Consider the following 57,671-nt stretch of genomic DNA (forward strand, 5'->3'; position numbering starts at 1 on the left):
CCCAGCCCGCTGCACAGCGCCCCCCCTTATCCCACTAACATCAACTCCCGCTCCTCGCTCAGCGGCTTGTTCAGCAGCGACAGCAGAATATTTTTCACGGCCTGAGCGGACGGTGAAAGCGGCAGGCGGGCGGAGATGTTCAGCGACAGAGGCAGACTTAACGAAGGGCTGTTAATGCGTGACATCCAGGCATCGGCAGAACCCACCAGCGCACGGGCAGCGGATTCAGGTAATACGGTCACCCCCATGCCGCTGGAGATCGCTGCGGTCAGGGTTGAAATTGATTCAATCTCACCGATGATACGCGCACTCAGACGACGCAGTGAAAACGCCTCATCCACCCGCTTACGCACAGCGCTATAGTCGCGGGGTAAAAACAGGCTCATCTGCGCCACATCGGCCAGATCGACGCTGGCACCGGGGTAATCGGTGGCACCGACCAGGAAAAGATCTTCTTTCATCAGCGGCATACTGTTGATTCCGGCAGTGGGTGCGCGATCGTACAGCACCGCCATATCCAGCTGACCGTTCATCACTTTCTCATTCAGAACGCTGCCGCTGTTCTCGTGCAGGTAGACCAGCACGTCAGGGAACTGATCGCGGACGGTTTGCAGCAGCGGCATGGTCAGCGATGACGCTGCCGTGCCCGGTGCCAGACCAATGGATACCTGACCGCTCAGCACCTGACCGGCATTAATCACCGCGGTCTGGGCCTGTTCGCACTGGCGCAGAATGGTACGCGCATGACCATAGAGAATCTTTCCGGCTTCAGTTGGCGTGACGCCGCGCTTGGTGCGGATCAGCAACTGCTGATCCAGTTCATTCTCCAGCGTTGCCACCTGCTGACTGAGTGCAGGCTGTGCGATATGCAGCACTTCGGCTGCCTGCGTCAGACTGCCGATATCGACGATTTTCACAAAGTACTTCAGTCGTCTTAAATTCATCTTGCCTCCGTCACTTACCCCGAATGGCGAAATGGGTCTGACCCAGCCGCCCTGATGACAGAGATTTTGCAAGATGCAGGCCAGGTTTAAACCACACACCTCACCCGCCAGCCTGATTATTCCTAACGGCCCGGAAAATAAGCGTTTCTGATTACCTCTTATGGGTTAATAAGGATCGGGAATAACGCATCACACTGCGTGCTGCCCCAGGGCGCACTGTGGCAGTGCAAACGCTGCGAGTCAGACGTGCAGAAAAGTGATGACCGGCTGTACAGTTGTAGTGCAGTGGAAACGCGTTGCACCGGGTGAAGGCCTGTATGGCCTGCTCAGACGCGGGATAAAAGTGGCTGAAAGTGTAACCGCTATCAGCGGGATTTCTTATCGCTGGAGAATCCTGAAGCCTTAAAGCAACCGTTGCCCTCTCCCGCGACGGAAGAAGGCAACGTCTGCTGATTACCGTTTTTTGCGGTTGCGGTGCATGTCGATAGAGACCGCGGCCACAATGATCATCCCTTTGATGATGTCCTGAATGTAGGCATCGACACCGACGAAGGTGAATCCGCTTTTGATCAGGCCAAGGATGACTGCGCCGATCAATGTGCCAGTGATACGGCCCACGCCACCCATCAGGCTGCTGCCGCCGATAACGGCTGCGGCAATCGCATCCAGCTCGTAAGACATCCCCATGCTCGACTGACCGCTGCTGACGCGCGCCGCCAGAACCACACCCGCCAGGCCAGAAAGCGCACCGGCAATGGTGTAAACGATGATCAGATACTTATTAACGTTGATACCGGACACTTTTGCCGAGGTCATGTTGCCGCCGATGGCGTAAACATATTTACCGTAGCGGGTGTGCTTCAGGGCGATGTGGAACAGCAGCGCCACCACCAGGAAAATGACGACCGGCATGGCACCCTGTCCGATAGACGTAAAGCCATCGGAAAGGAAGCTGATAGGATTGCCCTGCGTGTAATACTGCGCCAGACCACGAGCCGACACCATCATGCCCAGCGTGGCGATAAAGGGCGGGATACCGGTGCGGGTAATCAGCACCCCATTGACCACGCCCGCCAGCAGACCCACACCGATACCGGCCGCGATAGGGATCACCGCAGGCATATTCACCAGCGACGGATACATCGGCGACAGGCTGTCAGAGGTCTGCGCCAGGCTGGCAGCCACGACCGCCGCCAGGGCGATAACGGAACCGGAGGAGAGGTCGATACCGGTTGTGATAATGACCTGAGTCACGCCAACAGCGATAATCCCGATAATCGCCACCTGCAAGACAATCAGGATCAGACGGTTGGTGTTGAGCAGGAAAGACTGGTCACGCACGTACCAGCCAAACATTTCAAAAATCAATGCAATCCCCACCATCACCACAAAAATGCCGGTATCTTTTGGCAGTTTATGACGCAGGCTGGCAAAAAAAGAGGGTTGCTGCGGGGCTGCCGGGGTGGCAGTAGCTTTCATATTGCTCATAATGGTCTCGCGCCTCACTCGGATGCCAACGACAGAATGGTTTCCTGATCGGCTTCTTCTTTATCGAGGATGCCGGTTATACGCCCGCCGTGCATCACCATCACCCGGTCGCTCATGCCAAGGATTTCCGGCAATTCAGAGGAGACCATGATGATAGCCACGCCACGGTTGGCAAGTTCACTGATTAAACGGTAAATCTCCGCTTTCGCGCCGACGTCAATGCCGCGTGTCGGCTCATCCAGAATCAGAATCTTCGGTTGCGCCAGCAGCCAGCGGGCAATCAGCACCTTCTGCTGGTTACCGCCGCTGAGGTTATTGATGATCTGATCCATAGTCGGCGTTTTGATATTGAGGCGACGGATTTGATCCATGCAGTCCTCCGCCATCTTCACATGGCTGACAAAACCGCTTTTGCCGCTGTACTCCGGCATGTTGACGATGCTCATGTTCTCCATCACCGACAGCACCAGAAACAGCCCGGATTTTTTACGATCTTCTGTAAGGAATGCCATGCCCTTTTCAATCGCCGTTGAGGGGGAGTCGATCGTCACCGGCACGCCATCAATTAAGATCTCACCGCTGTCGAAGTGCTCCATGCCGAACAGGCTCTCCATCACCTCGCTGCGACCGGCCCCCACCAGCCCGGCGACACCCAGGATTTCGCCCCGGCGCACGCTGAAGCTGACGTCGGTGAAACGATCTTTGCAGGTGAGATTGCGAACCGTCAGCACCTCCTCTCCGATGGCGCTGTTGAATTTCGGGAACAGCTGGGTCAGTTCGCGCCCTACCATCTGGGTGATCAGCGACTGGCGGGTATATTTCGCTGTCTGATCGCTGGCGATCCAGCTGCCGTCGCGGAAGATACTGACTTCATCGGTAATGTTGAAAATTTCATCCATCTTGTGGCTGATGTAGATGATCGCTTTGCCCTGTTCCCGCAGGTCACGGATGATGGTAAACAGATGCGCCACTTCAGTTTCCGTCAGCGCGGAGGTGGGTTCATCCATGATAACGATGTCTGAATCCCAGGAGACCGCTTTGGCAATCTCGACCATCTGCTGCGACGCAATGCTCAGCTCGCCCACCATCCGATCGGCTTTCAGGCGGATATTCAGGCGGTTCAGCAACTCCTGCGTCACCTGATTCAGTCGGGCGTGATCGACGAAACCAAACTTCATCGGCTCGCGGCCCAGCCAGATATTCTCGGCGACGGTCATATATGGCACCAGATTGAGTTCCTGGTGGATCATTGAAATGCCCGAACGCAACGCGTCCATCGTGTCCTGAAACTGCACCGGCTCCCCTTTAATTTTGATGGTGCCCTTATCGGGACGATACATCCCGATAAGGCACTTCATTAAAGTGGATTTGCCCGCGCCATTTTCGCCCATCAAGGCATGTACCGTTCCCGGACGCACCCGCAACGAAACGTTGTCGAGGGCTTTGACGCCGGGGAAGAACTTGCTGATGCCTTCGGCTTCAAGCGCAAACGCGTTCATACATCACCTCCGTACAGCTGAGTCGGGAACGATTATTTCAGGTTACGCTTGGTAAACTGTTCCATGTTTTCTTTGGTAATCAGCTGGTAAGGAATATTGATGATTTTCTGAACCTGCTCACCTTTCACCAGTTTAATGGCCGTCTGCACTGAGCCTTCACCCTGGCCCTGCGCATCCTGGAATACCGTGGCGACCATTTTCCCCTGCTTCAGCATCTGCAGCGCATCAGGTGTGCCATCCACGCCAGCGATCAGGATTTTGTCCGGGTTTTTACCCAGTGCCTGCAGCGCACCAATCGCCATTTCATCGTTGTTGGAGGCGATGGCATTGATTTCATCACCGGCCGTCATCCAGTTACTGACCACATCCACCGCGTCGTTTCGGGTAAATTTAGCGGTCTGTTTCTGAACGATCTTGATGCCAGGGTATTTCGCGGCAACCTCTTCCACGCCCTTGGTACGGTCGCGGGTCGCTTCGTTCGCCAGGTCACCCATCAGGATGGCCACGTTGCCTTTGCCGTTCATCGCTTTAGCCAGCGCTTCCATCTGTAAGCGCCCGGCCAGTTCTGAATCGGAACCGACGTAGGCCATTTTGCCGGTCAGTTCAGCCTGTGGGCGGCGGTTCACGAAAATTAACGGAATACCGGCTTTGCTTGCCTGATCCATAATCGGTTTCACCGCGTTGGTGTCGACCGGGTTGACGATCAGGGCATCCACACCCTGACCGATAAAGTTCTGAACCTGCTGCAGCTGCTGTGAAACGTCACCCTTTGCATCCTCAACCTGCCCTTTGACGCCATCTTTCTGCATCTCTTTCTGCATAGAGGTACGCAAAATGGTCAGGAAGTTGTCATCAAACAGCGCCATCGAAACGCCAACTGAGATATCTTTTGCCATAACTGCGGCGGGTAACATGCAGGCTAACAGTGAGGCGACAATCGTTTTTTTAACGTTCATAGGGACCCTTCTTATTTGTTAACTTGCTCAGTGGCTGTGTTCACGAATGAAAAATATCTTTTACATTCACCCAGCCTGCCTGGCATCTTTTTCGGGAAATTCAGGGTAAGACATCGGGTTCTGGCTATTTTGTGATCTACCACTCCTTTTCACAATCAGTTGATCTCTTGGCAGTTATTTCCAAAATACCGTTTCATCTTCGGACGATGATGACGTCCGTGATGATAAGCAGTTTATTTGTTCCATATAATTGCGTTTTGAAATTTTTATCATAAAAGCACTGAAACGGTTGTTTTAACATCGGCAAACAACAAAACTTTGACATGCCTCTAACATCTGCGGAGAAATGCCCGCAAAGTGAGATCCTGTTGGCAGTTTGAAAATCCATCAGAATTGGGTAAAAATCGCCAATCCGCTGCTTTTACGAGCATCTGAACGCATTTCGTTAAACAGGGCTTTGACAAGCGGGATCGGCGCCGTTAATATTCGCCCCGTTCAAGCGATTCCTCTGTAGTTCAGTCGGTAGAACGGCGGACTGTTAATCCGTATGTCACTGGTTCGAGTCCAGTCAGAGGAGCCAGAATTAGAAAAGCCCGCTCAGGGAAACCTGAGCGGGCTTTTTGCTTTTATGTTTTCAGGCACGCCAGAGGGGTGTTCCGTTCTGTATGGGCTGCACGCGTAAAATCTGCATTGATGTGCGAGCGGTCATGGATTTGCTGCGGGCTACAGGGATGAGGCAGGATGGCGATAAACCAGCAAACCCGCTCTGGCTCAGCCGAACGGTTTTTTTAATGAAACGACGTCATCAGCGTCAGGGTTGCCCTTCCATATTCCAGCGAGCTGAACCCATCACATCGAAAACATGCTGGTCGGTGAACGCCGGGAACCTGGCGCGTTTTGCCGCGTCGGTTAACGCCCGGCAGTAATCTTTATCGCCCCCCTTCACGATGAACTTATCCAGGGTGCCATCTATTTTGAAATCCAGATGCGCATTACAGCGTTTTCCATTCCAGGCGTGCGGCTCTGCCAGCGCGGCATCCAGTGCTTTCTTGATGCCCGATGCCTGCTGACCATAGATATCGTTGTCCCCGACTTTGCCCGATCGTTTATAGCTGCAGGATTCCAGCGCCGTGGTTTTATGACATTCGCTGGGGGCGAGAGGCGCACAGCCTGCCAGGGCCGTCGTGAGAAGTATCAGGATGAGCTTTTGCATTTAAGTCCTTTTAAGATGATGGCCGGTCAAATGTCCTGTAATGATGCTGTGCCCGGAGACAGTCAGACAGCCGGCTGGTTATTTTCGGAAGATGTGCCTGACGGATTATTTTCTGCGCCAGAAGAGAAAGGCCGCTATTGCGGTGAGCACACCGATCAACGGCATCGTTCCCGCACCCGCCAAAAAGTTATGTCGATCAATGGCATTCTCATTTCTGATGTCCCTAAAGCGGACGAGAGCCTGCTTTTCATCAGCGGCATCCACTTCCTCACCCTCTTTCTTATATCCCTGCGCCAGCAGATCAGCGGCGCGGTGCAAATCTGAACGTGCCAGGGCAACGGTCTGTTTACCCTGCGTGTAGAAACAGTAATCTGGCATCGGCTGTGCTCACGATTAAGGGATGCAAGTCTACTCTATCGGATGCGGGTCAGGAGCGGTAGCCTTGATTATGCGGCAGTTTTTACAGGTGAGGTGCATTTTCAGGGCAGGTGGAAATATCCCTCCCGAATTCTCACCCTGTTATCGCATGGGATTCGCTGAATGAATCGATTAGATTTAAATTAATTTTGCAGCAAACCTGTCGTTATCTTTTTATAACCCCTGCCCGGATTTCACTTTCCATTAGTCATAAACTTGATCAATATCAATAAACAGTGATTAATTTTACAAAACATTACTCAGGATATAAATGCCATTTAATTCAACAGCCTGCACAGGAAGATTAAAAGATTAGCACGCCGATAATTATCATTGAAAACACTAAACATCTAATTAATGAGGCCGTGATACCGCCCTGAATAATATTAAAGATTCAATGTGCGCTGACGATAAGAAGATCATCTTTTGAATTATTTCATTGCTTCTTTTCTGCCTCAGAAACCTCATTAAAGGTGAACCTCATGGGTCTTGCTCAACGCATAGCTAATATTAAAATCGGAAAAAAACTGGGCGTCGGTTTTGTCGTCGTCATTGCGGCTTCCCTCGCCATTACCTTTATCGCTTTTGACTGTTTCCGCAGTATCAAAGACAACTCCGCCCGGCGTAGCATTACCGTGGAGATGGTGAATACGTTAAGCAAGGCACGCCTGAACCGCACGCTTTACCAGTACACCAAAGATCCTAAATTCGCCTCGCAGAACGTTCAGGCTCTGCAGGCGTTAGATGCCCTGTATAAGCGGCTCGGCAATTTTAAATGGGACGAAACAGGGCAGCAGAAAATCGTGCTGATGGGACAGTTACTTAGCGAGTATCAGCGTCAGCGTCAGGAATTTGTCACGTCGGCGCAGGCGACAACCGTTGCCTTTGAAACCCTGAAACCGGACACCCTGATTACGCTGGCACATCAGCTCGAATCCCTTGATCTGGCATTAACCCCCGATGCAGCACTGCCGGTCATGCGTCTCGCCGCAGCGCTATTTGATGCCGCAAATATTGAAAAAGCGTTTCTCGATAAACCGTCACAGGCCAGCAGAGATGCGGTCGCTGAAGAATATACGGCGATCACGACCCTGACTGAGCAACTGGACAGTTTTGCCCAGCCTGCGATTAATGACGCATCACAAAATGTGCTCAGTACGCTTGCACAGCAGCGCCAGGCGCTAACGGCCTATGTTGATGCAACTGAGAAAGAAAAAAGTGAATCTGCAGGCCTGACGACCGCCGCAGAACGGCTCAATGCGGCAGTTTCTGATACCTTCGCCTTCCAGTCCCGGATGTCGTCTGAATTTATCAAGCAGGCGGAGTGGCGCATTGCGTTTGCTGCACTGATTTGTGTCGTCCTGAGCCTGCTGATTGCCTGGCGGATCACCCGTCATATCACGCTGCCATTGAAAGAGACCCTTAACGCCGCGCAGCGTATTGCAGGCGGTGATTTGACAACCTCGCTGAAAACCACGCGTGGCGATGAGTTAGGTCAATTGATGCAGGCAGTGGATGCGATGAACGTCAGCCTGCAGAACATCATCACCAATGTACGTGATGGCGTCAGCAGCGTAGCGCGCGCGTCGGCGGAGATCGCTGCGGGCAATACCGACCTTTCATCACGGACCGAACAGCAGTCAGCCGCAGTGGTTCAGACGGCCGCCAGCATGGAAGAGTTGTCGTCAACGGTGAAACAGAACGCGGAGAATGCCCATCATGCGAGCCAGCTGGCAACCGACGCCTCGGTGAATGCCGGACGCGGTGGTGAAATTATCCGTGACGTTATCGCCACCATGAATAATATCAGCCAAAGTTCAGGCAAAATCGGCGAAATCATCCACGTCATCAATAGCATCTCCTTCCAGACCAATATCCTGGCGCTTAACGCCGCCGTTGAAGCGGCACGCGCCGGTGAGCAGGGGCGCGGGTTTGCGGTGGTGGCAGGTGAAGTCAGAAATCTGGCCCAGCGCAGTTCGCTGGCCGCTAAAGAGATTGAAACGCTGATACGCGAGTCGCTTGACCGGGTGCATGATGGCTCTGAATTTGTGGAACGCGCGGGGAGCACCATGGATGATATCGTCCGCTCTGTCAGTCAGGTTAAAGACATCATGGGTGAGATTGCGGCCGCATCGGACGAGCAAAATCGCGGCATTTCCCAGATAGCTACCGCTATGGCCGAAATGGATACCACCACGCAACAGAACGCTGCGCTGGTTGAAGAGTCGTCTGCCGCTGCCAGTTCGCTGGAAGCGCAGGCCGACGAACTGGAAAAAACGGTGGCGGTCTTCCGCTTGTCCGCCGGGCAAAGCAGCGCCAGCCGGGCTGCACCTGCCCTGGCACCGCGTCTGGTTCCCGCGATGCCTGTTAACGCATCAGCCGAATCCAGCTGGGAGAGTTTTTAACGGTTGCGGAGTCTGTGTTAACGTTGATTCAGTCAGCCTTGCTTCGGCGAGGCTGGCTGTGGGGAGATTTGAGCAAGAGAAGTGTCGTCCCTGACAGTTTCTCCGGCCGGTATACGCTTTCGCGCAACCTGTGAGGTTATCCGCTTCGTCGTTTTCCGGCCGGAGCCGGACTACGTCCACTGGCGTCAGTTCAGTTACTGTTAATTCAGCTCTTCGTTCAGGCCTGCAAGCGTCTGCAGGTACGGCACCTGCTGTTGCGCAACCGACGGTGACTTAAAACTGCTTAACCAGGTTCTGGCTTCAGAGATTTGCGTCAGCCGGCTAGCGTTACTTTCATGTTTTGCCATGAAACCCAGCTGAGTAAAAAGAGATGCGATACTGATCTCTTTCTCACCAAGGGCAAGGCTCAGTGCCGCTTCGCCAATAATAACGTGGCCTTTCTCGTCGTTTTGAAATAACACAGAAAATCCTCCATTAGGTACGAAATGATGACAACCTCACCAGAGACTGTAGTCGCAAAAGCCGGACCTGCCAGAATTATTCACTAAAAATCCCGTAAGTTGCTGATAGAAAGTACTTAATGTTTTTTTCCGGATTGTTCTGTTTGTCTCTGCCGTGCTTCCTGCCAGACTGGCTGGTCTTATCAGCACGGGATGCCACCATGAAACTTTCTGTTCTGCTCACGCTGTTAGCTGCGACAGTATGCTCGGTCTTTGATACCCATGGTGGATTCGGAACGCATCAGGCCAGCCAGTCGTTCTCCACACACAGCGGCAACACCCTTACGGAAGAATAAGCGCCGATAACACAGCCCGAAGTCGTCGTCAGTAACCGGGCAATCGGTTATTATCCGGTGCCCTTACTCTGCCGGTTGCCCGATGTCTGCCATTATCGATACGTTTATCGCCCCGCCCTGCTTTGATGAGATCTCGCTTCTGTTTCAGGACGATCATCTGCTGGTCATCAACAAACCCAGCGGGCTGCTGAGCCTGTCCGGCAAAAATCCGCTGAACCTCGATTCAGTGCATCATCGGCTGGTAAAACTTTTTCCAGGCTGCACGCTGGTTCATCGGCTCGATCTTGGCACCTCCGGCCTGATGGTTGTCGCACGAAACAGGACGATGAATGCCGCCCTGTGCCAGCAATTCAGCCAGCGCAGCGTGAGCAAAACCTATGAGGCGCTGCTGTGCGGGCACCTTGCTGACGACGAAGGTGTTATTGACGCCGCGATAGCCAAAGATCCCGCGCAATTCCCCCGCATGGTGATTTGCGCGGCTCAGGGTAAACCCGCGCGGTCACGCTACCGGGTTACTGAACGCTGTTACTATCAGGGAAAAGAGGGAAAGGCATTTCCGGTCACGCGGGTTGAACTGACGCCGGAAACCGGACGTACCCATCAGCTACGCATTCATTGTCAGCATCTGGGACACCCGATTCTGGGCTGTGATCTCTACGGCGGGCTGCTGCCACCGGGCGCGGCGCAGGCAGAAAGACTGATGCTGCACGCCAGCGGATTAACCTTTGTTCATCCTGTCAGCGGCGAGACACTGCGCCTCTCTGCCCCCCGCCCCTTCTGACGGCATCAGCACGCGATTACCACATCAAATCGTCGGGCACTTTGAAATCAGCATAAGGATCATCTTCGTCCTGAACGTCTTCGCTTAATGCGCTGTTTAAGACGATGGCACTGGCATCACGCTGGGCAATTTTGTCCGCTACGCTGGCCGGGATGATGGCGTACTGGGTCTCACCACGCGCATCAGCCGCCAGACGGGCAATTGCAAGGCGGCCATTAATCAGCTGAGTCTGCGTCGGCTTATCCACCATGATTTTCTTGATCAGGTTATTGTCAGTGAAGTTGAAGCTGATGTCGCCTCTCGCCACGTCGATTTTGTTCATGTCGATCAGCTGTTTGATCTGGGCTTTGTACTCTTTAGACAGCACAGCCAGCTTCTGCTGCTCGTTCAGCTGCTTGTCCCGCTCAAGCTGCGCTTTTTTGTTATCTTCCACCGCTGCTCTGGCTTCACGCGCCTGAACCCTGGATTTTTTGGCTGTCCGCTGAACCTTATCCATCTTCTTGCTGGATACCAATCCCGCTTTCAGCATCTGCTCTTGCAAGGTGAGTTTTGTCATTGTCGTCTCTGAATCTGTGAAATTTTATCCGGGATTATACCTGTAATCGTTCAGGCTGTGCCAGGTTGCCGCATTGGCCGACGCCGCGATTGCGGGATACGCCTCAACACTGTGCTAACATTCCCCGGTCAACATCATTTTATTGAGCACCATGTCAGAGCTAACAAAACGTAAAAATGACCCTGAAGGGCTGAAAAAACGCATTATCGCGGGCGCACTGAAAACGTTCGCGGAATTTGGGATGCAGGGGGCCAGGCTGGAGCAGATTGCTGAGCATGCGCAGACCACTAAACGCATGGTGGTGTATCACTTTGGCAGCAAAGAGCAGCTTTATATCACGGTGCTTGAGCAGGTTTATCAGCAGATACGTCAGCACGAAACCGGCCTGAACCTGGCGGAGATGACGCCGGAACTCGCCATGACGCGTCTGGTGGAAGCCAGTTTTGATTATCATGTCGAGCATCCCGATTTTATCCGGCTGGTCTGCAGTGAGAACCTGCTGCGCGGTCGCTACATTACCCAGTCACCACAGATTAAAGCGCTCAACCGCAGCGCACTGGATCTGCTGGATGATATCCTGGCACGTGGTCAGCAACAGGGCGTGTTCACTGCCGATGTGCAGACCATCGATGTCCATCGCCTGATCAGCAGCATCTGCGTTCATCACGTCTCAAACCGCTACACCTTCAACGCGCTTTTCAGCCCTGATAACAGTGAAGCAGAGAGTATTCGCCGCAATCGTCAGCTGGCTGTCACCGCAACGTTACGCTATATCCGCAAATAAATGCCCGCGAGCCGGGCTTCGCTTAACCATAGTCTACGCTTAGTAAACATCTGTCATGAAATCGCCATAAAAGGAATGCTGTTGTGAGCAGAGACGCACGCCTCTATCCGCTTCGCCAGACCCATATTGAACCCGATAATGATGCGCTGTGGAACTGGGCGCAGAACGCGCAAATCGGCAGCCGTCAGCAGGTTCAGCGTCCCGCCAGCGAAGCGGAATTGCAGAAACTTATCCGCGAGTCACGCGGTCAGATTCGGGTGATCGGCAGCAAGCTATCGCCCGGCCGTATGCTGCACGTCAGTGATGACGATGTGCTGCTGGACCTCAGTGCCCTGCGCGGTCAGCTCGCCAGTGACGCGGAGAGCGTGACTTTTGGTGGTGCGACCCCGCTTGAGCAGGTTTATCGCACCCTGACCGGCATGAACCGCATGCTGGCGTCGTCGCCGGGTGTGATTGCGATTCAGACGCTGGCAGGCGCGATGGCGACAGGCACGCACGGCCAGGGTTTGCAGCAGAGTTCGATCGCCGATGAAGCGCTGGCGATACGCATGGTGCTGGCCGACGGCAGCGTACGTGAGTTTTTCCGTGGCGAAGCGGATTTTCCGGCCGCACAGGTTTCGCTGGGCGCGCTGGGTATTGTGACGGCGGTGACCCTGCGTACCCAGCCGTTTAAGATTTTCACCTGTCACAAAAATGCAGTCTCTGCCGACACGCTGGAAGAAGATCTGCTGCGCTGGAACAACGACTATCCGCTGAGCAAAGCCTGGTGGTTTGTCGACGATAACCTGATGCATGTCTGGAATGCCCATGAGGCGAGTGACGAGGAGCGCCAGCGCTACGAAGCACAGGGGCGTCAGGTGGTGGAGCATGAGGGTGAAGCGGACGACAGTCTTAATGACACCATCGATCAGACGCTGGCGCATATGCACCGGGATACCCAGATTCAGGGTAAAGGTGGAAAGCAGTTCAGAACCGTGACCCGCTTTCGCGACTTCACCGATGTTACCGGTGACATCTACCAGCTCTTCTGCCGTGGCATTGCGGTGCCGCAGATCAATGTGGAAATTGGCGTGCCGCTGGCAAAAACCCCGGCCATCATCCGCCGGATCAAGCAGTGGTATGCCGAAAATCGCCCGCACATGCACTACCCGATTATTCTGCGCTGCACCGGCGCATCGTCAGCCTGGCTCAGCCCGGCAGCAGATCAGCCAACCTGCTTTTTCGGCTTCGTCGTCTATTACGCCGACGATGGGTCGCTGTCACAGGAGGGGCTGCACTTCCTGACCGAAGTAGAAAAACTGCTGGCCGAGGAAGGCGGACGCCCGCACTGGGGCAAATATTACGACGAAGAACGCTACACCTGGCGTGAGCTCTACCCGCAGTGGGACGCTTTCCGCGCCCTGCGCCACCAGCTCGACCCTCAGGGCCGACTGGGTAACGACTACATCACGCCACTTTTTGACTGATTGAGGAACGCTATGTTTGCCTGGGTAACGCTGTTAACACAACCCGATTATCTGGTGGGCGTCAAAGCGCTGCACCGTTCGCTGCAACAGAGCCACAGCCAGTGGCCGCTGGTCGTGATGACCACACCAGCCATTTCAGACGCTGACTGCCAGACTTTGCAGGATGAAGGCTGTGTAATTAAACCGGTCGAACCGCTCTATCCTCGCGACGATCTGGACCAGCATTACGCCTCGGCACAGTTCGGCGAGGTCTGGACCAAACTGCGTGCCTGGCAACTCACTGATTATGAACGCGTGGTGTTTCTGGATGCTGATATGCTGGTGCTGCAGAACATGGATGAGCTGTTCAGGCTGGATCTGGGCGATAATCCGCTGGCTGCCTGTCACGCCTGCCGCTGTAATCCCAACCAGATTGCCTCTTATCCGGCAGCGTGGCAGCCAGAGCAGTGTCACTATACCTGGCAGGCACGCGGTGAAGAGGCCCCGAAAAATGTGGATCTCTATCTGAACGGGGGCTTTCTGGTGCTGAAGCCCGACAACGCGATGTTCGACGCACTGGAAAAGCGTATTGCCGCGATTGATGATCTCAGCGCCTATCCTTTCTCTGAACAGGATCTGCTGAATGAAGTGTTTGCCGATCGCTGGAAACCGCTCTCGTATATCTACAATGCGTTAAAAACGCTGCCGTTCCAGCATAGCGGTCTGTGGCAGGGTGATGAGGTGAAGAATCTGCACTATATTCTGGCGAAGCCGTGGAAACGCGATCTCAGCCAGCCTGAGAACCAGCGCGATCGCTTCTATGCACTGGACAAGCTGTGGTGGGAAAAAAGCGGTCTGATCTGATTTATACGGGCGGGCGGCGACCCTTTCCCGCCCTTCCCGCTGTTCACTCTCCCCCCGCAGCCTGACCTCTCACCTTCTGATTCTGCATTACACCACCATCCAGCGGCGCTGCTCCGCTGAGTGTACAATGGCTTCCAGCACCTTCTGCACCTGTAATCCCTCGGCGAAATCGGGCCACATGCGATCGCCTGCTGCGATGCCGTTGATGAGGTCGCGGATCTCTACCGTTTTCTGATCGTTAAACCCGATGCCGTGTCCGGCTGACACGCAGAAATTCGCATAATCAGGATGGGCTGGCCCGGTCAGGATAGTTTTAAATCCCTGCCGCCCGGCTGGCTCGTCATGCAGATAGAGTTCCAGCTCAGACATGCGCTCCTGGGTGTAGCGCAGCGTGCCTTTGGTGCCGGTGACAACATAGGTCAGTCCCATTTTTGCGCCACAGGCGATGCGCGACGTTTCAATCACGCCGTGTGCGCCGTTGCTGAAGCGCAGCAGCGCACTGGCCTGATCTTCGTTTTCAACCGGTAACTGCCGTGCAGGCGCTTTCGGGTCGGGCCGGGAGGTGATCACCGTCATCATGTCACCGCTGACCTCAGTGATATCACCGACAAGATAGTGCGCCATGTTCACGATGTGCGCCGCCAGATCGCCCAGCGCACCGGGACCGGCCAGGGCTTTCTGGCAGTGCCAGTCGAGGGGCGTTTCCGGTCTGGCGAGATAGTCCTCATTATGGGTGCCGTAGAAGTGCACCACGTCACCAATTTCGCCACCGGCAATGATCTCTTTCGCCAGCTGGCTGGTCGGGTTTTTCATGTAGTTAAAGCCGACCAAGGTTTTCACCCCTGCTGCTTCGGCGGCCGCCACCATCTCCTGCGCATCTGCCACGCTCAGCGACAGCGGCTTTTCGGAATAAACATGCTTGCCGTGGCGTATCGCCTCCAGCGCCATCTCTTTATGCAGGAAGTTGGGGGCACAGATATCCACCACATCAATTGCCGGATCACTGACCAGTGCGCGCCAGTCGCCGGTAGAACGCGCAAAGCCAAAGGTCGCCGCCTGACGCGCCGCCAGCTCAGGATTCACCTCGGCCAGCATCTCCAGCACGATTTCGCCTTTCAGCGCAAATACCGTGGGGGCCTGGGCATAGGCAATCGCGTGGCAGCGCCCGATATAACCGCTGCCAATCATGCCAATTCTGACTTTGTTCATTTCAACTCCACAGATTCAGTTCAGGGTTGAAATGGAATTTACGTTTCATATCTGCTGCTGACAAAGTCAGGATAAAGACTTTGTGACGCCCGTAAAAAACTATCCGGTTAAATCATGCGCACAGCCTTCTGGCAAGGGCTGCACTGCCCCGGAACACCTCATAAACACCTCAGTTTCAGTTTCTTTTTTTGCGGTGTCAGGCAGCCGTGCAGGTCTGACTTTCAACGTCTGAACCACCATTGTGGCGACTATTTCAGCAGTCGCGCTGATTTATGAAAAAGAGCTTTGACATGGCCCGGCGTGGCCGTTACTATGCGCCCCGTTCAAACGATTCCTCTGTAGTTCAGTCGGTAGAACGGCGGACTGTTAATCCGTATGTCACTGGTTCGAGTCCAGTCAGAGGAGCCAAATTCGAGAAGCCCGCTCAGGGAAACCTGAGCGGGCTTTTTACTTTTCATACGCCCGCTCACCTTTCTGCGTATGACACACTCCCTTCTGATTACCCGTCCTTCTGTATGACCAGCAATCTGACGTTTCAAAACCGTTAATCAGCAGAATAACCTCGCTAAAGCCCATAAAAAAACCCGCTGACAGCAGCGGGTTTCTGGTTTTTACAACGTCGATTATCAGATATCAAACCGATCCAGATTCATCACTTTGGTCCAGGCGGCAACAAAGTCTTTGACGAATTTTTCGCGGGCGTCGCTGCTGGCGTAAACTTCCGCCGAGGCGCGTAACACCGCGTTGGAGCCAAACACCAGATCAGCACGGGTCGCGGTGAAGCGGGTTTCGCCGCTAACGCGATCGCGTCCAATGAATTTCTCATTGGTTGAATCGGTGGCCTTCCACTCGGTGCGCATATCCAGCAGATTCACGAAGAAATCGGTGTTCAGCGATCCCACGTTGTGCGTGAAAATGCCGTGCTGGCTGCCATCAAAATTAGCGCCCAGCGCACGCATCCCGCCCACCAGCACCGTTAACTCCGGCACGGTCAGGGTCAGCTGCTGCGCCTTGTCGACCAGCAGACTTTCGGTGGTGGTTTTGCCAAAGCCGGTGCCGTAGTTACGGAAACCATCCGCACGCGGTTTCAGCAGGTTGAACGACTCAATGTCAGTCTGATCCTGACGCGCATCAACACGGCCCGGCGTAAACGGCACCTCGATTGAGACGCCAGCCGCTTTCGCTGCCTGCTCTACGCCGACCACACCCGCCAGCACGATGACATCGGCCAGTGAAGCCGTGTGAGCGTCGCGCTGAATGGCTTCCAGCGCTGGCAGCACGCGTGCTGCAACGGCATTGACGTCCCACTCACGCTGCGGCAGCAACGCCAGACGGGCACCGTTGGCACCACCGCGTTTGTCGCCGCCACGGAACGTTGACGCCGAGGCCCAGGCAACGGAGACCAGCTCGCTTGCGCTCAGACCGGATGCGGCAATCTTCTCTTTCAGCTGGGCGATATCTGCCACGGTTGGGTGATAAACCGGTGCAGGCAGCGGATCCTGCCAGATCAGATCTTCCTTCGGCACTTCCGGGCCGATATAACGCGCTTTTGGCCCCATATCACGATGCGTCAGCTTAAACCACGCACGGGCAAAGGCTTCGTTGAACGCCTGCGGATCGTTGTGGAAACGACGCGAAATTTTTTCAAACTCCGGGTCAAAACGCAGCGTCAGGTCAGTCACCAGCATGGTGGGTTTGTGTTTCTTCGCGGAATCAAACGCATCCGGGATAATATCCGGCGCATCAGCCGCGACAAACTGGATGGCACCCGCCGGGCTGCGCGTCTGAACCCACTCATATTTGAACAGGTTCTCGAAGAAGTAGTTGCTCCACTGGGTTGGCGTCTGAGACCAGATAACTTCCAGACCCGAGGTAATCGCATCTGCACCCACGCCCGTGCCGTGGCTGTTGACCCAGCCCAGGCCCTGCGCTTCGATGGGCGCGGTTTCAGGATCGACGCCAACGTGACTGGCCGGAGCCGCACCGTGGGTTTTGCCCAGCGTATGTCCACCGGCAATCAGTGCCACGATCTCTTCGTCGTTCATGCCCATGTTGCCAAAGGTGGCGCGAATCGCCGGGGCGGCAGAGGCAGGATCGCCGCTGTGTTCCGGGCCTTCCGGGTTCACGTAGATTAGACCCATTTCCGTCGCGCCCAGTGGCGACTGTGCCAGAGATTCCGGGTGACGATGTTCCAGCCAGGCCGCTTCTTCGCCCCAGTTCACATCCATATCCGGTTCCCAGACATCTTCACGTCCGGCACCAAAGCCAAAGGTACGGAAACCGGAGTTTTCCAGCGCAACGTTACCCGCCAGGATGTAGAGGTCGGCCCAGGAGATTTTCTGACCATATTTCTGTTTAATCGGCCACAGCAAGCGGCGCGCTTTATCCAGGCTGACGTTGTCCGGCCAGGAGTTTAACGGCGCGAAGCGCTGCTGACCACGGCCCGAACCACCGCGTCCGTCCACGGAGCGATAGGTTCCGGCGCTGTGCCAGGCCATACGAATGAACAGGCCGATATAGCTGCCCCAGTCTGCGGGCCACCAGGCTTGTGACTCGGTGAGCAACCCTTTGATGTCCGCTTTAAGCGCAGCGTAATCTAATCGGGCAAATTCTTTACGATAATCAAAGGATTCATCAAGCGGGTTCGAACGGGATGAGTGCTGGTTCAGCAGGTCAACCCGGAGTTGATTAGGCCACCAGTCACGGTTGGTTGTTCCGCCGCCCGGTGCCTGATTTGACTGCGGTGGCTTGCCCGCATGAAAGGGGCATTTGCCCTCAGGCGCTTCGCGATCGGCTTCAACAATAGGCTTTGCATCTTTTGCGTCTTCATCAACGGAATTGCTCATGGTCACACCTCTTTTTGTATTTTCATCGCTACTCTATAGAGGATTTTCAGGATCGCACACCTGTCTCATCCTATATGTTTGATAGCTTATCCCTTTGAATAAGGTTTGTTTCAACAGCTTCCAGCAATGGCGCAACGGATGTTAATACCCGGAATCATCAACGAAGCGGCATCGATGCTTATCAGACTATTCCGGCACAACCCGTTGCACAACCGTCTTATTTTATTGCCAGCCGGACAGCGGCCTGACTGAGATGACCGCACTTACTGGCTAAACCGGTGTAGTTACAGGGATGGACGGAACAGACGGGAAGCAGAAGCGGCAGAAATACAAAAGAGAAAATGATTAAAAAGCGTTAATGATTACAGCGGTGAATGGCAGGTTTAACAAAACAACAGAGCGCCCTGCAATGCAGGGCGCTCTGCGCCTTAACGCCAGCCGAGTTCCGGGGCGACATACTTCAGGATTGCCTCAATCACATGGGCGTTGTAAGCGACACCAAGCTGGTTAGGCACGGTGAGCAGCAGCGTGTCCGCTTCGGCAATCGCCTCATCCTGCGCCAGCTGCTTAATCAGCACTTCTGGCTCTGCGGCATAGCTGCGACCAAAGATGGCGCGGGTTTTCTCATCCAGGAAACCCACAGAATCCCGGTCGTTGCCGCTGCGGCCAAAGTAGGCGCGGTCCATATCATTCACCAGCGCAAAGATGCTGCGGCTGACGGAGACGCGCGGCGTATGCTGATGCCCCGCCGCTTTCCAGGCCTCACGGTAGGCGCGGATCTGCTTCGCCTGCTGAATGTGGAACGGCTCGCCGGTTTCATCATCTTTCAGGGTTGAACTTTGCAGGTTCATGCCCATTTTTGCTGCCCACTCTGCGGTAGCATTGGAACCGGAGCCCCACCAGATGCGGTCACGCAGCCCTTCAGAAAGCGGCTCAGGGCGCAGCAGGCCCGGCGGGTTCGGGAACATCGGCTGTGGGTTCGGCTTAGCAAAGCCTTCGCCACGCAGCACTTCCAGAAATTCTTCGGTGTGACGACGGCCCATGTCCGCATCGCTTTCACCTGCTTTCGGTTCAAAGCCAAAGTAGCGCCAGCCATCGATCACCTGCTCCGGTGAGCCACGGCTCAGACCCAGTTGCAGACGGCCATTGGAGATCAGATCTGCCGCGCTGGCGTCTTCCACCATATAGAGCGGATTTTCGTAGCGCATGTCGATGACACCGGTGCCGATCTCAATCTTCTTCGTGCGTGCTGCCACGGCAGCCAGCAGCGGAAACGGCGAGCTAAGCTGGCGGGCGAAATGGTGGACGCGGAAGTAAGCGCCATCTGCGCCCAGCTCTTCGGCAGCAACCGCTAGGTCGATCGATTGCAGTAACACATCCTGCGCGGTGCGGGTGGCGGACTGTGACGAAGGCGTCCAGTGACCAAAAGATAAGAAGCCAATATTTTTCATCTGTATTACTCCTGACAGGCGGTAAACGCCCGTGGGCATGAGGCGATTTTTGATAAAGAAAGGTTACCGCCTCCGCGCCGCCACTGATAGTCAATATCTTTCAGCGCTATGTTCAGGAATTTCGACATAGCCCGCCATTTATCCACGCTGTTTTTGACCGACCTTCCCTGCACATTTCAACCGGCCTCGCCAACGCTAAGACTGGTAAGCCCGGTCATGGCGTTTTAAGGTAGGGGTTTTCAGCAGAGGGAAAATGGGATGCGCATTCTGATGGCAGGTGCCGGGGCGACCGGCGGATATTTTGGTGCACGACTGGTTCAGGCGGGTCAGGATGTGACGTTTCTGGTCCGCGAACGGCGTTATCAGCAGTTGCAGGCCAGCGGTCTGGTGTTGCAGACGCCGCAAGGCACTGAAAAGATACAGCCGCAGCTGACCCAGGCCAGCACGCTGACGGGCCACTTTGATCTGATTATCGTAACGGTAAAGAGCTTTGCGCTTGAGCAGGCGATAGAGGACATTGCGCCTGCGGTCGGCCCGGACACGCTGATCATGCCGATTCTCAACGGCATGCGGCACATCGCCACGCTGCAACAGCGTTTCGGCGAGGATAAGGTGATTGGCGGCCTGTGCAAAATCAACGCCACGCTGGGTGATCAGGGCGACGTGATCCAGATGACGCCGCTGCATCAGATCTTTTACGGCGCGCTGGATGGCAACAACGACGCACGGCTGCAGCGGGTTGACGCGGCGCTGCGCGGCTGTCAGGTTGATACTCTATTCAGCGATAACATTATGGATGAGCTGTGGGAGAAGTGGCTGCTGCTCAGCACACTCGGTGCGGTCTGCTGTCTGGCGCGTGGCAACACCCAACAGGTTCTCACCTCACGCGGTGGCGAAGCGCTGTTACAGGGGATCTTCACGGAGATTCTGTCCGTCATCACTGCCGAAGGTTATCAGCCGCGTCCGGCGGTCACCGCCCGCATTTTTGAGCTGTTAAACAATCCGGCCACGCCGATGACCTCCTCCATGTACCGCGATCTCACTCAGGGCTATGATATTGAAGCCGATCAGGTCATCGGCGACCTGCTGCTGCGGGCGAAACGAAATGGCCTCGCTACGCCGCTGCTGAATGCGGTGGATGTGAATCTGCAGGTTTATCTGCAGCAGCGCTGAATAGCAGACTGCGCCAGCGGGTGTCGCCCTTGCCCCGGCTGGCGTAGCGATCGACGTATACGCAGCACAGCAGCAAATTTTGCTACACTCGTCGCTTCATCTTTTGGAGAGTTCAATGACTTCCCGCTCCGTGACCCTTGATGATGTCGCTCAACTGGCCGGCGTCTCATATCAAACCGTTTCACGTGTTTTAAACCGTTCTGAACAGGTGTCAGCCCGCACGCGGGAAAAGGTTGAGGCGGCGATGCAACAGCTCAATTATGTCCCCAATCGTGTGGCACAGCAGCTGGCGGGCAAGGCGACGCGCACGCTGGGTCTCGCCACCAGCGATCTGGCTCTGATGGCACCGGCGCAGATCGCCTCGGCGATTCAGCAGCGTGCGGCTGAGGCGGGTTATCATCTGGTGATAGCGATGGACAGCGGTCACGATGCGGCCGCTACCGTCAATGAACTGCTGGCACAGCGGGTTGATGGGCTGCTGATCAACCTGCCGCTGGATGCGGATGAAGCGCAACAGATCCAGTTGCTGTGCGGCGGCAAGCCAGCGCTGTTTCTGGATGTCGAACCGCAGGCGGCGGTGGCGCAGTGTCAGTATCCCAATGCGTCTGGCGCACGTGCTGCCGTTGAACACCTGGTGGCGCTGGGTCATCGTCAGATCGGTCTGTTAAACGGGCCGCTGCGCTCGGTGTCGGCCCGTCAGCGTGAAAATGCATGGCGACAGGCGCTGGCCGATCATCAGCTGACCCCGCACAGCTCGCTGCGCGGTGACTGGAGCGCCCAGTCGGGTTATCAGGCGCTGCTGGCGCAGTTACCCGACGATCTGCCGCAGGCGCTGCTGGTGGCTAACGATCAGATGGCGCTGGGTGCAATGCGGGCGCTGCATCAGTATGGTGTGGCGATTCCCGGCGAGATTTCCGTGATTGGTTATGACGATACCGCCGAAAGTGCGTGGTATCAGCCGCCGCTGACCACGGTGCGGCAGGATTTACGCTACCTTGGCGCACAGAGCGTGGAACGCATGCTGGCCCGGCTTCAGGGAGAAGCGTCTTCCAGCATCGCGCTGGAAACCACGCTGGTGATCCGTGAAACTACCGCCCCGCCAGCTGATCAGCAGGTCGATTACGTGGCGCTGTCCCGGCAGTTACAGGGGATTGCCCGCAGGCTGGCGGGTAAATAATTCTGCGCTGACACAGGCAATAAAAAACCCGCTCCACCGAAATGGATGCGGGTTGGCATGAAACGCAGGGCACATCAGCGCCCCGCTTTCATCATTCAGGCTTTCGGGTGTTCGCCCACGCCCATTGCTTTGATTTTTTTCGACAGCTCACGACGCTCTTTAGACAGGTCGGCGTTTTTGATGATGTACTCATCCACGCGGTCTTCATAATCCACACGCATGCTGGCGATGATTTCCTGAATAGCTTCAACGCTCATGCCTGGTTTGATGTATTCACTCAGGTTGTCGAGCAGCAGTACGCGCTTCTGGTTGTCGCGGATTTTCTTCTCGTTATCGACAATTTCACGCTGCAGTTTGTTTTTGCGGCGGAACATACGCACGAACTCCAGTACGTCCTGAAATGACTGCTTGGCATTTTCCATGATGGCACCTTTCTTTGAGCCTGCTGACGCAGGGAGAGAGTCAAAACGATCAGCTTAGCGGCTAGCCCGCCAGGTAAGCAATTTTCACAGCTAAATTCAGACTGGCTCTTATCTTAGCGCAAAGAAACCCTGTTTCACATTAAGTCATTGTCTGAGGTGATTATTTGCGCAGCGCCATCCGCATCAGATCCGTCATCCGTTCCAGCTGTTTCGCCAGTTCCAGCGTCAGCCAGACGTAGCCGTAAATCGGCGTCTCTTCCAGACCCTCGCTGCCCGCTTCGGCGATCAGCCGTCGCAGTTCGCCGCTGATTTCGGTCAGCTCATGGCTGTTGGCCACCACCTCTTCCGTTTCCCCCTCAATCGCCATCACCGACAGCGCCCGCAGCGTGTTCTCCGTCATCTGCTGCGTGCGGCGTAATGCGGGCGCGTTAAGCATAATCAGGTGGCTCTCGCGGGAGGCCCACCAGGCATTAATCTGCATCTCAATGGTGTAAACCATATTACGGTTTATGGTCTGAATCGCTTCAAACACCGACTTCGGGATGCGGGTCTCTTTACCCGACGGCTCCAGCAGCGCCCGCATTTTGATCACGCTGGTCAGCAATTTGCCCAGCGGCTTGTTCAGGCGCGGCTTTTCAACCAGGTTAGGCGAGAAACCGGCGTGATAAATCTTCGCCATCTCCGCCAGCGTGTCGGAGAGCTGAATGCGCCAGTGGGTATAGGCTCGCTGCGCCCAGATAGCGGTAAACAGCAGCGCCATCAGCGATCCCAGAATCACATCACCACCGCGCCACAGCGCCACGGTGAAGTCACCAGTCGGCGCACCAACGACTACGCTGAGCGTAATGCCGATCAGCAGCGCCATGTAGGGATGTTTGCCCAGCGTCAGGTAGCCGCTGATCACCATAATGATGCCGCACCAGGCCAGCATCACCGGCATCGAGATCAGCTCCAGCTTCAGGGCGATAAGGCCCGATATTGAGCCTGCTACCGTGCCGCAGATGCGCTGCAGGGCGCGGGGAAAAACATTTCCCCAGGTGGAGATAGGCCCCATCACCACCACCAGCGTGATCAGCGGCCAGGTGCCTTCCGGAATGCCGGTCGCCCGGACAAAGATAAAGCAGAGCAAAAAGGCGATGGCAATGCGCACGCCGTGGACGGAGCGGTAATGGCGATAAAACCAGAACTCCAGTTTTGATATGGGTTTATCAGGACGCAAAGTGACTTTCCGGTTGCGGGAACATAATCGGGCTATCTTAACCCTGAACGTCCCTCAGGCTTAGCGCGGGCGGGATATTTCAAAACAGTTTTGACGTTCGCTTACAATTATCAACATCCGTCTCACATACCTGACCGGAAGTGATGAACAACCTGATACGGCTTTGTAACCTTTGTCAGGTATCAGTAACAGGCTCTGAGCCAGTTGCGTCAATATGAAAACGGGCAGCCCGCAGGCTGCCCGTGTCAGTATTGCCAGACGGCTGATCAGAACTTCTGTTTGAGATAGTCCGTCAGACGGGTAATCACGCCTGCTGGCTCTACCGCGCTGAGCGCAACCAGCGGATAGTGAGCAATCTGCTGATCTTTATCCATCACCTGAATTTCACCAATCACCTCATTGGCTTTCAGCGGGGCTTCCAGATCCTTGCGATCGATGACGTACTTCGCCTTCACGTTCTGTACTTCACTGCGCGGCAGGGACAGATAGACATCCTCTGCGGTGCCCACATCGACCTGATGAGGATTACCGTACCAGACGTTTTCGCTTCCAATTTTTTTACCGGCGTGGAACAGCTGAACGGTATCAAAGGTGTTCTGACCCCAGACCAGCAGCTTACGCGCCTGCTCTTCGCGGCCTTTCGCGCTTTTCCCGCCCATGACGACGGCGATCAGACGATGTTTACCCACCACATTTGACGCGATGATGTTAAAACCGGCAGTCTCCGTGTGTCCGGTTTTCAACCCATCCACGTGGAGATTGTTGTCCCACAACAGGCCATTGCGGTTGTTCTGGGTAATGCCGTTCCAGGTCAGGGTCTTCTCGCTGTACATGGCATAAAAGTCTGGCTCACCGTCAATGATGGCGCGAGACAGCTTCGCCATATCGAGCGCGCTGGAGTACTGACCCGGCGCATCCAGACCATGAACCGTTTCAAAATGGGTATTCTGCAGGCCGAGCTTGTCAACATAGTGATTCATCATGCCGACGAAGTTCGCTTCGCTGCCCGCAACGTAATCCGCCAGCGCAACGCAGGCATCATTGCCGGAGTCGATAATGACGCCACGGCTTAAATCCCGGACGCTCAGCTTATCGCCGGGCTTCAGGAACATCAGGGAGGAGCCTTTGAACACCGGATTTCCCGCCGCCCAGGCATCTTTTCCAACCGTGACCATATCGTCACGGCTGATTTTCTTCTGGTCAATGGCGCGATCGACCACATAGCCGGTCATCAGCTTAGTCAGACTGGCGGGATTGCGCCGCTCATCGGGATTGCCGGCGGTCAGAACCTGTCCGGTCATCGCATCCATCAGCACCCAGGAAGCGGCATCGATCGCCGGTGGCGTCACAGGAAAGGGAATCGCATCAGCCTGCGCCAGCGAGGCCCAAAAAACAGTAGCGGTAACGGTGAACAGCAGACGCCTTTTCAACACTTCATCCTTAATTGCACGGGAGAGAAATTTCTAAAACGAAACGGAAACAGCCGCACGTTTTACGGCAAAAGCGTTGTGAAGGTTTGAATAAATTGAAAAAAAGTATGAACTGGAGCGTTTTCTGTCGGTCATCTTTATTGAATTATCACAGTCGGCTGGCTTTATCAGAATAATGAGGTGCAGATTGCACGTTGTGTAAAGAGCTGAGTGCTACGCAGACGCAGTGTGAAAGTGTGTATCAGGGCTTCCGCTTCTGGAATGAACACGGATTCTCCAAACGGGTTAATACATCTGAAACGGCGGTCGCAGAAGCCTGGCGGTTAAAAGAGGCATCAGACTGGCTAAACCCCTGACTTCAGACGTGCCACAATATGGTTTACCATACAGCCATAGCGTCAGATACTGCCCGGGGCCGCTATAATGGCTCTGCAACGCCGTACGAACAACAGCGCACATCAGACACAACGATCACAACTCATCCTGCTGCGCGCAGAGAAATTCAGAACGAACAGAAAGCCGCAGGCTTTCTGTTCATAAAGTCAGTGAACGCCATGAACGGATATGAAATTTGAATAACGACCGCGTACAGCCTACTTTCCTCTTCCACGATTACGAAACCTTCGGCACCAGCCCCTCTCGTGACCGGCCAGCCCAGTTCGCCGGACTGCGTACCGACAGTGCGTTTAATCCGGTTGGCGAGCCAGAAGTGTTCTACTGCCGTCCGCCTGATGATTATCTGCCACAACCGGAAGCGGTGATGATTACCGGCATTACCCCGCAGATAGCGATGAGTCGCGGCGTGATCGAATCAGAGTTCGCTGAACGCATCCATGCGCTGTTCACCACGGAGCTGACCTGTGTCGTGGGCTACAACAACGTGCGTTTCGATGATGAAGTCACGCGCAATATCTTCTATCGCAACTTTTACGATCCCTATGGCTGGGCCTGGCAAAATGGCAACTCACGCTGGGACCTGCTCGACGTAATGCGTGCCTGCTATGCATTACGGCCTGACGGGATCAACTGGCCGGAGAATGAAGAAGGCTTTCCCAGCTTCCGGCTGGAGCATCTGACCAAAGCCAATGGCGTGGCCCATGAAAATGCCCACGATGCGATGTCCGACGTTTACGCCACGCTGGCGATGGCGAAGCTGGTAAAAGAGAAGCAGCCGAAACTGTTTGAATTTTTGTTCACCCATCGTAACAAAAACAAGCTGATGAACCTGATCGACATTCCGCAGATGAAACCGCTGGTTCATGTCTCCGGCATGTTCGGAGCCGCACGCGGTAACACCAGCTGGATCGTCCCGCTGGCCTGGCATCCCGACAACCGGAATGCGCTGATCGTTGTGGATCTGGCGGGCGATATGTCACCTCTGCTGCAACTGGACGCCGACGCGCTGCGTGAGCGTCTTTACACGTCGAAAAACGACCTTGGCGATCTGCCTGCGGTGCCGGTTAAACTGGTGCATATCAATAAGTGTCCGGTGCTGGCACCTGCCAGTACGCTGCGCCCGGAAGATGCGGCCCGGCTGGGCATTGATCGCCAGCACTGTCTGGCGAATCTGGCGCTGCTGCGTCAGCAGCCTGAGGTGCGGGAAAAACTGGTTACGCTGTTTGCTGAAGCGGAGCCGTTTACCCCGTCGGATGATGTGGACACGCAACTTTATGATGGGTTCTTCAGTGATGCTGACCGCGCCGGGATGAATATCATTCGTCAGACCGCGCCCGCGAATCTGCCCGCGCTGGACCTGAGCTTTGAAAGTGCGCGGGTGGCGAAACTACTGTTCCGCTACCGGGCGCGTAACTTCCCCGGCACGCTGGATGATGCCGAGCAGCAACGCTGGTTGCAGCATCGCCGTGAAGTGCTGAATGGTGATCGGGTGCAGGCGTTTATGCAGGAGCTGGAGGGACTGGCCAATCTGCATGAAGCTGATGAAGAAAAACTCGGGCAGCTCAAAGCGCTTTATCTCTATGTTCAGGAGCTGGTCTCCTGAATCACGGAGAGGCACGGACCCGGCATCCCCTGCCGGGTCTGTGCATCTCTTGCCGCCGTCTGAATCAGAACAGCGTCCACGCCAGCCACGTCAGCGCAAAACCGCCTAGCCCCATTATCGTTGTCAGCACCGTCCAGGTGCGCAGGCCGTCTGCTACCGACAGCCCGAGATAACGGGTCACCACCCAGAAGCCCGCATCGTTCACATGCGACAAGCCCAGGCCGCCGAAACAGGCCGCCAGGGTGACCAGCACCCGTTGCATATCGGTGACGCCGGTCACGGCCTGGGTCAGCAGGCCGCTGGTCGTCAGAATCGCCACCGTGGCGGACCCCTGTGACGCACGCAGCGCCAGCGACAGGATAAACGCCGCAGGCACCAGCGGCAGATGCAGCGTTTCGAGCGTGACCGCCAGCGCTTTACCTACGCCCGACTCCACCAGAACTTTGCCGAAAGCCCCGCCCGCGCCCGCGACCAGAATCACGCTGGCTGAGGCTGGAATGGCCCGGCCGGTCAAATCCTCCAGCTTATCTTTGCTCCAGCCACGCCGCACGCCCAGCAGCCAGGCGGCCAGTCCTAAAGCAATCAGCAGGGCAATCGGCGGCGTGCCAATCACGGTCATGACGTTGCGCAGCAGACTGCCTTCAGCCAGCAGCGTATGAGACAGGGTTCCCAGCACGATCAACACAATCGGGACCACAATCAGACCGCTGATAGAGAGCGCGCCAGGCGGTGCCGGTTCATGCTTCTTTTCCTGTCCCTCCGGCTTCGCCATCTGCAACTGTTCCAGCACCTCAACAGACAGATGGTAATGGCGACGATTCATGACTTTCGCCACGTAGTAACCCATGATCCCGACCGGCACGGAAATCGCAATACCCAGCATCATGAGCCAGCCCATGTCGGTGTGCAGGATCCCGGCTGCGGCTGCCGCGCCCGGATGGGTCGGCAGCGCCACATGTACCGTCAGCATCACACCCGCCATCGGCAGACCAAACTTCAGCGGTGAGACCCGGGCCACTTTCGTAAAGCCATAGATCAGCGGAATAACAATGATAAAGCCGACTTCGAAAAAGACCGGGATGCCCAGGATAAAGGCCGCCATAGTCAGTGCCGCAACGGTTCGCTTCAGCCCCAGCGTTTTACTGAAGCGTTGCGCCAGCGACTCCGCCCCGCCGGAAGCTTCAATGATCGCACCGAGCATGGCACCCAGCACGATGATGATGGTGATGTGACCGAGCAACCCGCCCATCCCGGTGATGATGGTTTCCATGATTTTCTCAGCCGGAATACCGGTCGCGATGGCCACCAGTAAGCTGACAATCAACAGGGCGACAAACGGATGAACTTTGGCTTTGATGACCAGCAGCAACAGGATCACGATGCTGGCGGTCGCTATGGCTAACAGCAGTGCGGTGGACATAGTAAACCTCAGAGATTGTTATAGTTTTTGGGTTATTGGCGTACAGGGAAAGCAGATGCCGGGCCGGATAAAGGGCGAGCAGATCCCTGCCGGTGCCGCAACACCGGCGTTATCAGCCCGTTAAATCAGGTTTTTTTCGCCCAGGGCGCAAACCAGCCAAGGCCAGCCGTAGCGCTGCCACGCGGAATATATTCGCAGCCGATCCAGCCGGAATAGCCCACCTCATCCAGCAGCGAGAAGAGCCAGGGATAGTTGACTTCCCCCTCATCCGGCTCATGGCGATCGGGCACCGAGGCAATCTGCACATGCCGGTAGCATCCGGCATAGTGGCGAATCAGATGGCTGAGGTTGCCATCCACCCGCTGTGCATGGAACAGGTCGAGCTGAGTAAAGACATTCGGCCGGTCGATCTGTCCGACCATCTCCAGCGTCTGATACTGACTGGCGTAGAGATAGTTGGGTTTGGTTGTGGGATTCAGCGCTTCTATCAGCAGGCTGATGCCGTGTGGCGCAAAGCGCTCTGCGGCATAGCGCATGTTGCTGATAAAGGTCTCAACGTAGCGCTGACGGTCGGCACCGGGCGGCACCGTCGCCGCCATGATGTGAACCTGTGGGCAGTTCAGCGCCAGCGCATAGCTCAGGGCACGGTCGATATCCGCCTTTGCTTCCGCTTCACGTCCGGGGATGGCTGAAACGCCCCACTCCCCCGCCGCAACGTTGCCCGGTGCGGTATTGAAAAGCACCAGTTGCAGCTGGTTATCATCGAGCCACTGTTTTATCTGCGTGGCGGGATAGTCATAGGGAAACAGAAATTCTACCGCCGTGAAACCCGCAGCCGCCGCTGCAGCAAAGCGTTCCGCAAAAGGATATTCATTAAACTGTGTCGAAAGGTTAGCAGCAAACTTCGGCATTATCGGCTCCTGAGTTCTGCCACGTCGGCGTCACTGAGATAACGGATTGGGCGGTCGCCCAGCGTAAAGATCAGGCGGGCGGTCTCCTCCAGTTCTTCCGTGTTGTCGGCCGCTTCCTGTAACGATTTGCCCACCACCACCGGGCCGTGATTGGCCAGCAGAAAGGCGCGATAACGCGGCGCCAGCGCCGCCAGATCCCCGGCCAGCCGCCCATCGCCCGGCTTGTAGTAAGGGACGACCGGCACATCCCCGACCCGCATCACCACATAGGGCGTGAACGGACGAATGCAGTTCTCTGTATCCAGCCCCTGTAAACAGGAGAGCGCGGTCAGGTAGTGGCTATGCAGATGGACAACGGCCCTGCAGTCGGGGTTGTTCAGGTAGAGTGCGCGGTGAAACGCAATCTCTTTGGAGGGTTTATCGCCGGAGAGCCATTCACCTTCAGGCGTGACTTTAGACAGGCGCGCACCCTGTAATTCCCCCAGGCAGGAGCCGGTCGGTGTCGCCAGCAGATTGCCATCCTCCAGTAACAGTGAAAGGTTGCCCGCCGAGCCGGTGGCATAGCCGCGCTGAAAGAACGACGCACCAAGACGCACCATCTCGTCCCGCGCCTGCTGCTCCGTAAAAGAGTACGATTCAGACATAGGTAAACTCCGTTTGCGCACGGCGGAAGAAGTCTTCGTCGCCAAAGTTGCCCGATTTCAGTGCCAGGGAAAGCGGCTGATGAATGTCGCGAACCCAGGGCACGCCGGGCGAAATTGTCGGACCAATGTGAAAGGCGGTGACGCCGAGGCTCTGCGCCACCACGCCAGAGGTTTCCCCGCCCGCCACGATGAAGCGCTGCCAGCCACGCCTTTTCAGCTCGCGGGTGACGGCGGCAAACAGCTGCTCAACGGCTTCGCTGCTGGGCTCGGCACCATAGCGCTGCTGGATCGCCTGCAACTGCTGCGCGTCCGCGGTGGCAAAAAGCAAAGGTGCCAGCGGCTGATGGCGATTGGCTTCCACCCAGTCGCACAGCTGTCGGGCATACCCCTCAGCATCTTCCAGGCAGCGTTCAACCGCCACTTCACAGGCCGGTGCCTGCTTGCGGTACGCGGCAACCTGACGATGGGTCATCTGTGAGCAGGAGCCGGACAGCACCACGGCGCGATCGCCCTGCGGACGGCCTGCCTGCTCTGCCTCTGCATCCGTCTTCACCGTCGACCACTGTCGTGCCAGCCCGATAGCCAGCCCGGAACCGCCGGTGACCAGCCGCATATCACTGAGTGCTTCACCCAGCGTCAACAGATGCGCATGATGCAGGGCGTCAGTGACAACGTAGTTGATGCCCTGCTCTGCCAGCTGGCCCAGCGCCTGACGCACTGCCCCGGCACCCTGATCGACCTGTGCCGCCGCGATCAACCCGGCTTTGCCGGTGGCCTGCGATGTCATCAGACGCAGCAGGTTGCTGTCATGCATCGGTGTGACCGGATGGTGCCGCATCCCGGAGTCTGACAGCAGCTGATCGCCAGCAAACAGATAGCCCTGATAGACGGTGCGGCCATTCACAGGCAGTGCCGGACAGATGACGGTCTGTGTCTCACCCAGTGCATTCAGTAATGCGTCGGTCACCGGACCGATGTTGCCCTGTGCGGTGCTGTCGAAGGTTGAGCAATATTTGAAATAGAAGCGCTCGCAGCCCTGCTGCTGTAACCACGCCAGCGCGGCCAGCGATTGCTCAACAGCCTGCTCTGCCGGGCAGGAGCGGCTCTTCAGGCTGACCACGATCGCCTGAGCATCTGTCACGACTTCACTGGCGGGAATGCCGTTGACCTGAATGGTGCTCACCCCGTTCTGCACCAGAAAACTGGCGATGTCAGTCGCACCGGTAAAATCATCTGCGATTACGCCATAACGCATCAGCGTTCCTCCTTTGCCTGCGGAAGCGTAATGCCGCTGAAGATCTTGATCACTGCACTGTCATCTTCACGGCCATAACCAGCGTTGCTGGCTTCAGTGAACATATTGAGCGCAGTGGAGGCCAGCGGCAGCGGGAAGTGCAGCGATTTCGCGGTCTCAGCCACCAGGTTAAGATCCTTCACAAAGATATCGACCGCCGATTTCGGGCTGTAGTCGCCGTCTACCACGTGCTTCATGCGGTTTTCAAACATCCACGAATTACCGGCGGCATGGGTGACCACTTCATACAGGGTTTCCAGCGGAATACCGGCTCGTGCCGCCATCGCCATCGCTTCTGCACCCACCGCGATATGCACGCCTGCCAGCAGCTGATGAATAATTTTGACGGTTGAGCCCAGACCGATCTCACTGCCCACGCGATACACCCTGGCCGCGACGGCATCCAGAACCGGCTGCAGCTGCGCAAAAGCAGCGTCACTGCCTGAAGCCATCACCGTCATCTCACCGCTGGCGGCTTTGGCGGCACCACCCGAGACCGGCGCATCCAGCATCAGCAGCTGATGTGCGGCCAGCTGCTGTTCAATCTGCTGTGCGTCACTGGCTGACAGCGTGGACGAAACCATGACCACGGTGCCGGGACGCAGTTTTTCGGCCAGGCCGTTTTCACCAAACAGAATGGCATTAACCTGCTGTGCATTGACCACCAGCAGCAAAACGGCATCCAGTTTATCGGCAAATGCCGAGGCGGAGGTCTGCGCATCACGCGCCCCGGCCTGGCGCAAGCTCTCCAGAGCTGCGGGATTCAAATCAACCCCCCAGGTGTTGAGACCGGCGCGCAGACAGGATGTTGCGGCCCCCATGCCCATAGAACCTAACCCGATAACGCAGATGTTTTCAGCTGGCACGTTACACCTCCACTGTTAAATTAAGTGATTATTTGTTTGTTACTGTTAATCCTGCCAGCTTCCTGCCGGTAAAAATGTGTTACCTCTCACAAAAAAACATCACAGATGTGAACGGGAACAATTTTTAACACCGTTTGATTTCCTGCTCATGCGGGACGCTGGCGGGGTCCTTGCAGTTACCGACGCGGCTTCAACTGTTGTTTTTTGTTCTGGTTAACCGGCAGATCCTCTATAATGTGAAAAAATGGTAATTATCAGGGAGCAGATATGATTCCGGTTGAACGTCACCAACAGATTCTGGCGCTGGTCGCCGATCGGGGCGTGGTGAGCATTGCAGAACTCACGGAGCGGCTGGGTGTGTCTCACATGACCATTCGCCGTGATGTGCAGAAACTGGAGGAACAAGGTGCCGTGCTGTCGGTTTCCGGCGGCGTGCGCTCTGCCGATCGTCTGGCGGCAGAACCGTCACATCTGACGAAAAGCGGCCTCTACAACGATGAAAAACGCGCCATTGGCCGCACCGCTGCCCGGTACATACCCCGTAACAGCTGCATCTATCTGGATGCCGGGACCACGACGTTAGCCCTGGCACGGGAAGTTGTGGATCGTGATGATTTGCTGGTGGTGACCAATGATTTTATGGTGGCGAATCTGCTGATGGAGGCGAGTCAGTGCCGGGTGATCCACACGGGCGGCACCGTATGCCGCGAGAACCGCTCCTGCGTCGGGGAGTCGGCGGCCCGCAGCCTGCGTCATCTGGCCATTGATATTGCCTTTATTTCCGCCTCCTGCTGGGGGCCGCGAGGCTTGTTTACGCCGGACGAAGATAAAGTGATGGTAAAGCAGGCAGTGAGTGAAGTGAGCAGCAAACGGGTGTTGCTAAGTGACAGTTCGAAGTACAACAGGATAGCGACGTTTCTGGCTTTACCGCTGGAGAGGTTTGATCAGGTGGTGACAGACAACAGACTGAGCGAGGCGGGGCGGGAGCTGTTAAGTGCGGGCAGCTGGGAACTGGTGCTGGCCGGTTAAGCGGTTGCCGCCTTCCCTGACATCCGGGAAGGCGGCAACACCGCATTTGCGATTACACTTCTTCGCTGAACTGCGGCACCGGATTACGGAAGCTGCGGGTCACGAATGCCAGGTAGATAATCCCGATGGCCGCCCAGATCAGGCCCAGCACCATTGAACTCTCTTCCAGATTCACCCACAACGCACCGACCGTCATCGCGCCGAGCAGCGGCAGCAACAGATACTGAACGTGATCTTTCAGCGTGCGGTTACGCTTCTCACGGATCCAGAACTGCGCGATAACCGACAGGTTCACAAAGGTAAACGCTACCAGCGCACCGAAGTTAATCAGCGCGGTCGCGGTTACCAGGTCAAAGTTAATTGCCATCAGCGCAATCGCACCCACCAGCAGCACGTTGAGCGACGGGGTACGCCATTTTGGATGGATGTAACCGAAGAAACGCTCCGGGAATACACCATCACGGCCCATCACATACATCAGACGCGATACGCCAGCGTGCGCCGCCATGCCGGATGCCAGTACCGTGACCACCGAGAAGATCAGGATACCGACCTGCAACGCTTTACCGGCCACGAACAGCATGATTTCAGGCTGTGAGGAGTCCGGGTCCTGGAAGCGCGTGATGTCCGGGAAGTAGAGCTGCAGGAAGTAAGAGGCCGCGATAAAGATCACCCCGCCAATCAGCGCCGTCAGGAAAATAGCGCGTGGAATGGTGCGTTCTGCATCTTTGGTCTCTTCCGACAGCGAACTGATGCCATCAAAGCCGAGGAACGAGAAGCAGAGTATCGTCGCACCGGTAATCATCGGCACCACGTGCGCATTCTCAGACCAGAACGGACGGCTGCTTACCAGCGTGCCGGAACCGACGCCGCTTGCCACACCGTAAATCACCATCCCGGTGATCCCGACCATGACAATGACCTGCAGCACCACAATGACACTGTTGAAATTGGCGACGGTTTTGATGCCCTTGAGGTTGGAGAGCGTCATAAACCCGACCAGCAGCACCACGAAAATCCACGACGGGATACCCGGCACCAGCGATTCGAAATAGTTTTTTGCCAGCAGAATGTTGATCATCGGCATGAACAGGTAGTCCAGCAGCGATGACCAGCCGACCATAAAGCCGACGTGCGGACTGATCGCTTTCTGAGCGTAGGTATAAGCGGAGCCCGCAGAGGGGAAGCGGCGTACCAGCTTACCGTAACTCACAGCAGTGAACAGAATCGCAATCAGCGCGAAAGCGTAAGCCGTGGCAACGTGACCATCGGTCAGACCGGAAACAATACCAAAGGTATCGAACAGGGTCATAGGCTGCATGTAGGCTAAGCCCATCATGACGACCGGAAGTAACGTGAGTGTCTTTTTGAGTTGCGCACGCTGCGGTGCGGCGGAGGTATTAAGCGACATGCTTCAGTCCCCCTTGTGCGACAACCTGGCTGGGCTGGGTCACAGGGCAACTGCGCATTAAGCGACAGGGAGTAAGGTTAGCGGTTGACGCGGCGCCGTAGTCATCACGAAAACGCGTACCAGCGTTGGCTGGCAGAGTGAAAAACATCCCCATCTTTGTAGTCCTCAATCTCACGCTTACGCGTGTTTTCAGTGTTTATCTATCCGGGTGCGTGCCCGGCCTCGGTTAAGTCAGCAAAAACGCTCTGTTGAAACTGGATGCAAAAAAATAACCGGCGCGGTAAGCGTCGGTTATGGTCTGATTTTGCAGGCCGCGTATTCTGCCCTAACCCGTGGCAGGAATTCAAGCCGTTGGGGCATCTTATGCAAAAAAAAGCGCGACAGTACCGCACTGAAAAGGCTGTCAGGCGTTTTTCAGCATCCAGTCTATTTCCGTGGCGGTAATCAGCCGTTCAAACTGCATCAGTTCATAGTTCTTGCAGCTGTGCCAGACGCTGGCAAAACGTTCGCCCAGTAATTTTTGCAGCGGATAGCTGTTGTCAAACTCATACAGCGCATCGCTCTGACGGATTGGCAGTGCCAGCCCCTCAGCATGATGACCGTTACCGGTGACCGGATGCGGCAACGGCAGCTGCGTATCCAGCCCATGCAGCATCCCGGCCAGAATCGCCGATACCACCAGATAGGGGTTGGCATCTGCGCCCGCCACCCGGTACTCAATGCGGTGGTTGTCGATGTCCCCGCACGGCACGCGCAGTGCCACGGTCCGGTTGTTATGACCCCACGACGCCTGCAACGGAACATAGGCCTCCGGGACAAAGCGGCGATAGGCATTCACATTGGGTGCCAGCAGCGCCATCGACGCAGGCATCAGGTCGATCATGCCAGCCAGCGCACGTTTCATCAGCGGCGAATCGCTGCCGTCATCACAGGCGAAGGCGTTATGATCGGCGGCGTCCAGCATGCTGATGTGCACGTGCATGCCGCTGCCCGCATACTCTTCGTAGGGCTTCGCCATAAACGTTGCGGTCATGCCGTGATTTTCCGCTACCTGACGAATCAGGCGCTTCAGCTGCACGGCATGATCGCAGGCGCGCAGCACGTCACGGGTGTGATGCAGGTTGATTTCAAACTGTCCGGGAGAGGCTTCCGCCAGCGCGCCATCCGCCGGTATGCCCTGCTGACGGGCCAGATCGTCAATATCGCGCAGGACATCAGCGAAATGATCAAGGTTATCGACCGAGTAGACCTGGCTTTGCATGTTGCGTTCATCACTGCCTGGCGAACAGGGCGGCTGGATAAAGCCTTCAGCATCGCGCTTTTTGTCCACCAGATAGAACTCCAGCTCTACCGCTACCACCGGAAACAGCCCCCGGTTACGCAGCTGTTGCCACAGCCGGTTGAGGACATTTCGGGGTTCAACGTCAAAGGGAGTGCCATCTTGGTTGCACATGGTTAACAGCAGTTGCGCAATGTGTTGAGGGTCAGAGGCGGAGGGAACTAAGGTGCCGCTAACGGGCAGGCAGAGATTATCAGGTTCGCCAAGAGACTGGCCGAGCCCCGCTTCTTCTACCGTGTTGCCGAGGATATCCATGGCAAACACCGAGGCGGGAAAATAACACCCTTTTTCCAGCTTAGGCAGCGCGGAGACCGGAATGCGCTTGCCGCGAAACACACCATTTAAATCATTTAACAGGATGTCGACATACTGCGTTTCAGGATGGCGCTCCAGCCAGGTTTTCACCTCAAGCTGGAACGCGCTGGTTCGTTTCTCTTCACTGTGAAGCATGAAGTCTTCCACTTCTACCAGGTTAGTCATGATCTCACCCGCCCCTATTAGGTTTGCGTAATGCTCAAAATAACAGCCACACCACTAACATAGCGCCAACATAAAAAGTGTGCAAATGTAACAAATCTGTTTGAAGAACAAACAGCAGATTGCTAGATTGAAAAAATATTGCACACTTAACCGCCAGACGTGCCCTTTCGGTAGATATTTCGACCAGCGATGCGAGGACGTGAGATGGGCATTATTTTTGACAAACCGTTGATTGGCGTAGTGATGTGCCAGAAGGAACAGGGCGGCCATCCGACTCAGACGGTGCATAACAAATATATCGATGCGGTTGTCCTGGCGGGCGGCGTGCCACTCGCCCTGCCCCAGAGTCTCATCAATGCCCCTCATCTATCAGAAAATGCTATGGCTGTGCTGGATGGCCTGCTGCTGACCGGCAGTCCCAGCAACATCGAACCCTGGCATTATGGCGAGGCCGGTGAGGAGCCGCATGCCGATCCGGGCCGCGACCGTCTTGCTTTTCAGCTGATTACCTGGGCCACCAGCCACAAAATGCCGATATTGGGCATCTGCCGGGGACTGCAGGAACTGGTGGTGGCGAACGGCGGCAGCCTGTGGCGAGACCTGAGCGGGCAGTCTGGCTTTCAGCGTCATCATGAAGATGAGACGCGCCCCCTGGCTGAGCAGTATGCGCCGGTGCACCCCGTCACTCTCGAACCTGATGGCCTGCTGGCAACGCTGCTGGACAGCAGCCATCCGCTTGCGGTCAATTCTCTGCATCATCAGGGCGTTCGCGAGCCGGGGCCGCAGTTGCGCATTGAAGCGCGTGCGCCGGATGGCCTGCCTGAGGCGGTAAGTCTGCGTCATCACCCTTTCGCGCTCGCGGTGCAGTGGCATCCCGAGTGGCAACCGGAAACGACGCCAGGTTCGCAGGCGCTGTTCAGCGGCTTTATTCAGGCTGCCATTCATTATCACAGGGGAAAAGAAGATGAGTGATGCCACGCTGGCACCGGGACGGCGGCTGGCGCAGATCCGGCAGACGATGGGGCTGTCGCAACGTCGGGTTGCTGAACTGGCCGGACTGACCCACAGCGCCATCAGTACCATTGAGCAGGATAAGGTCAGCCCGGCGGTCAGCACCCTGCAGAAGCTGCTGAAGGTTTATGGGCTGTCGCTGTCAGAGTTCTTTTCAGACCTTAAACCGGATGCAGAGCCGAAGGTGATTGTCCGCGCCAGCGATCTGCTGGAGATTGGCAGTCAGGGGGTTTCACTGAAGCTGATCGACAACGGCAGGACACAGCGCACGCTGGGTATGCTGCTGGAAACCTATCAACCCGGTGCCAGCACAGGCGAAAAACTGCGTCATCCGGGCGAGGAGACCGGCACGTTGCTGGAAGGTGAAATTACGCTGGTCATTAACGGACAGCAGTTTCATCTCTCCGCCGGTGAGAGCTACGTTATTGATACCGGCTTGCCGCACAGCTTTACCAACCGTGCTGAAATCCCCTGCCGCATTGTCAGTGCCCACACGCCAGCCAATTTTTAGGCGCATCCAGGAGGTTGTTATGAATTATGTGGAGAGTTATTACGCTGCGACTGCCAATCCGCATGCGCCCTGGCCAACCTTACAGGAGAGCATTCAGTGTGACGTCTGTATTATTGGCGGCGGTTTCACCGGTCTTTCGGCGGCGCTGCACCTGACCGAGGTGGGCTACGACGTGGTGGTGCTGGAAGCGGCGCGGGTCGGCTTTGGTGCCAGCGGGCGTAACGGCGGTCAGGTGGTGAACTCCTACAGCCGCGACGTGGATGTCATTGAACAGCGCTACGGAAAAGAGAGCGCCCGCATGCTGGGCAGCATGATGTTTGAAGGCGCGGCGATCATCCGCGATCGCATTGATCGTTATGCGATTGACTGCGATTACCGGCCTGGCGGTATTTTTGCGGCGCTGAATGCGCGTCAGATGGCGCACCTGCAAAAACAGAAAACGCTGTGGCAGCAGTACGGGAATCACGATCTGGAGCTGCTCGATGAACGGGGCATTCGCCGCGAAGTCGCCACCGAACGTTATGTCGGCGGGCTGCTGGACCGGCGCGGCGGTCATCTGCATCCGCTGAACCTGGCGCTGGGTGAAGCGGAAGCGATCCGGCGGCATGGCGGGCGCATTTATGAACAGTCCGCGGCAACAGATGTGGTATATGGCACCCCTAACCGGGTAAAAACGGCGCAGGGTGAGGTCAGCGCGACGTTTGTGATCTTCGCCGGTAACGCCTATCTCTCACCGCAGCTGGAGCCGCGTCTCAGCAGGAAAAGCATGCCGTGCGGCTCGCAGATTGTGGCAACCGAGCCGCTGTCACGAGACCAGGCACTGTCGCTGATGCCGAACAATTACTGTGTGGAAGATTGTAACTACCTGCTGGACTACTTCCGTCTGACCGCAGACAACCGGCTGCTCTATGGTGGCGGCGTGGTTTATGGCGCACGGGAACCGGCTGACATTGAAGCGTTGATTCGGCCTAAGCTGCGCCGTACGTTCCCGCAGTTGCAGAACGTGAAGCTGGACTTCAGCTGGAGCGGCAATTTCCTGCTGACGCTCTCGCGCATGCCGCAGTTTGGCCGCCTGGAGAAGAATGTCTATTTTATGCAGGGCGACAGCGGTCATGGCGTGACCAGTACGCATCTCTCCGGCAAGCTGATCAGCGAAGTCTTACGCGGCGACGCCGAGCGTTTTGACGCCTTTGCCCGTCTGCCCCACCTGCCTTTCCCCGGCGGCAGACGGTTTAAGGTGCCGCTGACCGCGATGGGCGCGGTGTGGTATGCCCTGCGGGATAGACTGGGGGTATGAGTTGATTCGTTTCCCCACTCTCAGTAAGACTTACTCATGTGGCGTTGCCATTGATACCGGATATTTAAACTCCCGGAGAGGCAGAGAATGCATAACGCAGAGTAGATTGCTCCGGTGAACCCAATGTGCAATGGGCGCAGTTTCAGTTACTGCCAGGCCTGACTGATTCGCCTGACGTTAATTTTTTCGAATCAATGTTCCAGGCGGTAGCGGGCGCATTTTTGCTGCTTAAGCGGAATACCTTTCGCATGACTGAAAGTGCATTCTTCGCACATCCAAATCCTGCTCCAGATGCATATAACCACTCTCTGCATGAATTAGCATAACGGCTTTAACAATTTCTTGATCCTGACGCTGCCAGGTGTCAGGATTTGCACCTCACTTTTTACATAACTTTGCCATGCTGAAACTTTTTGCACGATACATGTCAGTTGGTGTGATTAACACGCTTATTCATTGGGTTACCTTCGCCATCTGTGTAGAGAAGGGGTTGCAGCAGTCACTGTCCAACTTTATTGCATTCTGCGTTGCTGTCACCTTCTCTTTCTTTGCAAACGCAAAGTGGACGTTCAGTTCAGAAGCCACAACGATCCGCTACATCATGTATGTGTTTTTCATGGGCATGGTTGCCGTCATGATTGGCTCCTATGCTGACCGCATGAAGGTCAATCCGGTCGTAACCCTTATCGTCTTCTCAGCAATAAGTCTGGTATGTGGCTTTGCCTATTCGAAATACATCATTTTCCGAGATAAGAAATGAAAATATCGCTTGTTGTTCCCGTCCTGAATGAGCAGGAAGCCCTTCCTGTTTTCTACGAGACGGTTAGAAATTACACGCCGCTTGCAGATGATGAAATTGAGATTGTTTTCATTAACGATGGCAGTACAGACAATACTGAATCTCAAATTCAGGCGATCATGAAAAATGACGCTTTAGTCAAATATGTTTGCTTTACCCGAAATTTTGGCAAAGAACCTGCCCTGTTTGCAGGTCTTGAGGCGTCGACAGGAGATGTGGTTATTCCTATCGATGTAGACCTGCAGGATCCGATCGAGGTTATCCCGCTCCTTATTTCTAAGTGGAAAGAAGGCGCAGATGTTGTGCTGGCTAAACGGGTTGATCGCTCATCCGATAGCCATCTGAAGCGTAAAAGCGCTGAATGGTTCTACAAATTACACAACATGATCAGCAAACCGCAGATCGAAGAGAATGTGGGTGATTTCAGGCTGATGTCCCGCCATGTGTTGGATAACATCAAGCTTCTGCCTGAGCGAAACCTGTTTATGAAAGGCATCCTCTCATGGGTGGGTGGAAGAACAGAGGTAGTCGAATACACGCGCGCTGAACGCGTCGCTGGATCGACAAAATTCAATGGATGGAAACTCTGGAACCTTGCGCTGGAAGGTATAACGTCATTCTCTACGTTTCCTTTACGCATGTGGACCTATATCGGTTTCTTCGTCGCCGGGCTGTCGTTCTTTTACGGCGTATGGATGATTGCCGACAAGCTGATCTGGGGAAATCCTGTAGCCGGTTATCCATCAATTCTGGTTTCAATTCTTTTCCTGGGTGGCGTTCAGCTAATAGGAATCGGTGTATTGGGTGAATACATTGGTAGAATCTATATCGAGACTAAGCAACGACCCAGATATATTATTAAGAACGAGTGATAATGCAACTGGTAGTAATATTAAAAGCGAATGCTAGAAAACAATACGGAAATTTTATGAGTTATGTTTTCATGTGAGGGTAAAAAACATGAATGTTCTTCATTTTTAAAAAACTCAGCCCTCAAATATATTTAACATTGAAAAAGAGAAATCTCTACATTGAATGCTATAATATACGTCAGGCATTCTTAGATGAATTTCAGCTTTAAAGTTGGTGAAGAAAATGAATCAACAGATACTATATATAACAATCATAAAATGAAGCAGATACAAGCAGTCTCTCTCAGGAAACGAAAAAAACATGTCCTGGAAAACTTAAGAAGAGTTCTTTTTAAGAGCTTATTTCTTACGGTTAACGACTCAACCACTTAGAGAACCTATGCATGAAAACAAATGTCACAATAAAAATAAACACATTTTTCATTTCATTTCTGACATCGCTAATAGTCTTATTAATTACTTACGGCTTTGAACTTTCACATTTCACCTTATCTATTGATGAGGAATTTAGTAATAATATCGCACATACTATTAGTATGGGACGGTGGGGACATGCATTACTAAAATCAACGATCTTACCAGAACCATTCGTTCCATTTTATACTGAACTGCTGTCTCTGGTTATACTTGCCTTTTCATGCTCAGTAATCTCACATATTTTAAGCCTTGATTCTCAGCATTCTATATTCTTCTCAATTCTTTACTCATCACTGCCTCAATTTGGATACCAGCTCCAATTCTCTAATCAATCTGATACATTAGCCATAGCGGTACTTTTATCATCTGTTTCAACTTATCTCATATTGAAGGAAAAAGGAGTACTGATGAATTTCATTGCTCCTGTCATCACGTTAACACTGGCAACGTCAATATACCAATCCATAATTTTTCTTCCTGTATCAATAATCGCTTCATATGCATGCTACATGATTATCAATAAGGAATATGAATTAACACTCAAGAGAGTAATAATTAATCCGCTCATAGTGTTAATTTCATCTTCTATTACATATTCGTTGTTAACAAAGATTATTCAATGGTATTTTGGCAAAAGCTCAGAATCTTACTTCCTTAATATGATAGGCTGGATTCATCAACCAGCAGATGTAACTATAAAGTCTGTACTAATATTTATAGCAGACTATTTTTCCTTTAATGCTCCATATGGCCTTAATATTTACGCCATTTCTTTATTGTCATTACTTATTGCTTTTACTACAACTGGTAGAAATCGACTACTATTCCTGCTTTCAGCAACAGCCATGATACTTTCGCCATTTCTCATGAATATGATCATTGGCGGAATTTTGCCAGCCAGAGCTATGAATTGCCTTGCAGTATCGTTTGCAATATCAGGTGCAATCTTGTTTTCCCAATATTCTGGTAAAAAGATCTTATGGATTATCCCTTTATTCTCCTTATTATATGGAACTGCTTCATCAAGTAGACTTTTTTACACTGATTACTTGTCTTACAATCAAGATTATAATGTATCTTCTTTTATTGCTAACGACATATACAGATACCTCGATACGCCTTCAGGAAGCCCTGTCAGAGTCTATTTTTATGGCGCACTTAAAACAGACTCAGTTGATAAACCTTCCAATCCTGACATGTTCGGGAGTTCTTTCCTGAACTGGGATGCAGGTAACTCCGCGCGAATTTCGGCGTTTATGAATGCTACAGCAATAGCAAAAATTGTCCCGGCTTCTTTTGCTGAAGTGAATTCAGAAATAAAAAAAATAAATTCCGCCCCCTTATGGCCGAGTAAAGGTTCTATATTTACAGTTAATAACGTTGTAGTGGTTAAACTGGGTCAATCTCCTGGGAATTGTATCAATGGTGTGTACAAAGGTAATGATCCTACCAGATGCCTGTAATACCTAAAGCCCCTTAGGGGGCTTTTCATTGAAATCCAGGTCTGTCTTGTCCAGATTAAGAACTCACAATGCAATGTATTGGTAACGGCCGTTTACAATAAAATCTATTTTTTATCCAAATAAAAATAACATCTTTTACCCTAATCTACCTGTACGCTATTTGTGAATGTACTCCAATATATGGTTACTGAAACTAAGGCAGGGAGTTTATCAAAAACTAAGCTTATTGATGATATGGCTGGCTGTGAAATGAGCTTATTTGTTAGGATGGGATTTCGTCATCCCATCCGACAACATAATAATAAAACAAATGCTCTAATGAGCTTAAAGTATCAATTTTCCCACCTAATGAAGGTATTTTTACTCCAGCGGCATCTTCACCGGATCGTCATAGCGATACTCAAAACCCAGTTCGTTACAGATGCGCGACCCGTCTATCAGCTTGCCGCTGTCTTTGACTGCCTCTGGTGCGAACCGGGGCGGCTGCAGCCCCAGCTGGCGCGTGACCGCAGGATAGAAGGTGTCACGCGTGGGGTGTTTCGGCGCACTGAGATTGTAGATCCGCCCTCCTTTTGGCGACTGCAGCAGCAGGGTAATCGCCTCTACCACGTCATCCAGGTGAACCAGATTCACGCCCTGTGAGCCGTTCGCCACGTCCTGCTTACCGGCCAGGAAGCGTCCCGGATGGCGCTTTGGCCCGACCAGACCGGACAGCCGCACAATATCCACGCTGGTCCCTGGCAAATCGTGCAGCCAGCTCTCCAGTTTAACCAGTGTTTTGCCCGCGACCGTTTCAGCGGTCAGCGGGCTGTTTTCCCGTTTAACGCCAGAGCTGCCACCATAGACCGACGTTGAGCTGGTAAAGATAATGCGCGGCACCTTGTACACCAGCGCGGTATCAACCACGTTCTGCACCGCCTGCAGATAGGCCTCGCCGCCTTCCGCCGTCCGGCTGGCGGGCAGCGTGACGATGAGCGCATCAACGTTAAACAGCGGCTCGATATCGGCGGCATCACAGTGCAGTTCCGGCGTCAGTTCCAGCTGGAACGCCTCAATGCCGCAGCGGCGTGCGGCCTCAACACCGTCTGGCGTGGTTTTACTGCCGGTAACCTGCCAGCCCCGCGCCGTTAGCGCCGTGGCCAGCGGCATACCCAGCCAGCCCAGTCCCACAATCGCAACCTTCTTCATTTTGACTCCTGACGTGAAACATCAACCCTGACTTCATCGTAGTTTGCCCCCGGATTGCAAACCAGAACAACCTGTTTCAGCGCTTTCCGAACCGGCGATATAAAAAAGTGTTGCCAAGTGCTGCCATCTTCGCTAGGTTAAACCCCACAAATGAATACTCATTCATCGACGAGATTATTATGACACGCGTTCAGTTCAACCATCATCACCACCATCATCCTGACTAGTCTTTCAGGCGATTGGTGCTGGAAGACTTTCAAGATCTTCCAGTGGTGTGAACGCAAGAGAACCCCCGGAAGATCGTCTTCCGGGGGTTTTTTTATGGGCTGATTTAACCACACATTCAGGACAGCATTGATAGCCTATCCCATCAGGCTATTTTATTTGCCACTCTGGCCCTGGTCATGCTCACAATCCTCACGTACTGCGTGTACGTTCCGGTTGTTGCGCGCTGTCCGTGACCAGATTGCCTGCAACAATATACGCCTACTGGAATAGGCTCTAAGAGGACAGGAACCATGTTAGATAACACCCGTTTACGCATAGCTATGCAGAAATCCGGCCGTTTAAGTGATGATTCACGCGAACTGCTGGCCCGATGCGGCGTTAAAATCAACCTTCAGCAACAGCGCCTGATTGCGTTTGCGGAGAACATGCCTATCGACATCCTGCGCGTGCGCGATGACGATATTCCTGGCCTGGTGATGGATGGAGTGGTTGACCTCGGCATCATCGGTGAGAACGTGCTGGAAGAAGAGTTACTCTCACGCCGCGCTCAGGGTGAAGATCCGCGCTACTTCACGCTGCGCCGCCTGGATTTCGGCGGTTGCCGTCTGTCCCTGGCGATGGCCACAGACGCCGAGTACACCGGCCCGCAATGCCTTGATAAATCCCGAATCGCCACCTCCTATCCGCACCTGCTCAAACAGTACCTCGACAAAAAAGGCGTCAGCTTTAAGAGCTGTCTGCTGAACGGTTCTGTGGAAGTGGCAACCCGCGCCGGTCTGGCTGACGCCATCTGCGATCTGGTCTCTACCGGTGCCACGCTGGAAGCCAATGGCCTGCGTGAAGTTGAAGTCATCTATCGTTCAAAAGCCGTGCTGATCCAGCGCGACGGCGACATGCCTGCCGCCAAGCAGGAGCTGATCGACAAGATGATGACCCGTATTCAGGGCGTGATTAAAGCGCGTGAGTCGAAGTACATCATGCTGCACGCACCCAGTGAGCGGCTGGAAGAAGTGATCAGCCTGCTGCCTGGCGCTGAGCGTCCGACGGTTCTGCCGCTGGCAGGCGATGTCAGCCGCGTGGCCATGCACATGGTCAGCAGCGAAACCCTGTTCTGGGAAACCATGGAAAAACTGAAAGCGCTGGGTGCCAGTTCAATTCTGGTGCTGCCTATTGAGAAGATGATGGAGTAAGCCATGGCCTTTTCTACCCCGATTGAATGGCAGCAGTGCACCGCCGAACAGCAGCAGGCGCTGCTGTTACGTCCCGCCATCGCCGCCTCCGAAAACATCACGCTGACTGTGCGCAATGTGCTGGAGCAGGTAAAGCTGAAGGGTGATGAAGCCCTGCGCGAGTTCAGCGCTCGCTTCGACAAAGCACAGGTTGATAACCTGCGCGTGACGCCGCAGCAAATTGCAGACGCCAGCGCCCGCCTGAGTGACGAGCTTAAGCAGGCGATGGCCGTCGCGGTGGGCAATATTGAAACCTTCCACAACGCGCAGATTCTGCCGCCGGTGGATGTGGAAACCCAGCCTGGCGTACGCTGCCAGCAGATCACCCGTCCGGTAAAATCGGTCGGGCTCTACATTCCTGGTGGCTCCGCCCCGCTCTTCTCAACCGTGCTGATGCTGGCAACACCTGCCCGTATCGCCGGTTGTGGCCGGGTGGTGCTCTGTTCGCCACCGCCGATTGCTGATGAGATTCTTTATGCCGCGCAGCTGTGCGGCGTCGAAGAGGTGTTTCAGGCAGGCGGCGCGCAGGCCATCGCTGCACTGGCCTTCGGCACCGAAACCGTGCCACGCGTTGATAAGATCTTTGGTCCGGGCAACGCCTGGGTCACAGAAGCGAAACGTCAGGTGAGTCAGCGCCTTGATGGCGCGGCGATTGATATGCCTGCCGGCCCGTCAGAAGTGCTTGTGATCGCGGATGAGGGGGCGACGCCCGCGTTTGTCGCGTCTGACCTCCTTTCACAGGCCGAGCACGGTCCCGATTCACAGGTGATTCTGCTGACGCCTTCACTGACGCTGGCGGAGGCGGTCGCGGTGGCCGTTGAGCAGCAACTGGCGCAGTTACCGCGTGCGGCAACGGCGCGTCAGGCACTGGAGAGCAGCCGCCTGATTGTGGCGCGTGACCTGGAGCAGTGTGTGGCGATCTCCAATGCTTACGGCCCGGAGCACCTGATTCTGCAGACCCGTCAGCCACGCGACCTGGTCGGGGCCATCACCAGTGCCGGTTCGGTATTTTTAGGTGACTGGTCACCGGAGTCTGCGGGCGATTACGCTTCGGGCACCAATCACGTGTTACCGACCTACGGGTACACCTCGACCTGTTCCAGCCTGGGTCTGGCCGATTTCCAGAAGCGCATGACGGTGCAGGAGCTGACGCCAGAGGGCTTCCTGAATCTGGCCGCCACCATTGAAACGCTGGCCGCCGCTGAGCAGCTGGATGCCCACAAAAATGCCGTCACCCTGCGCGTTGCCGCACTGAAGGAGCAAGTATGAGTCAGGATATTGAGCAGCTGGCGCGCGCAAATGTCCGTGCGCTGACCCCTTATATGTCGGCGCGTCGTCTGGGTGGCAACGGCGATGTCTGGCTCAATGCCAACGAGTTCCCGCTGCCGGTGCCGTTTGAGCTGTCGCAGCAGACGCTGAACCGCTATCCCGAATGTCAGCCCAAAGTGGTGATTGAGCGCTACGCCGCCTATGCGGGCTTAGCGCCGGAGCAGGTGCTGGTCAGCCGTGGCGCAGATGAAGCCATTGAGCTGATCATGCGCGCTTTCTGTGAGCCCGGCCAGGATGCCATTTTGTTCTGCCCGCCGACCTATGGCATGTACAGCGTCAGCGCTGAAACTATCGGTATTGAATACCGTACCGTTCCGGCGCTGAGCGACTGGCAGCTCAACCTGCCCGCGATTGCGGAACAGCTGGATGGCGTCAAAGTCGTTTATCTTTGCAGCCCGAACAACCCGACCGGTAACCTGATCAGTCAGGACGATATCCGTCATCTGCTGGCGATGACCGCCGGTAAAGCGCTGGTGGTAGCCGATGAGGCTTATATTGAATTCTGCCCGCAGGCCACACTGACCGGCTGGCTGAAAGATTATCCGCATCTGGTCATCCTGCGTACGCTGTCGAAAGCCTTTGCGCTGGCGGGTCTGCGTTGTGGCTTTGCGCTGGCAAATAAGCCGGTGATTGACCTGCTGATGAAAGTGATCGCGCCCTACCCGCTGGCTACACCCGTAGCTGATGTGGCGGGTCAGGCCCTCAGCGAGCAGGGTATCGCGCTGATGCGTGAGCACGTCACCCAGCTGAACGACAATCGCGGCTGGCTGCAGGATGCACTGGCTCAGCTCGATTGCGTTGAGCAGGTTTTCCCCAGCGAAACCAACTATGTACTGGCGCGTTTTACCGATTCACCAAAAGTCTTCAAAACCTTATGGGATCAGGGCATTATCCTGCGTGATCAGAACAAAAATCCGGGCCTGTCGGGATGCCTGCGCATTTCCATCGGCACGCGTGAAGAGTGCGAACGCGTGATCGTCGCACTGCAAGCCTTTTCTGTGGAGCAAGCATGAGCCAGAAGACTCTTTTTATTGACCGCGACGGTACCTTAATCTCTGAACCGCCTGAAGATTTTCAGGTAGACCGACTGGATAAGCTGGCGTTTGAGCCAGACGTCATTCCGGCGCTGCTGGCGCTGCAGGCGGCGGGTTATCGCCTGGTGATGATCACCAATCAGGATGGTCTTGGCACCGCCCGTTTCCCGCAGGCAGATTTCGATGGCCCGCACGATCTGATGATGCAGGTGCTGACCTCGCAGGGCATCGCGTTTGACGATGTGCTGATCTGCCCGCACATGCCGGACGATCACTGCGACTGCCGCAAGCCGAAAACGAAAATGGTGGAGGCCTGGCTGGCAGAAGGCGCGCTGGATAGCGCTAACAGCTATGTTATCGGCGATCGCCTGACCGACGTTCAGCTGGCCGGGAACATGGGTATTCAGGCTGTCCAATACGGCGCGGACGGCGAAAACTGGCAGACCATTCAGCAGCGCCTTACCCGGCGCGACCGCCATGCGCTGGTGCAGCGCAATACCAAAGAGACGCAGGTGCGGGTCGAACTGTGGCTGGATCGTGAAGGCGGCAGCAAAATTAATACCGGCGTGGGTTTCTTCGACCACATGCTGGACCAGATTGCGGTACACGGCGGGTTCCGCATGCACATCGAAGTGAAAGGCGATCTCTACATTGACGATCACCACACGGTGGAAGATACCGGTCTGGCACTGGGCGAAGCGTTGCTGAAAGCGCTGGGCGACAAACGCGGCATTGGCCGTTTCGGTTTTGTGCTGCCAATGGATGAGTGCCTGGCACGCTGCGCGCTGGATATCTCCGGCCGCCCGCACATCGAGTTCAAAGCCGAGTTCAACTATCAGCGCGTGGGCGATCTCAGCACTGAGATGGTCGAGCACTTCTTCAGTTCGCTCTCTTACGCCATGATGAGCACCCTGCATCTGAAAACCAAAGGTAAGAACGACCATCACCGCGTAGAAAGCCTGTTCAAAGCCTTTGGCCGTACGCTGCGTCAGGCGATCCGCGTTGAGGGGAACACCCTGCCAAGCTCGAAGGGAGTGCTGTGATGAACGTGGTGATCATGGATACCGGTTGCGCCAACCTCTCGTCGGTGAAGTGGGCGATTGAGCGTCTGGGCTATACCCCGGAAGTCAGTCGCGATCCCGATGTGGTGCTGCGCGCCGACAAACTGTTTCTGCCCGGCGTAGGCACCGCGCAGGCGGCAATGAATCAGCTGGAAGAACGTGACCTGATCGATCTGGTGAAAGCCTGTACCCAGCCGGTGCTGGGTATCTGCCTGGGTATGCAGCTGTTAGGACGCGGCAGTGACGAAAACGGCGGCGTGCCGACGCTGGGCATCATTGATGAGCCCGTGTCATTGATGGACACCCACGGCCTGCCCCTTCCGCACATGGGCTGGAACCAGATTACCGCGCAGGCGGGTAATCACCTGTTCCGTGGCATTGATGAAGGGTGTTATTTTTACTTCGTCCACAGCTATGCCATGCCGGTCAACGCCAGCACCATTGCGCAGTGTCACTACGGTGAAGCGTTCACCGCCGCGGTGCAGAAAGATAACTTCTTCGGCGTCCAGTTCCACCCGGAGCGCTCTGGCAAAGCGGGCGCACAGCTGCTGAAAAACTTCCTGGAGATGTAATGATTATCCCCGCGTTAGATTTAATTGACGGCAAAGTGGTTCGTCTGCATCAGGGCGATTATGGTCAGCAGCGCGATTACGGCAGCGATCCACTGCCGCGTCTGCAGGATTACGTTCGCCAGGGCGCGACCGTGCTGCATCTGGTCGATTTAACCGGTGCGAAAGATCCGGCGAAACGCCAGATCGCGCTGCTGAAAACCCTGCTGGAAGGCGTTGATGTCACGGTGCAGGTTGGTGGCGGCATTCGCAGCCGTGACGATGTTCATGCGCTGCTGGCGGCCGGAGCCAGCCGTGTGGTGGTGGGTTCCACCGCCGTGAAGGAACCTGAAGAGGTCAGGCGGTGGTTTGCTGAGTTTGGCGCAGAGGCGATTGTGCTCGCGTTAGATGTGCGCATTGATGGCAATAACCGCAAAGAAGTGGCGATCAGTGGCTGGCAGGAAGCCGCGGGCATCACCCTGGAAGAGGTGATTACTGATTTCCAGCAGGTGGGCCTGAAGCATGTGCTGTGCACCGACATTTCCCGCGATGGCACCCTGAGCGGGTCTAACGTGGCGCTTTATCAGGAAGTGACGGCGCGCTTCCCGACGATTGCTTTCCAGTCCTCAGGGGGCATTGGCGACCTTAATGATATCGCCGCCCTGCGCGGCAGCGGCGTTCAGGGCGTAATTGTCGGACGTGCGTTACTGGAAGATAAATTCACTGTTTCGGAGGCGATCTCATGCTGGCAAAACGGATAATTCCCTGCCTGGACGTTCGTGACGGCCAGGTGGTTAAAGGCGTACAGTTTCGCAATCACGAGATCATCGGCGACATCGTGCCACTGGCGCAGCGCTACGCCGCTGAAGGTGCCGACGAGCTGGTCTTCTATGATATTACCGCCTCATCCGATGGCCGGGTTGTCGACAAAAGCTGGGTATCACGTGTCGCGGAAGTGATTGATATCCCGTTCTGCGTCGCAGGCGGCATTAAAACCCCGGAAGACGCGGCGCGTATTCTGGAGTTTGGTGCGGATAAGATTTCGATTAACTCACCGGCACTGGCCGATCCCTCACTCATTACCCGTCTTGCCGACCGTTTTGGCGTGCAGTGTATCGTGGTCGGCATCGACACCTGGTTCGACGAGGCCAGCGGCAAATATCAGGTGAATCAGTATACCGGTGACGAAGCACGCACCCGTGTAACCCAGTGGGAAACCCTGGAATGGGTGCAGGAAGTGCAGAAGCTGGGCGCAGGCGAGATCGTGCTGAACATGATGAATCAGGATGGCGTGCGTAACGGCTATGACCTGGTGCAGCTGAAAAAAATGCGTGAAGTCTGTAACGTACCCCTGATCGCCTCGGGCGGCGCAGGTACGATGCAGCACTTCCTGGAGGCCTTTACCGGGGCTAATGTGGACGGGGCTTTAGCCGCCTCGGTATTCCACAAGCAGATTATTAACATTGGTGAGCTGAAGAGCTTTCTGATCGACAACGGAGTGGAGATTCGCGCGTGCTAACCGAACAACAACAGGCCCGGCTCGACTGGGACAAAACAGCGGGCATGATGCCGGTCATCGTTCAGCACGCTGTTTCTGGCGAAGTGCTGATGCATGGCTACATGAACCCGGCGGCGCTGGAAAAAACGCTGGCAGAAGGCAATGTGACCTTTTTCTCACGCACCAAAAACCGGTTGTGGACCAAAGGCGAAACCTCGGGCAACTTCCTGCAGGTGGTAAGCATTACGCCTGACTGTGACAACGACACGCTGCTGGTGCTGGCGAATCCGATTGGCCCGACCTGCCATCTGGGCACCACCAGCTGTTTCTCACCGGCCGTGCCAGAGTGGACCTTCCTCTATCAGCTGGAACAGCTGCTGGCGTCCCGTAAAACTGCCGATCCTGAAAGCTCTTATACCGCACGGCTCTACGCCAGCGGCACCAAGCGCATCGCGCAGAAAGTGGGTGAAGAAGGCGTTGAAACTGCGCTGGCAGCCACCGTCAACGACCGTCACGAACTGACTAATGAAGCGTCTGACCTGGTTTATCACCTGATGGTGTTATTACAGGATCAGGATCTCGACTTCAGCACCGTGATCAACAACCTCCGCGCCCGCCACCAGTAACTGTGCAACAGGCTGCTCAGAATGTTTTTATGCAGATTCTGAGCAGTATTTCTCCATTCTCATCCCCACTTCGTACGACGACGGCCACTCAAACCTCAGGGAGAGAACCGTGACTACCCATGAAAAATTAATCACCCTGCTCGACCAGCATCAGGCCCGCTATCGCCTGATGGAACATGAAGCAACCGGCAAATGTGAAGCAGTGGCCGCGATACGCGGCACCGAAATCGGCCAGGGCGCGAAGGCGCTGGTCTGTCATGTGAAAGGCAACGGCGTTAAACAGTATGTGCTGGCGGTTTTACCGGCCGATCGCCAGGCCGACCTGGGTAAAGTGGCGGCAGCCGTAGGCGGACACCGCGCTTCACTCGCCAGCCCGGCGGAAACCGAGCGGCTCACAGGCTGCGTCTTCGGTGCTATCCCGCCGTTCAGCTTTCACCCCGACCTCAGACGGGTTGTTGATCCCGCGCTGTTTGAACGTTACCCGGAGATCGCGTTTAACGCCGGTCTGCTGACGCGCTCAGTGATCCTGAACACCGACGATTACCGGGCGCTGTGCGGGGCTGACGTGATGAAGATAACGCAGTAATTGCCATCACGGCAGGCCAGCGATACTCTGCATAATCACTTATCACGACAAAATAAGAGAAAAATCATGAACATTTTTACTCAACGCCTGCGCCAGACGCTGGCTGCGGCGGTTATGGCGGGCTGTGCTTTTAGCGCTCAGGCGAAAATTGAGCAGGTGCGTTTCGCGGTCGATCCCACTTACCCGCCGTTTGAATCGAAAACCCCACAGGGCAAGCTGGTTGGATTCGATATCGATCTGGGCAATGCGCTCTGCGCCCAGATGCAGGCCAAATGTGTCTGGGTTGAAAGCCAGTTTGACGGCATGATCCCGGCCCTGAAGGCGCGTAAATTTGACGCTATTCTGTCTGACATGGGCATTACGGAAGAGCGCCTGAAGCAGATTGATTTCACTGTTCCGCTCTATGACACCCACACCCAGCTGATTGCCCGTAAAGGGGCTGGCGTGCTGCCCACCGTGGAATCGCTGAAAGGAAAAACGGTCGGCGTGGAACAGGGAACGGTTCAGGAGCGTTATGCACTGGCGAAATGGCAGCCTCATGGCGTGACCGTTGTGCCGTATGGCGATCAGGCACAGGTTGAAAGCGACCTGGTATCAGGCCGGCTGGACGCGGTCTTCACCGATGCGGCACAGGCCGCTATTGGCTTCCTGAAGCACCCACAGGGTAAAGATTTTGAACTGGCTGGCCCGATTATTCAGGATCCGATTATCGGCCCCGGCACCGCAATTGGTCTGCGTAAAGGCGATACCGAACTGAAAACGGCGCTGGATAATGCCTTTGCCGAAATCAAAAAGAATGGCACTTTTGATCAGATTCAGAAGCGCTACTTCGCCACGGATATCTCTATCCAGCAGTAACCTCGCGGTCGCCCTTTTTCGTCCTCACCGCGATCCGGCACTATACTGTAATTTTTTCAGGACGGCGCGCTGTCGTCCTTTGCCGATTAAAGGACATTAACACGGTATGCATCAACAACATCATCCACTGTTAAGCGCCTCTTTAGGCACCCAGCGTGAAATCATCAGTTTCCACTTTGCTCCCGACCACGAGCGTCAGGTTTACATTCAGGCTGCGCTGCACGGCGACGAACTGCCCGGCATGGCGGTGGCGTGGTTTTTAAAACAGCGGCTGCAGGCGCTGGAGTCCGCCGGACAACTCAAAGCCGCGTTCACGCTGGTTCCGGTTGCTAATCCGCTGGCACTGGGACAGCACTGGCACGGCACCCATCTGGGCCGCTTTCATACGCTCTCAGGTCAGGACTTTAATCGCAGCTTCCCGTCACTGGGTAACACCCTGGCAACCGCGCTGGCTGAAAGTCTGACCCAGAGTGAATCGCAGAACAGGAGCCTGATTCGTGATGCGATTGATCGGCACTATCGCGACACCGTCCCCAAAACCGAGCTGGATGCGCAGCGCTATACACTGATGCGGATGGCCAGCCAGGCAGATTTGATGATTGACCTGCATTGCGACTGGGAAGCCGTGCCGCATCTCTATACCACCCCTCATGCCTGGCCGGATATTGAGCCGCTGGCGCGCTGGCTGGGGAGTGAAGTGCAGTTGCTGGCGCAGATCTCCGGCGGTGAACCCTTTGATGAAGCCTGTTGCGAACCCTGGCTGACGCTGGCGGAACGCTTTGGTAATGATTACCCGATGCCGCGTGGATTGCTGCCCGTGACGCTGGAGTTGCGTGGCGTACGGGATGTTTCGCCTGAACAGGCGGAGAAAGATGCGGATGCGATTATTTCGGCGCTGCAGGAAAGCGGCTATATCGGCTACAGCGAGCCTTCAATTTCCGTGGAAGTGGCCGCACCCGTTATCGGCGGCGATGAGCTGGTTCCGGCGAACGCAGGCGGTGATGATGTCGTGGCCATCAATGACGGGCCGATTGGCTTAACCGTGCCTGACGTTGCCGAAGCCCCGGGAGAAACAGGGGTGATTAAAGAGCGTCACAGCGAGGGATCGTCGGCGGCCTCCCCTGCACTGAGAAATCCACCTACGCCGTTAGCAGGCTGTGAATACATTCATTCGCCGGTGTCAGGGCTGATCCTGCATCGTAAACCGCTGGGCGCTCAGATTCGGCCAGGAGAAGTGGTGGCTGAGATTGTCGATCCCGTGACCGACCATATCACCCCACTGGTCGCGGAGTATGGCGGGATTCTTTACGCACGACACTGGGTCAGGTTTGCTACGGCAGGTATGCTGGTGGTAAGGCTGGCGGGCGAGCGAGAGATTCGGAGCGGGGATTTGCTGGTAGGATAAAAAAAGGGCTTCCCGCGGGAAGCCCTTTTTAGTGATTAATCTAACCACTCGGTGTGGAACACACCGTCTTTATCAATACGCTTATAGGTGTGCGCACCGAAGTAGTCACGCTGCGCCTGAATCAGGTTAGCAGGCAGTACTTCTGAACGGTAGCTGTCGTAATAAGCGATCGCCGCAGAGAAGGTTGGCGTCGGGATACCGTTCTGAATCGCGTAAGAAACCACATCACGCAGCGCCTGCTGATACTGATCGGCGATATCTTTGAAGTACGGAGCCAGCAGCAGGTTAGCAATGCCCGCATCAGCTTCATAAGCATCAGTGATCTTCTGCAGGAACTGGGCGCGAATGATGCAACCGGCACGGAAAATCTTAGCGATTTCGCCGTAATGCAGATCCCAGTTGTTCTCTTCTGACGCAGCGCGCAGCTGTGAGAAGCCCTGCGCATACGAGACGATTTTACCCAGATACAGTGCGCGACGTACTTTCTCGATGAACTCTGCTTTGTCGCCGGTGAAAGCCTGCGCCTGTGGACCGCTCAGGACTTTAGAGGCTGCAACACGCTGAGTTTTCAGTGATGAGAGGTAACGGGCAAAGACAGACTCGGTGATCAGAGACAGAGGTTCGCCGAGATCCAGTGAACTCTGGCTGGTCCATTTACCCGTGCCTTTGTTCGCTGCTTCATCCAGAATCACATCAACCAGATATTTACCGTCTTCATCTTTCTTAGTGAAGATATCTTTGGTGATGTCGATCAGATAGCTGCTCAGTTCGCCGTTGTTCCAGTCGGTGAACGTCTCAGCCAGCTCTTCATTGTTCAGACCCAGCGCGCCTTTCAGCAGGGCATAGGCTTCTGCAATCAGCTGCATGTCGCCATATTCAATGCCGTTGTGAACCATTTTCACGTAGTGACCCGCGCCATCCGGACCGATGTAAGCCACACAGGCTTCGCCATCTTCTGCACGTGCTGCGATCTTATCCAGAATTGGTGCAACCAGTTCGTAGGCTTCTTTCTGACCACCCGGCATGATAGATGGGCCTTTCAGAGCGCCCTCTTCACCGCCGGAGACACCGGTGCCGATGAAGTTGAAGCCTTGATCTGAAAGTTCTTTGTTACGACGGATGGTGTCTTTGTAGAAGGTGTTGCCGCCATCGATCAGAATGTCGCCTTTATCCAGATGCGGTGTCAGCGAGGCAATAGTTTTATCGGTCGCTTCACCGGCCTGAACCATCAGCAGGATGCGACGTGGTTTCTCCAGCGATTCAACAAACTCTTCAACGGTGTAAAAAGGAGCAAGCTTCTTGCCCTGGTTCTCAGCGATGACTTCGTCGGTCTTTTCGCGTGAACGGTTGAAGATTGAAACAGTGTAACCGCGGCTCTCAATGTTAAGAGCCAGGTTGCGGCCCATCACTGCCATACCTACAACGCCGATCTGTTGCTTGGACATTACATACTCCTGTCTGAAAGTCACTTCACTTGTCTGGGGTTAGTTAGCAAAAGTGTTAAACATGTTAACTCAAATAATAATTGAAAAGGTAGTAATTGATGCGGCGAATTCCAGATTTGGATTCAGAGACATAAAGAAAGATAGAAGGCCATATTTACATCAAAAGAAAGGAGCGGGATTTTAATCCTGGCTTATTGAGAACTCACGCTTTGCAGAGCTTTCTTATTGAGGTAATTGCGTTGTTTATCTCTGAACCAGCCCCATTTGTTAAAGTATTTGATAGCTGAAACAGCATGATAAAAAAGAAATTTTATATCTGTATATGAGCGCCTCTGTGATTCGTGAACAACTACAGAGCCTGGAAAATAGCTTACGTTAGACTGCATTGCAATTCTTCTTGATAAATCAACATCCTCCAGGTAAAGGAAATATCTGGTATCAAATCCTCTCACATCACTTAACACTTTCGAATCGATCAGCATAAAACATCCAGATAAGGATGGAGCGAAAAAAGGCTTGCTGTAATCAGCATGATGCAATTCATAGTCGGAATTCAGGTTCTCAGTCAGCTTAAAAAAGAATCTTCGCATGAAAAGCTGGTAGGGGGTTGGAAGCAATTTGCAGCTATATTGTAATTTCCCATCAGGATATACAATTTTAGGTATTGATAGACCGATAGCGTTCTGGTGGCTAAAGCAATAAAGCGCATCAACCTGACCCTGTTTGAAAACAATATCAGGATTGCAAATCAGAAAAAACTCAGACTTATTTTTATATTTATCGAAAACAGCATTATGACCCGAACCGAAGCCCTTATTATCTTCTAATCTGATGATTTCGACTTTGGACATACAAAGTGAATCAAGCCAGGAGCAGTAGCCTCCATTATCAACGATTACTATTTTTGAAATACACTTCTCGTTATTAAGTGAATCGATTGTTTTAGAGACAGAACTAAGTTCATGACGATATAATACCAATGATGCTATTATTTTCACTTCATCTACCGCTCAAATTAAAAGATACAAGTAATCATGCCAGGAACCAAACAGATTATGAAGATGAAAAAGGGTGTTGTATTTACAACACCCAATGTAGAGAATTAGCTAAGGAAGCGACGTTTAATACCCTTAACGCCTTCATTTTTCAATACTTCCCAGCCTCTTTTACCAACAGTCATACCTACACGTGGATTCGTTAAAGAGCGACGCACAAGGCTCATAAACCGTTCTCTGTCAAAGCCAATATCTCCACCGCGGAAACCAGGAGTGAGAACCTCACTAAATTTAGAGAGCGCATTCGCTTTTGTTTCAGGTTTAAATAAATCAGCATATTCTTTAGGACCCTGAGAAAGCCACCATTGATTATAAGTTGATGCATCAAATGGTTGTGGAAAAGCTTTCTGAAGATCGAGACGCTCACGATAAACAAGACGCTGTTCTTTTGAAATAACAGAACCATCAGAATGTTTACCAAAAGCCCACGAAACTTTTGCCAAAGGATCTTGTGCCAGATTTTTTGTTTGGTCTTCATACCAGTCAATTAACTGGTGAACGTCAGAATTTTCACCGGCATTTTTGGTTGCCATAATACGGTGGGCACCACTATCAAAACCAGTAAAATGATAGAAACCTAATGGTTCATTGTCGACCAGATAATTACCATCTTTATCGACTTTGAATTCACGCGTCGTCAAATTCCACGTTGCAACGTTATGACGGCTAGAACGCATAATAGCAACATCTGTGAAGAAGGCAGGAACCAGATCTATCCAGCGCTGATCAGTAAACAATCCATT

General features: G+C 54.6%; 53 protein-coding genes, 2 tRNA genes and 1 other annotated feature (1 of these 56 running past the window's edge). Of the genes, 30 read left to right on the plus strand and 25 right to left on the minus strand.

Annotated elements, in window-relative coordinates; genetic code table 11:
- Positions 1 to 26: 26 nt before the first annotated feature.
- From nac to N5J69_RS03480, 4 genes are all read right to left on the minus strand, one after another.
- On the minus strand, positions 27 to 944 hold the full coding sequence (nac, locus tag N5J69_RS03465; RefSeq protein WP_279768109.1) for a nitrogen assimilation transcriptional regulator NAC: 918 nt from the start codon (positions 942 to 944) through the stop codon (positions 27 to 29).
- Positions 945 to 1,397: 453 nt separating this feature from the next.
- A complete protein-coding gene (locus tag N5J69_RS03470; protein WP_170933484.1) occupies positions 1,398 to 2,423 on the minus strand; it encodes an ABC transporter permease in 1,026 nt (341 codons plus the stop codon).
- Positions 2,424 to 2,446: 23 nt separating this feature from the next.
- A complete protein-coding gene (locus N5J69_RS03475; RefSeq protein ID WP_279768110.1) occupies positions 2,447 to 3,931 on the minus strand; it encodes a sugar ABC transporter ATP-binding protein in 1,485 nt (494 codons plus the stop codon).
- A 32-nt stretch (positions 3,932 to 3,963) separates the two neighbouring features.
- Entirely contained in the window at positions 3,964 to 4,887 is a 924-nt protein-coding gene (locus N5J69_RS03480) for a sugar ABC transporter substrate-binding protein (protein WP_279768111.1), read from the minus strand.
- 504 nt (positions 4,888 to 5,391) lie between these two features.
- Here N5J69_RS03480 and N5J69_RS03485 point away from each other — a divergent pair.
- Positions 5,392 to 5,467, plus strand: a tRNA-Asn gene (locus N5J69_RS03485).
- Positions 5,468 to 5,698: 231 nt separating this feature from the next.
- Here N5J69_RS03485 and N5J69_RS03490 read toward each other — a convergent pair.
- Both N5J69_RS03490 and N5J69_RS03495 read right to left on the minus strand, forming a co-directional pair.
- Positions 5,699 to 6,100 carry a cell envelope integrity TolA C-terminal domain-containing protein gene (locus tag N5J69_RS03490; protein WP_279768112.1) on the minus strand — a complete coding sequence of 134 codons (402 nt, stop codon included), beginning with the start codon at positions 6,098 to 6,100 and terminating at the stop codon, positions 5,699 to 5,701.
- 105 nt (positions 6,101 to 6,205) lie between these two features.
- Positions 6,206 to 6,478: a hypothetical protein gene (locus N5J69_RS03495; RefSeq protein ID WP_279768114.1), complete on the minus strand. Its 273-nt coding sequence runs from the start codon at positions 6,476 to 6,478 to the stop codon at positions 6,206 to 6,208.
- Positions 6,479 to 6,999: 521 nt separating this feature from the next.
- Here N5J69_RS03495 and N5J69_RS03500 point away from each other — a divergent pair.
- On the plus strand, positions 7,000 to 8,922 hold the full coding sequence (locus N5J69_RS03500; protein ID WP_279768115.1) for a methyl-accepting chemotaxis protein: 1,923 nt from the start codon (positions 7,000 to 7,002) through the stop codon (positions 8,920 to 8,922).
- Between the two features lie 200 nt (positions 8,923 to 9,122).
- Here N5J69_RS03500 and N5J69_RS03505 read toward each other — a convergent pair whose 3' ends face one another.
- On the minus strand, positions 9,123 to 9,383 hold the full coding sequence (locus N5J69_RS03505; RefSeq protein WP_279768116.1) for a hypothetical protein: 261 nt from the start codon (positions 9,381 to 9,383) through the stop codon (positions 9,123 to 9,125).
- Positions 9,384 to 9,583: 200 nt separating this feature from the next.
- Here N5J69_RS03505 and N5J69_RS03510 point away from each other — a divergent pair, with 200 nt between their 5' ends.
- Positions 9,584 to 9,718, plus strand: a complete 135-nt coding sequence (locus N5J69_RS03510; RefSeq protein WP_279768117.1) for a hypothetical protein — start codon at positions 9,584 to 9,586, stop codon at positions 9,716 to 9,718.
- A gap of 82 nt (positions 9,719 to 9,800) precedes the next feature.
- Positions 9,801 to 10,499 carry an RluA family pseudouridine synthase gene (locus N5J69_RS03515; RefSeq protein WP_279768118.1) on the plus strand — a complete coding sequence of 233 codons (699 nt, stop codon included), beginning with the start codon at positions 9,801 to 9,803 and terminating at the stop codon, positions 10,497 to 10,499.
- 16 nt (positions 10,500 to 10,515) lie between these two features.
- Here N5J69_RS03515 and N5J69_RS03520 read toward each other — a convergent pair whose 3' ends face one another.
- Entirely contained in the window at positions 10,516 to 11,055 is a 540-nt protein-coding gene (locus N5J69_RS03520; protein ID WP_279768119.1) for a DUF2058 domain-containing protein, read from the minus strand.
- A gap of 151 nt (positions 11,056 to 11,206) precedes the next feature.
- On the opposite strand from N5J69_RS03520, the gene N5J69_RS03525 reads away from it, so the two are divergent.
- The 3 genes from N5J69_RS03525 to N5J69_RS03535 all read left to right on the plus strand — a co-directional run bounded on the left by N5J69_RS03525 (position 11,207) and on the right by N5J69_RS03535 (position 14,148).
- Positions 11,207 to 11,839 carry a TetR family transcriptional regulator gene (locus N5J69_RS03525; RefSeq protein ID WP_279768120.1) on the plus strand — a complete coding sequence of 211 codons (633 nt, stop codon included), beginning with the start codon at positions 11,207 to 11,209 and terminating at the stop codon, positions 11,837 to 11,839.
- Positions 11,840 to 11,922: 83 nt separating this feature from the next.
- Complete coding sequence (locus N5J69_RS03530; RefSeq protein WP_279768121.1) at positions 11,923 to 13,305, plus strand: D-arabinono-1,4-lactone oxidase; 1,383 nt, start codon at positions 11,923 to 11,925, stop codon at positions 13,303 to 13,305.
- Positions 13,306 to 13,317: 12 nt separating this feature from the next.
- The gene (locus tag N5J69_RS03535; protein WP_279768123.1) at positions 13,318 to 14,148 is read left to right on the plus strand and encodes a glycosyltransferase family 8 protein; all 831 of its coding nucleotides are present in this window, start codon (positions 13,318 to 13,320) and stop codon (positions 14,146 to 14,148) included.
- An 87-nt stretch (positions 14,149 to 14,235) separates the two neighbouring features.
- On the opposite strand, the gene N5J69_RS03540 is transcribed toward N5J69_RS03535, so the two are convergent.
- Positions 14,236 to 15,357 (minus strand): Gfo/Idh/MocA family oxidoreductase, encoded by a 1,122-nt coding sequence (locus N5J69_RS03540; protein WP_279768124.1) that lies wholly within the window; start codon positions 15,355 to 15,357, stop codon positions 14,236 to 14,238.
- A gap of 332 nt (positions 15,358 to 15,689) precedes the next feature.
- Between N5J69_RS03540 and N5J69_RS03545 the strand changes: the two genes are divergently transcribed.
- Positions 15,690 to 15,765, plus strand: a tRNA-Asn gene (locus tag N5J69_RS03545).
- Between the two features lie 218 nt (positions 15,766 to 15,983).
- On the opposite strand, the gene katG is transcribed toward N5J69_RS03545, so the two are convergent.
- Both katG and N5J69_RS03555 read right to left on the minus strand, forming a co-directional pair.
- Positions 15,984 to 18,203: a catalase/peroxidase HPI gene (katG, locus tag N5J69_RS03550; protein ID WP_279768125.1), complete on the minus strand. Its 2,220-nt coding sequence runs from the start codon at positions 18,201 to 18,203 to the stop codon at positions 15,984 to 15,986.
- Positions 18,204 to 18,631: 428 nt separating this feature from the next.
- Positions 18,632 to 19,654, minus strand: a complete 1,023-nt coding sequence (locus N5J69_RS03555) for an LLM class flavin-dependent oxidoreductase (protein ID WP_279768126.1) — start codon at positions 19,652 to 19,654, stop codon at positions 18,632 to 18,634.
- A 258-nt stretch (positions 19,655 to 19,912) separates the two neighbouring features.
- On the opposite strand from N5J69_RS03555, the gene N5J69_RS03560 reads away from it, so the two are divergent.
- Together N5J69_RS03560 and N5J69_RS03565 are read left to right on the plus strand one after the other, a co-directional pair.
- A complete protein-coding gene (locus N5J69_RS03560; protein WP_279768127.1) occupies positions 19,913 to 20,827 on the plus strand; it encodes a ketopantoate reductase family protein in 915 nt (304 codons plus the stop codon).
- 115 nt (positions 20,828 to 20,942) lie between these two features.
- Positions 20,943 to 22,004, plus strand: a complete 1,062-nt coding sequence (locus tag N5J69_RS03565; RefSeq protein WP_279768128.1) for a LacI family DNA-binding transcriptional regulator — start codon at positions 20,943 to 20,945, stop codon at positions 22,002 to 22,004.
- Between the two features lie 95 nt (positions 22,005 to 22,099).
- On the opposite strand, the gene tmaR is transcribed toward N5J69_RS03565, so the two are convergent.
- The 3 genes from tmaR to dacD all read right to left on the minus strand — a co-directional run bounded on the left by tmaR (position 22,100) and on the right by dacD (position 25,075).
- Positions 22,100 to 22,426, minus strand: a complete 327-nt coding sequence (gene tmaR, locus N5J69_RS03570; protein ID WP_004571340.1) for a PTS system regulator TmaR — start codon at positions 22,424 to 22,426, stop codon at positions 22,100 to 22,102.
- 160 nt (positions 22,427 to 22,586) lie between these two features.
- Positions 22,587 to 23,645: an FUSC family protein gene (locus N5J69_RS03575; RefSeq protein ID WP_279768129.1), complete on the minus strand. Its 1,059-nt coding sequence runs from the start codon at positions 23,643 to 23,645 to the stop codon at positions 22,587 to 22,589.
- Between the two features lie 266 nt (positions 23,646 to 23,911).
- Positions 23,912 to 25,075, minus strand: a complete 1,164-nt coding sequence (dacD, locus tag N5J69_RS03580; protein ID WP_279768130.1) for a serine-type D-Ala-D-Ala carboxypeptidase DacD — start codon at positions 25,073 to 25,075, stop codon at positions 23,912 to 23,914.
- Between the two features lie 571 nt (positions 25,076 to 25,646).
- On the opposite strand from dacD, the gene sbcB reads away from it, so the two are divergent.
- Positions 25,647 to 27,074, plus strand: a complete 1,428-nt coding sequence (gene sbcB, locus N5J69_RS03585; RefSeq protein ID WP_279768131.1) for an exodeoxyribonuclease I — start codon at positions 25,647 to 25,649, stop codon at positions 27,072 to 27,074.
- 64 nt (positions 27,075 to 27,138) lie between these two features.
- On the opposite strand, the gene N5J69_RS03590 is transcribed toward sbcB, so the two are convergent.
- The 5 genes from N5J69_RS03590 to ltnD form a co-directional block, all read right to left on the minus strand.
- On the minus strand, positions 27,139 to 28,494 hold the full coding sequence (locus tag N5J69_RS03590) for a GntP family transporter (RefSeq protein WP_279768132.1): 1,356 nt from the start codon (positions 28,492 to 28,494) through the stop codon (positions 27,139 to 27,141).
- A 125-nt stretch (positions 28,495 to 28,619) separates the two neighbouring features.
- The gene (locus N5J69_RS03595; RefSeq protein ID WP_279768133.1) at positions 28,620 to 29,405 is read right to left on the minus strand and encodes an HPr family phosphocarrier protein; all 786 of its coding nucleotides are present in this window, start codon (positions 29,403 to 29,405) and stop codon (positions 28,620 to 28,622) included.
- Complete coding sequence (locus N5J69_RS03600; RefSeq protein WP_279768134.1) at positions 29,405 to 30,049, minus strand: aldolase; 645 nt, start codon at positions 30,047 to 30,049, stop codon at positions 29,405 to 29,407. Before N5J69_RS03600 ends, N5J69_RS03595 begins: the two co-directional genes overlap by 1 nt.
- Complete coding sequence (gene otnK / locus N5J69_RS03605) at positions 30,042 to 31,304, minus strand: 3-oxo-tetronate kinase (RefSeq protein ID WP_279768136.1); 1,263 nt, start codon at positions 31,302 to 31,304, stop codon at positions 30,042 to 30,044. The genes N5J69_RS03600 and otnK overlap by 8 nt, the downstream gene beginning before the upstream one ends.
- Positions 31,304 to 32,209 (minus strand): L-threonate dehydrogenase, encoded by a 906-nt coding sequence (gene ltnD, locus N5J69_RS03610; protein ID WP_279768137.1) that lies wholly within the window; start codon positions 32,207 to 32,209, stop codon positions 31,304 to 31,306. Before ltnD ends, otnK begins: the two co-directional genes overlap by 1 nt.
- Positions 32,210 to 32,476: 267 nt before the next feature.
- Here ltnD and ygbI point away from each other — a divergent pair, with 267 nt between their 5' ends.
- Positions 32,477 to 33,238 carry a DNA-binding transcriptional repressor YgbI gene (gene ygbI, locus N5J69_RS03615; RefSeq protein ID WP_279768139.1) on the plus strand — a complete coding sequence of 254 codons (762 nt, stop codon included), beginning with the start codon at positions 32,477 to 32,479 and terminating at the stop codon, positions 33,236 to 33,238.
- Between the two features lie 52 nt (positions 33,239 to 33,290).
- On the opposite strand, the gene N5J69_RS03620 is transcribed toward ygbI, so the two are convergent.
- Complete coding sequence (locus tag N5J69_RS03620) at positions 33,291 to 34,649, minus strand: APC family permease (RefSeq protein WP_013358429.1); 1,359 nt, start codon at positions 34,647 to 34,649, stop codon at positions 33,291 to 33,293.
- Positions 34,650 to 35,052: 403 nt separating this feature from the next.
- Positions 35,053 to 36,468 (minus strand): glutamine synthetase family protein, encoded by a 1,416-nt coding sequence (locus tag N5J69_RS03625; RefSeq protein ID WP_279768140.1) that lies wholly within the window; start codon positions 36,466 to 36,468, stop codon positions 35,053 to 35,055.
- A 204-nt stretch (positions 36,469 to 36,672) separates the two neighbouring features.
- On the opposite strand from N5J69_RS03625, the gene puuD reads away from it, so the two are divergent.
- The 6 genes from puuD (at position 36,673) to N5J69_RS03655 (ending at position 42,838) form a co-directional block, all read left to right on the plus strand.
- Positions 36,673 to 37,440: a gamma-glutamyl-gamma-aminobutyrate hydrolase gene (gene puuD / locus N5J69_RS03630; RefSeq protein ID WP_279768141.1), complete on the plus strand. Its 768-nt coding sequence runs from the start codon at positions 36,673 to 36,675 to the stop codon at positions 37,438 to 37,440.
- Complete coding sequence (gene puuR, locus N5J69_RS03635; protein WP_279768142.1) at positions 37,433 to 37,990, plus strand: HTH-type transcriptional regulator PuuR; 558 nt, start codon at positions 37,433 to 37,435, stop codon at positions 37,988 to 37,990. Before puuD ends, puuR begins: the two co-directional genes overlap by 8 nt.
- A gap of 19 nt (positions 37,991 to 38,009) precedes the next feature.
- A complete protein-coding gene (locus N5J69_RS03640; RefSeq protein WP_279768143.1) occupies positions 38,010 to 39,287 on the plus strand; it encodes an FAD-binding oxidoreductase in 1,278 nt (425 codons plus the stop codon).
- Between the two features lie 400 nt (positions 39,288 to 39,687).
- A complete protein-coding gene (locus N5J69_RS03645) occupies positions 39,688 to 40,047 on the plus strand; it encodes a GtrA family protein (protein WP_279768699.1) in 360 nt (119 codons plus the stop codon).
- Complete coding sequence (locus N5J69_RS03650) at positions 40,044 to 40,958, plus strand: glycosyltransferase family 2 protein (RefSeq protein WP_279768144.1); 915 nt, start codon at positions 40,044 to 40,046, stop codon at positions 40,956 to 40,958. Before N5J69_RS03645 ends, N5J69_RS03650 begins: the two co-directional genes overlap by 4 nt.
- 383 nt (positions 40,959 to 41,341) lie before the next feature.
- Positions 41,342 to 42,838 carry a glucosyltransferase domain-containing protein gene (locus N5J69_RS03655; RefSeq protein WP_279768145.1) on the plus strand — a complete coding sequence of 499 codons (1,497 nt, stop codon included), beginning with the start codon at positions 41,342 to 41,344 and terminating at the stop codon, positions 42,836 to 42,838.
- A 360-nt stretch (positions 42,839 to 43,198) separates the two neighbouring features.
- Here N5J69_RS03655 and N5J69_RS03660 read toward each other — a convergent pair whose 3' ends face one another.
- Positions 43,199 to 44,026, minus strand: a complete 828-nt coding sequence (locus N5J69_RS03660) for an SDR family oxidoreductase (protein ID WP_279768146.1) — start codon at positions 44,024 to 44,026, stop codon at positions 43,199 to 43,201.
- A 179-nt stretch (positions 44,027 to 44,205) separates the two neighbouring features.
- Between N5J69_RS03660 and hisL the strand changes: the two genes are divergently transcribed.
- From hisL to N5J69_RS03720, 12 genes are all read left to right on the plus strand, one after another.
- Positions 44,206 to 44,253, plus strand: a complete 48-nt coding sequence (gene hisL / locus N5J69_RS03665) for a his operon leader peptide (RefSeq protein WP_100396937.1) — start codon at positions 44,206 to 44,208, stop codon at positions 44,251 to 44,253.
- Positions 44,229 to 44,349, plus strand: a sequence feature (His leader region). (Overlaps the previous gene by 25 nt.)
- Positions 44,350 to 44,544: 195 nt before the next feature.
- Positions 44,545 to 45,444 (plus strand): ATP phosphoribosyltransferase, encoded by a 900-nt coding sequence (hisG, locus tag N5J69_RS03670; RefSeq protein ID WP_279768147.1) that lies wholly within the window; start codon positions 44,545 to 44,547, stop codon positions 45,442 to 45,444.
- A gap of 3 nt (positions 45,445 to 45,447) precedes the next feature.
- Positions 45,448 to 46,752, plus strand: a complete 1,305-nt coding sequence (gene hisD, locus N5J69_RS03675; RefSeq protein ID WP_279768149.1) for a histidinol dehydrogenase — start codon at positions 45,448 to 45,450, stop codon at positions 46,750 to 46,752.
- Entirely contained in the window at positions 46,749 to 47,825 is a 1,077-nt protein-coding gene (gene hisC, locus N5J69_RS03680) for a histidinol-phosphate transaminase (protein WP_279768151.1), read from the plus strand. The genes hisD and hisC overlap by 4 nt, the downstream gene beginning before the upstream one ends.
- Entirely contained in the window at positions 47,822 to 48,889 is a 1,068-nt protein-coding gene (gene hisB, locus N5J69_RS03685; protein ID WP_279768152.1) for a bifunctional histidinol-phosphatase/imidazoleglycerol-phosphate dehydratase HisB, read from the plus strand. The genes hisC and hisB overlap by 4 nt, the downstream gene beginning before the upstream one ends.
- Positions 48,889 to 49,479: an imidazole glycerol phosphate synthase subunit HisH gene (hisH, locus tag N5J69_RS03690; protein ID WP_008926061.1), complete on the plus strand. Its 591-nt coding sequence runs from the start codon at positions 48,889 to 48,891 to the stop codon at positions 49,477 to 49,479. The genes hisB and hisH overlap by 1 nt, the downstream gene beginning before the upstream one ends.
- Positions 49,479 to 50,216 carry a 1-(5-phosphoribosyl)-5-[(5-phosphoribosylamino)methylideneamino]imidazole-4-carboxamide isomerase gene (gene hisA, locus N5J69_RS03695; RefSeq protein ID WP_279768154.1) on the plus strand — a complete coding sequence of 246 codons (738 nt, stop codon included), beginning with the start codon at positions 49,479 to 49,481 and terminating at the stop codon, positions 50,214 to 50,216. The genes hisH and hisA overlap by 1 nt, the downstream gene beginning before the upstream one ends.
- A complete protein-coding gene (gene hisF, locus N5J69_RS03700) occupies positions 50,198 to 50,974 on the plus strand; it encodes an imidazole glycerol phosphate synthase subunit HisF (protein ID WP_279768155.1) in 777 nt (258 codons plus the stop codon). Before hisA ends, hisF begins: the two co-directional genes overlap by 19 nt.
- On the plus strand, positions 50,968 to 51,579 hold the full coding sequence (gene hisIE, locus N5J69_RS03705; RefSeq protein WP_279768156.1) for a bifunctional phosphoribosyl-AMP cyclohydrolase/phosphoribosyl-ATP diphosphatase HisIE: 612 nt from the start codon (positions 50,968 to 50,970) through the stop codon (positions 51,577 to 51,579). Before hisF ends, hisIE begins: the two co-directional genes overlap by 7 nt.
- A 109-nt stretch (positions 51,580 to 51,688) precedes the next feature.
- The gene (locus N5J69_RS03710) at positions 51,689 to 52,165 is read left to right on the plus strand and encodes a YbaK/prolyl-tRNA synthetase associated domain-containing protein (protein ID WP_279768157.1); all 477 of its coding nucleotides are present in this window, start codon (positions 51,689 to 51,691) and stop codon (positions 52,163 to 52,165) included.
- A 66-nt stretch (positions 52,166 to 52,231) separates the two neighbouring features.
- On the plus strand, positions 52,232 to 53,023 hold the full coding sequence (locus N5J69_RS03715) for an ABC transporter substrate-binding protein (RefSeq protein WP_279768158.1): 792 nt from the start codon (positions 52,232 to 52,234) through the stop codon (positions 53,021 to 53,023).
- Between the two features lie 106 nt (positions 53,024 to 53,129).
- Positions 53,130 to 54,428: a succinylglutamate desuccinylase/aspartoacylase family protein gene (locus N5J69_RS03720; protein WP_279768159.1), complete on the plus strand. Its 1,299-nt coding sequence runs from the start codon at positions 53,130 to 53,132 to the stop codon at positions 54,426 to 54,428.
- Between the two features lie 35 nt (positions 54,429 to 54,463).
- On the opposite strand, the gene gndA is transcribed toward N5J69_RS03720, so the two are convergent.
- From gndA to N5J69_RS03735, 3 genes are all read right to left on the minus strand, one after another.
- Complete coding sequence (gndA, locus tag N5J69_RS03725) at positions 54,464 to 55,873, minus strand: NADP-dependent phosphogluconate dehydrogenase (protein ID WP_279768160.1); 1,410 nt, start codon at positions 55,871 to 55,873, stop codon at positions 54,464 to 54,466.
- Between the two features lie 191 nt (positions 55,874 to 56,064).
- The gene (locus N5J69_RS03730) at positions 56,065 to 56,871 is read right to left on the minus strand and encodes a glycosyltransferase family 2 protein (protein ID WP_279768161.1); all 807 of its coding nucleotides are present in this window, start codon (positions 56,869 to 56,871) and stop codon (positions 56,065 to 56,067) included.
- Positions 56,872 to 56,975: 104 nt separating this feature from the next.
- Positions 56,976 to 57,671, minus strand: the 3' portion of a protein-coding gene (locus N5J69_RS03735) for a glycosyltransferase (protein ID WP_279768162.1). The gene runs 561 nt beyond the window's last position; 696 of the gene's 1,257 nt are visible here — the last part of the coding sequence; its start codon lies off the right edge, out of view; it ends in the stop codon at positions 56,976 to 56,978.

It is taken from the genome of Pantoea sp. GD03673, assembly GCF_029844725.1.
Lineage (GTDB): Bacteria > Pseudomonadota > Gammaproteobacteria > Enterobacterales > Enterobacteriaceae > Pantoea.

Coding starts and splice junctions, on each gene's coding strand:
- N5J69_RS03555 (WP_279768126.1), bottom strand. CDS start 19,654: ATGAAAAATATTGGCTTCTTATCTTTTGGTCACTGGACGCCTTCGTCA.
- hisG (WP_279768147.1), top strand. CDS start 44,545: ATGTTAGATAACACCCGTTTACGCATAGCTATGCAGAAATCCGGCCGT.
- N5J69_RS03715 (WP_279768158.1), top strand. CDS start 52,232: ATGAACATTTTTACTCAACGCCTGCGCCAGACGCTGGCTGCGGCGGTT.
- hisF (WP_279768155.1), top strand. CDS start 50,198: ATGCTGGCAAAACGGATAATTCCCTGCCTGGACGTTCGTGACGGCCAG.
- N5J69_RS03590 (WP_279768132.1), bottom strand. CDS start 28,494: ATGTCCACCGCACTGCTGTTAGCCATAGCGACCGCCAGCATCGTGATC.
- N5J69_RS03625 (WP_279768140.1), bottom strand. CDS start 36,468: ATGACTAACCTGGTAGAAGTGGAAGACTTCATGCTTCACAGTGAAGAG.
- N5J69_RS03620 (WP_013358429.1), bottom strand. CDS start 34,649: ATGTCGCTTAATACCTCCGCCGCACCGCAGCGTGCGCAACTCAAAAAG.
- N5J69_RS03470 (WP_170933484.1), bottom strand. CDS start 2,423: ATGAAAGCTACTGCCACCCCGGCAGCCCCGCAGCAACCCTCTTTTTTT.
- tmaR (WP_004571340.1), bottom strand. CDS start 22,426: ATGGAAAATGCCAAGCAGTCATTTCAGGACGTACTGGAGTTCGTGCGT.
- N5J69_RS03540 (WP_279768124.1), bottom strand. CDS start 15,357: ATGAACAAAGTCAGAATTGGCATGATTGGCAGCGGTTATATCGGGCGC.
- nac (WP_279768109.1), bottom strand. CDS start 944: ATGAATTTAAGACGACTGAAGTACTTTGTGAAAATCGTCGATATCGGC.
- N5J69_RS03650 (WP_279768144.1), top strand. CDS start 40,044: ATGAAAATATCGCTTGTTGTTCCCGTCCTGAATGAGCAGGAAGCCCTT.
- N5J69_RS03520 (WP_279768119.1), bottom strand. CDS start 11,055: ATGACAAAACTCACCTTGCAAGAGCAGATGCTGAAAGCGGGATTGGTA.
- N5J69_RS03560 (WP_279768127.1), top strand. CDS start 19,913: ATGCGCATTCTGATGGCAGGTGCCGGGGCGACCGGCGGATATTTTGGT.
- N5J69_RS03645 (WP_279768699.1), top strand. CDS start 39,688: ATGCTGAAACTTTTTGCACGATACATGTCAGTTGGTGTGATTAACACG.
- N5J69_RS03510 (WP_279768117.1), top strand. CDS start 9,584: ATGAAACTTTCTGTTCTGCTCACGCTGTTAGCTGCGACAGTATGCTCG.
- gndA (WP_279768160.1), bottom strand. CDS start 55,873: ATGTCCAAGCAACAGATCGGCGTTGTAGGTATGGCAGTGATGGGCCGC.
- N5J69_RS03600 (WP_279768134.1), bottom strand. CDS start 30,049: ATGTCTGAATCGTACTCTTTTACGGAGCAGCAGGCGCGGGACGAGATG.
- N5J69_RS03490 (WP_279768112.1), bottom strand. CDS start 6,100: ATGCAAAAGCTCATCCTGATACTTCTCACGACGGCCCTGGCAGGCTGT.
- puuR (WP_279768142.1), top strand. CDS start 37,433: ATGAGTGATGCCACGCTGGCACCGGGACGGCGGCTGGCGCAGATCCGG.
- ygbI (WP_279768139.1), top strand. CDS start 32,477: ATGATTCCGGTTGAACGTCACCAACAGATTCTGGCGCTGGTCGCCGAT.
- N5J69_RS03595 (WP_279768133.1), bottom strand. CDS start 29,405: ATGCCGAAGTTTGCTGCTAACCTTTCGACACAGTTTAATGAATATCCT.
- N5J69_RS03640 (WP_279768143.1), top strand. CDS start 38,010: ATGAATTATGTGGAGAGTTATTACGCTGCGACTGCCAATCCGCATGCG.
- otnK (WP_279768136.1), bottom strand. CDS start 31,304: ATGCGTTATGGCGTAATCGCAGATGATTTTACCGGTGCGACTGACATC.
- N5J69_RS03660 (WP_279768146.1), bottom strand. CDS start 44,026: ATGAAGAAGGTTGCGATTGTGGGACTGGGCTGGCTGGGTATGCCGCTG.
- N5J69_RS03525 (WP_279768120.1), top strand. CDS start 11,207: ATGTCAGAGCTAACAAAACGTAAAAATGACCCTGAAGGGCTGAAAAAA.
- N5J69_RS03495 (WP_279768114.1), bottom strand. CDS start 6,478: ATGCCAGATTACTGTTTCTACACGCAGGGTAAACAGACCGTTGCCCTG.
- hisC (WP_279768151.1), top strand. CDS start 46,749: ATGAGTCAGGATATTGAGCAGCTGGCGCGCGCAAATGTCCGTGCGCTG.
- hisH (WP_008926061.1), top strand. CDS start 48,889: ATGAACGTGGTGATCATGGATACCGGTTGCGCCAACCTCTCGTCGGTG.
- N5J69_RS03500 (WP_279768115.1), top strand. CDS start 7,000: ATGGGTCTTGCTCAACGCATAGCTAATATTAAAATCGGAAAAAAACTG.
- N5J69_RS03720 (WP_279768159.1), top strand. CDS start 53,130: ATGCATCAACAACATCATCCACTGTTAAGCGCCTCTTTAGGCACCCAG.
- N5J69_RS03535 (WP_279768123.1), top strand. CDS start 13,318: ATGTTTGCCTGGGTAACGCTGTTAACACAACCCGATTATCTGGTGGGC.
- hisB (WP_279768152.1), top strand. CDS start 47,822: ATGAGCCAGAAGACTCTTTTTATTGACCGCGACGGTACCTTAATCTCT.
- katG (WP_279768125.1), bottom strand. CDS start 18,203: ATGAGCAATTCCGTTGATGAAGACGCAAAAGATGCAAAGCCTATTGTT.
- N5J69_RS03655 (WP_279768145.1), top strand. CDS start 41,342: ATGAAAACAAATGTCACAATAAAAATAAACACATTTTTCATTTCATTT.
- N5J69_RS03475 (WP_279768110.1), bottom strand. CDS start 3,931: ATGAACGCGTTTGCGCTTGAAGCCGAAGGCATCAGCAAGTTCTTCCCC.
- hisD (WP_279768149.1), top strand. CDS start 45,448: ATGGCCTTTTCTACCCCGATTGAATGGCAGCAGTGCACCGCCGAACAG.
- N5J69_RS03515 (WP_279768118.1), top strand. CDS start 9,801: ATGTCTGCCATTATCGATACGTTTATCGCCCCGCCCTGCTTTGATGAG.
- N5J69_RS03480 (WP_279768111.1), bottom strand. CDS start 4,887: ATGAACGTTAAAAAAACGATTGTCGCCTCACTGTTAGCCTGCATGTTA.
- N5J69_RS03565 (WP_279768128.1), top strand. CDS start 20,943: ATGACTTCCCGCTCCGTGACCCTTGATGATGTCGCTCAACTGGCCGGC.
- hisA (WP_279768154.1), top strand. CDS start 49,479: ATGATTATCCCCGCGTTAGATTTAATTGACGGCAAAGTGGTTCGTCTG.
- puuD (WP_279768141.1), top strand. CDS start 36,673: ATGGGCATTATTTTTGACAAACCGTTGATTGGCGTAGTGATGTGCCAG.